This window comes from Ramlibacter sp. (genome assembly GCF_035554825.1).
GTDB lineage: Bacteria > Pseudomonadota > Gammaproteobacteria > Burkholderiales > Burkholderiaceae_C > Ramlibacter.
The window spans coordinates 1-56,552 of the sequence record NZ_DATMHS010000152.1; the positions used below are offsets into that span (position 1 = coordinate 1).

Annotated in this window: 49 protein-coding genes and 2 pseudogenes; 17 read left to right on the forward strand and 34 right to left on the reverse strand. The window is 71.1% G+C overall.

What is annotated here, in order from left to right; translation table 11 throughout:
- The 5 genes from VNT59_RS19050 to meaB all read left to right on the forward strand — a co-directional run.
- The coding region (locus VNT59_RS19050) for an AI-2E family transporter (protein WP_325501047.1) at positions 1-908 on the forward strand (908 nt) is incomplete at its 5' end.
- A gap of 61 nt (positions 909-969) precedes the next feature.
- The gene (locus VNT59_RS19055) at positions 970-1,557 is read left to right on the forward strand and encodes a TetR/AcrR family transcriptional regulator (RefSeq protein ID WP_325501049.1); all 588 of its coding nucleotides are present in this window, start codon (positions 970-972) and stop codon (positions 1,555-1,557) included.
- Positions 1,554-1,976, forward strand: a complete 423-nt coding sequence (locus tag VNT59_RS19060; protein ID WP_325501051.1) for a cobalamin B12-binding domain-containing protein — start codon at positions 1,554-1,556, stop codon at positions 1,974-1,976. The genes VNT59_RS19055 and VNT59_RS19060 overlap by 4 nt, the downstream gene beginning before the upstream one ends.
- 22 nt (positions 1,977-1,998) lie before the next feature.
- The gene (locus tag VNT59_RS19065) at positions 1,999-3,678 is read left to right on the forward strand and encodes an acyl-CoA mutase large subunit family protein (RefSeq protein ID WP_325501053.1); all 1,680 of its coding nucleotides are present in this window, start codon (positions 1,999-2,001) and stop codon (positions 3,676-3,678) included.
- Positions 3,675-4,907, forward strand: a complete 1,233-nt coding sequence (meaB, locus tag VNT59_RS19070) for a methylmalonyl Co-A mutase-associated GTPase MeaB (protein ID WP_325501055.1) — start codon at positions 3,675-3,677, stop codon at positions 4,905-4,907. Before VNT59_RS19065 ends, meaB begins: the two co-directional genes overlap by 4 nt.
- A gap of 6 nt (positions 4,908-4,913) precedes the next feature.
- On the opposite strand, the gene VNT59_RS19075 is transcribed toward meaB, so the two are convergent.
- The 5 genes and pseudogenes from VNT59_RS19075 to VNT59_RS19095 form a co-directional block, all read right to left on the reverse strand.
- Positions 4,914-5,405: a thioesterase family protein gene (locus VNT59_RS19075; protein WP_325501057.1), complete on the reverse strand. Its 492-nt coding sequence runs from the start codon at positions 5,403-5,405 to the stop codon at positions 4,914-4,916.
- On the reverse strand, positions 5,402-7,375 hold the full coding sequence (locus tag VNT59_RS19080) for an acetyl/propionyl/methylcrotonyl-CoA carboxylase subunit alpha (RefSeq protein WP_325501059.1): 1,974 nt from the start codon (positions 7,373-7,375) through the stop codon (positions 5,402-5,404). Before VNT59_RS19080 ends, VNT59_RS19075 begins: the two co-directional genes overlap by 4 nt.
- A 16-nt stretch (positions 7,376-7,391) precedes the next feature.
- Entirely contained in the window at positions 7,392-8,618 is a 1,227-nt protein-coding gene (locus tag VNT59_RS19085; protein ID WP_325501061.1) for an acyl-CoA dehydrogenase family protein, read from the reverse strand.
- A gap of 65 nt (positions 8,619-8,683) precedes the next feature.
- Positions 8,684-10,257: pseudogene (locus tag VNT59_RS19090) on the reverse strand (acyl-CoA carboxylase subunit beta).
- 101 nt (positions 10,258-10,358) lie between these two features.
- Positions 10,359-11,030 carry a TetR/AcrR family transcriptional regulator gene (locus VNT59_RS19095; protein ID WP_325501063.1) on the reverse strand — a complete coding sequence of 224 codons (672 nt, stop codon included), beginning with the start codon at positions 11,028-11,030 and terminating at the stop codon, positions 10,359-10,361.
- A 213-nt stretch (positions 11,031-11,243) separates the two neighbouring features.
- Between VNT59_RS19095 and VNT59_RS19100 the strand changes: the two genes are divergently transcribed.
- The 6 genes from VNT59_RS19100 (at position 11,244) to lpdA (ending at position 19,258) form a co-directional block, all read left to right on the forward strand.
- Positions 11,244-12,680 carry an NAD-dependent succinate-semialdehyde dehydrogenase gene (locus tag VNT59_RS19100; RefSeq protein WP_325501065.1) on the forward strand — a complete coding sequence of 479 codons (1,437 nt, stop codon included), beginning with the start codon at positions 11,244-11,246 and terminating at the stop codon, positions 12,678-12,680.
- 162 nt (positions 12,681-12,842) lie between these two features.
- On the forward strand, positions 12,843-14,027 hold the full coding sequence (locus VNT59_RS19105; RefSeq protein WP_325501066.1) for a cytochrome-c peroxidase: 1,185 nt from the start codon (positions 12,843-12,845) through the stop codon (positions 14,025-14,027).
- A 184-nt stretch (positions 14,028-14,211) separates the two neighbouring features.
- Positions 14,212-15,444 carry a 3-methyl-2-oxobutanoate dehydrogenase (2-methylpropanoyl-transferring) subunit alpha gene (locus tag VNT59_RS19110; RefSeq protein ID WP_325501068.1) on the forward strand — a complete coding sequence of 411 codons (1,233 nt, stop codon included), beginning with the start codon at positions 14,212-14,214 and terminating at the stop codon, positions 15,442-15,444.
- Position 15,445: 1 nt separating this feature from the next.
- Positions 15,446-16,513, forward strand: coding sequence for an alpha-ketoacid dehydrogenase subunit beta (locus VNT59_RS19115; protein WP_349255942.1), 1,068 nt, complete (start codon positions 15,446-15,448; stop codon positions 16,511-16,513).
- 2 nt (positions 16,514-16,515) lie between these two features.
- A complete protein-coding gene (locus tag VNT59_RS19120; protein WP_325501070.1) occupies positions 16,516-17,841 on the forward strand; it encodes a dihydrolipoamide acetyltransferase family protein in 1,326 nt (441 codons plus the stop codon).
- 22 nt (positions 17,842-17,863) lie between these two features.
- The gene (gene lpdA / locus VNT59_RS19125) at positions 17,864-19,258 is read left to right on the forward strand and encodes a dihydrolipoyl dehydrogenase (protein ID WP_325501072.1); all 1,395 of its coding nucleotides are present in this window, start codon (positions 17,864-17,866) and stop codon (positions 19,256-19,258) included.
- A 412-nt stretch (positions 19,259-19,670) separates the two neighbouring features.
- Here lpdA and VNT59_RS19130 read toward each other — a convergent pair whose 3' ends face one another.
- Positions 19,671-20,873, reverse strand: a complete 1,203-nt coding sequence (locus VNT59_RS19130; RefSeq protein WP_325501074.1) for an amidase — start codon at positions 20,871-20,873, stop codon at positions 19,671-19,673.
- 112 nt (positions 20,874-20,985) lie between these two features.
- Here VNT59_RS19130 and VNT59_RS19135 point away from each other — a divergent pair, with 112 nt between their 5' ends.
- From VNT59_RS19135 to VNT59_RS19150, 4 genes are all read left to right on the forward strand, one after another.
- Positions 20,986-22,101, forward strand: coding sequence for a DSD1 family PLP-dependent enzyme (locus VNT59_RS19135; protein WP_325501076.1), 1,116 nt, complete (start codon positions 20,986-20,988; stop codon positions 22,099-22,101).
- 21 nt (positions 22,102-22,122) lie between these two features.
- A complete protein-coding gene (locus VNT59_RS19140) occupies positions 22,123-23,298 on the forward strand; it encodes a DSD1 family PLP-dependent enzyme (RefSeq protein WP_325501078.1) in 1,176 nt (391 codons plus the stop codon).
- A 4-nt stretch (positions 23,299-23,302) separates the two neighbouring features.
- Positions 23,303-24,274: an ornithine cyclodeaminase family protein gene (locus tag VNT59_RS19145; RefSeq protein WP_325501080.1), complete on the forward strand. Its 972-nt coding sequence runs from the start codon at positions 23,303-23,305 to the stop codon at positions 24,272-24,274.
- A 141-nt stretch (positions 24,275-24,415) separates the two neighbouring features.
- Positions 24,416-24,925 (forward strand): pyridoxamine 5'-phosphate oxidase family protein, encoded by a 510-nt coding sequence (locus VNT59_RS19150; protein WP_325501082.1) that lies wholly within the window; start codon positions 24,416-24,418, stop codon positions 24,923-24,925.
- Positions 24,926-25,011: 86 nt separating this feature from the next.
- Here the strand turns inward: VNT59_RS19150 and VNT59_RS19155 are convergent, their stop codons facing one another.
- The 4 genes from VNT59_RS19155 to VNT59_RS19170 are packed head-to-tail and all read right to left on the reverse strand — an operon-like array spanning position 25,012 to position 28,753.
- Complete coding sequence (locus VNT59_RS19155) at positions 25,012-25,575, reverse strand: DUF1439 domain-containing protein (RefSeq protein WP_325501084.1); 564 nt, start codon at positions 25,573-25,575, stop codon at positions 25,012-25,014.
- 38 nt (positions 25,576-25,613) lie between these two features.
- The gene (locus tag VNT59_RS19160) at positions 25,614-26,849 is read right to left on the reverse strand and encodes a CaiB/BaiF CoA-transferase family protein (protein WP_325501086.1); all 1,236 of its coding nucleotides are present in this window, start codon (positions 26,847-26,849) and stop codon (positions 25,614-25,616) included.
- Positions 26,850-26,876: 27 nt separating this feature from the next.
- Entirely contained in the window at positions 26,877-28,424 is a 1,548-nt protein-coding gene (locus tag VNT59_RS19165; RefSeq protein ID WP_325501088.1) for a class I adenylate-forming enzyme family protein, read from the reverse strand.
- Positions 28,421-28,753, reverse strand: a complete 333-nt coding sequence (locus tag VNT59_RS19170; RefSeq protein ID WP_325501090.1) for a GNAT family N-acetyltransferase — start codon at positions 28,751-28,753, stop codon at positions 28,421-28,423. Before VNT59_RS19170 ends, VNT59_RS19165 begins: the two co-directional genes overlap by 4 nt.
- 145 nt (positions 28,754-28,898) lie before the next feature.
- Here VNT59_RS19170 and VNT59_RS19175 point away from each other — a divergent pair, with 145 nt between their 5' ends.
- On the forward strand, positions 28,899-31,601 hold the full coding sequence (locus tag VNT59_RS19175; protein ID WP_414708421.1) for a transglycosylase domain-containing protein: 2,703 nt from the start codon (positions 28,899-28,901) through the stop codon (positions 31,599-31,601).
- Between the two features lie 44 nt (positions 31,602-31,645).
- Here the strand turns inward: VNT59_RS19175 and VNT59_RS19180 are convergent, their stop codons facing one another.
- From VNT59_RS19180 to VNT59_RS19280, 21 genes and pseudogenes are all read right to left on the reverse strand, one after another.
- Positions 31,646-32,056, reverse strand: coding sequence for a VOC family protein (locus VNT59_RS19180; protein ID WP_325501140.1), 411 nt, complete (start codon positions 32,054-32,056; stop codon positions 31,646-31,648).
- A gap of 39 nt (positions 32,057-32,095) precedes the next feature.
- Positions 32,096-32,650, reverse strand: a pseudogene (locus VNT59_RS19185) (SRPBCC family protein); the annotation flags it as partial.
- On the reverse strand, positions 32,532-33,401 hold the full coding sequence (locus VNT59_RS19190) for an NAD(P)-dependent oxidoreductase (RefSeq protein ID WP_325501092.1): 870 nt from the start codon (positions 33,399-33,401) through the stop codon (positions 32,532-32,534). The gene VNT59_RS19190 and the pseudogene VNT59_RS19185, both read right to left, overlap by 119 nt.
- Positions 33,402-33,603: 202 nt before the next feature.
- Complete coding sequence (locus VNT59_RS19195; RefSeq protein ID WP_325501094.1) at positions 33,604-34,371, reverse strand: enoyl-CoA hydratase; 768 nt, start codon at positions 34,369-34,371, stop codon at positions 33,604-33,606.
- Entirely contained in the window at positions 34,368-34,961 is a 594-nt protein-coding gene (locus tag VNT59_RS19200; protein WP_325501096.1) for a 2-hydroxychromene-2-carboxylate isomerase, read from the reverse strand. The genes VNT59_RS19195 and VNT59_RS19200 overlap by 4 nt, the downstream gene beginning before the upstream one ends.
- Before the next feature lie 12 nt (positions 34,962-34,973).
- Positions 34,974-35,726, reverse strand: coding sequence for an SDR family oxidoreductase (locus VNT59_RS19205; RefSeq protein WP_325501098.1), 753 nt, complete (start codon positions 35,724-35,726; stop codon positions 34,974-34,976).
- An 89-nt stretch (positions 35,727-35,815) separates the two neighbouring features.
- Complete coding sequence (locus tag VNT59_RS19210; RefSeq protein WP_325501100.1) at positions 35,816-36,625, reverse strand: thioesterase family protein; 810 nt, start codon at positions 36,623-36,625, stop codon at positions 35,816-35,818.
- On the reverse strand, positions 36,622-37,491 hold the full coding sequence (locus VNT59_RS19215) for an alpha/beta fold hydrolase (protein ID WP_325501102.1): 870 nt from the start codon (positions 37,489-37,491) through the stop codon (positions 36,622-36,624). Before VNT59_RS19215 ends, VNT59_RS19210 begins: the two co-directional genes overlap by 4 nt.
- Positions 37,492-37,558: 67 nt before the next feature.
- Entirely contained in the window at positions 37,559-38,764 is a 1,206-nt protein-coding gene (locus VNT59_RS19220) for an acetyl-CoA C-acyltransferase (RefSeq protein ID WP_325501104.1), read from the reverse strand.
- A 4-nt stretch (positions 38,765-38,768) separates the two neighbouring features.
- On the reverse strand, positions 38,769-41,168 hold the full coding sequence (locus tag VNT59_RS19225; protein ID WP_325501142.1) for a 3-hydroxyacyl-CoA dehydrogenase/enoyl-CoA hydratase family protein: 2,400 nt from the start codon (positions 41,166-41,168) through the stop codon (positions 38,769-38,771).
- A gap of 75 nt (positions 41,169-41,243) precedes the next feature.
- Positions 41,244-43,061 carry an acyl-CoA dehydrogenase C-terminal domain-containing protein gene (locus VNT59_RS19230; RefSeq protein WP_325501106.1) on the reverse strand — a complete coding sequence of 606 codons (1,818 nt, stop codon included), beginning with the start codon at positions 43,059-43,061 and terminating at the stop codon, positions 41,244-41,246.
- Positions 43,062-43,072: 11 nt separating this feature from the next.
- Complete coding sequence (locus tag VNT59_RS19235) at positions 43,073-43,786, reverse strand: TetR/AcrR family transcriptional regulator (RefSeq protein WP_325501108.1); 714 nt, start codon at positions 43,784-43,786, stop codon at positions 43,073-43,075.
- A gap of 96 nt (positions 43,787-43,882) precedes the next feature.
- Complete coding sequence (locus tag VNT59_RS19240) at positions 43,883-44,557, reverse strand: cyclic nucleotide-binding domain-containing protein (protein WP_325501110.1); 675 nt, start codon at positions 44,555-44,557, stop codon at positions 43,883-43,885.
- The gene (locus tag VNT59_RS19245) at positions 44,554-45,072 is read right to left on the reverse strand and encodes a chemotaxis protein CheW (protein WP_325501112.1); all 519 of its coding nucleotides are present in this window, start codon (positions 45,070-45,072) and stop codon (positions 44,554-44,556) included. Before VNT59_RS19245 ends, VNT59_RS19240 begins: the two co-directional genes overlap by 4 nt.
- Before the next feature lies 1 nt (position 45,073).
- A complete protein-coding gene (locus VNT59_RS19250) occupies positions 45,074-45,526 on the reverse strand; it encodes a hypothetical protein (protein WP_325501114.1) in 453 nt (150 codons plus the stop codon).
- Positions 45,523-45,984, reverse strand: coding sequence for a CZB domain-containing protein (locus tag VNT59_RS19255; RefSeq protein WP_325501115.1), 462 nt, complete (start codon positions 45,982-45,984; stop codon positions 45,523-45,525). Before VNT59_RS19255 ends, VNT59_RS19250 begins: the two co-directional genes overlap by 4 nt.
- Before the next feature lie 46 nt (positions 45,985-46,030).
- A complete protein-coding gene (locus tag VNT59_RS19260; RefSeq protein WP_325501117.1) occupies positions 46,031-48,853 on the reverse strand; it encodes a hybrid sensor histidine kinase/response regulator in 2,823 nt (940 codons plus the stop codon).
- A gap of 22 nt (positions 48,854-48,875) precedes the next feature.
- Positions 48,876-50,666, reverse strand: a complete 1,791-nt coding sequence (locus tag VNT59_RS19265) for a HAMP domain-containing methyl-accepting chemotaxis protein (protein ID WP_325501119.1) — start codon at positions 50,664-50,666, stop codon at positions 48,876-48,878.
- 24 nt (positions 50,667-50,690) lie between these two features.
- Positions 50,691-51,257: a chemotaxis protein CheW gene (locus VNT59_RS19270; RefSeq protein WP_325501121.1), complete on the reverse strand. Its 567-nt coding sequence runs from the start codon at positions 51,255-51,257 to the stop codon at positions 50,691-50,693.
- A gap of 11 nt (positions 51,258-51,268) precedes the next feature.
- Positions 51,269-51,625 (reverse strand): response regulator, encoded by a 357-nt coding sequence (locus VNT59_RS19275; RefSeq protein ID WP_325501123.1) that lies wholly within the window; start codon positions 51,623-51,625, stop codon positions 51,269-51,271.
- Between the two features lie 38 nt (positions 51,626-51,663).
- Positions 51,664-52,644 carry a response regulator gene (locus VNT59_RS19280; RefSeq protein ID WP_325501125.1) on the reverse strand — a complete coding sequence of 327 codons (981 nt, stop codon included), beginning with the start codon at positions 52,642-52,644 and terminating at the stop codon, positions 51,664-51,666.
- A gap of 273 nt (positions 52,645-52,917) precedes the next feature.
- Between VNT59_RS19280 and VNT59_RS19285 the strand changes: the two genes are divergently transcribed.
- A complete protein-coding gene (locus VNT59_RS19285) occupies positions 52,918-54,147 on the forward strand; it encodes an O-antigen ligase family protein (RefSeq protein ID WP_325501127.1) in 1,230 nt (409 codons plus the stop codon).
- Here the strand turns inward: VNT59_RS19285 and VNT59_RS19290 are convergent.
- From VNT59_RS19290 to VNT59_RS19300, 3 genes are read right to left on the reverse strand one after another with little or no spacing between them, the layout of a single operon-like run.
- Positions 54,137-54,985: a fumarylacetoacetate hydrolase family protein gene (locus tag VNT59_RS19290; RefSeq protein ID WP_325501129.1), complete on the reverse strand. Its 849-nt coding sequence runs from the start codon at positions 54,983-54,985 to the stop codon at positions 54,137-54,139. The genes VNT59_RS19285 and VNT59_RS19290 overlap by 11 nt on opposite strands.
- Positions 54,986-55,003: 18 nt before the next feature.
- Positions 55,004-55,750, reverse strand: coding sequence for an SDR family NAD(P)-dependent oxidoreductase (locus tag VNT59_RS19295; protein WP_325501131.1), 747 nt, complete (start codon positions 55,748-55,750; stop codon positions 55,004-55,006).
- Positions 55,747-56,481 carry an SDR family oxidoreductase gene (locus VNT59_RS19300; RefSeq protein ID WP_325501133.1) on the reverse strand — a complete coding sequence of 245 codons (735 nt, stop codon included), beginning with the start codon at positions 56,479-56,481 and terminating at the stop codon, positions 55,747-55,749. Before VNT59_RS19300 ends, VNT59_RS19295 begins: the two co-directional genes overlap by 4 nt.
- Between the last annotated feature and the right edge of the window lie 71 nt (positions 56,482-56,552).

Below are 56,552 nucleotides of genomic sequence, written 5' to 3' on the forward strand. Positions count from 1 at the left end.
CGGCGTTCGGCACGCTGGTGGTCATCGTGGTCAGCGTGCTGCTGCCGGCGGGGCTGCTGGCGGCGGCCGTCACCCAGGAGGCGTCGGCGTTCTTCGAGCGCATCCGCTCCGGCGAGATGCATTTCAGCCAGTACTTCCAGCGCATCGTCGACGCGCTGCCGGCCTGGGCGCGCAGCGTGATGGACCGCTTCGGCTTCGCCGACCTGGGGCTGGTGCAGGGCAAGCTCGTCGAGCTGCTGGGGCGCAGCGGCCACACCATCACCTCCCGGGCGTTCAGCATCGGCCAGAACACCCTGGACTTCGTGCTCAGTTTCTTCGTGATGCTGTACCTGCTGTTCTTCCTGCTGCGCGACGGCCGGCAGCTGTCGCGCGAGGCGGCCCGCGCGCTGCCGCTCGAGCAGGAGCACACCAGACGGCTGCTCAAGCAGCTGGCCACCGTCGTGCGGGCCACCGTCAAGGGCAACGTCGTGGTGGCGCTGGTCCAGGGCACGCTCGGCGGCCTCGCCTTCTGGGTGCTGGGCATCAGCGGCCCGCTGCTGTGGGGCGCGCTGATGGCGCTGCTGTCGCTGCTGCCGGCGGTCGGCGCCGCGATGGTGTGGGGGCCGGTCGCGATCTACCTGCTGTCCACAGGCTCGATCTGGTCGGGGATCGGCCTGACCCTGTGGGGCGTGCTGGTGATCGGGCTGGTCGACAACGTGCTGCGCCCGATCCTGGTCGGCCGCGACACCCGCATGCCCGACTACCTCGTGCTGATCGCGACCCTGGGCGGCCTCACCGTCTTCGGCCTCAACGGCTTCGTCATCGGCCCCGTGATCGCGGCGATGTTCCTGGTCACCTGGGACATCTTTTCGCAGGCCCGCGAGGAACAAGGTTCGGTGACGGCGTCGGGCGAAGGCTCGGCGCGCTGACGGGCCGCCCCCGAGACAAGCAAACAACTGTTTGCTATAGTGGCCGGAACGACAAGGTTCCATGGCCACCATCCGCACGCCCCACGCCGACAGCCGCCTGCCCAAGGTGCTGGACGAGGCGGCCCGGCTGTTCCGCAGCCGCGGCTTCGAGGGCACCTCGGTGCGCGAGATCGCGAAGGCCGTGGGCATGCTGCCCGGCTCCCTGTACTGCCACTTCGACACCAAGGAAGCGCTGCTGGTCGCCGTGTACGTGAAGGGGGTGCAGCAGATCACCGAAGCCGTGCGGGCGGCAGTCGACGGCGTGACCGATCCCTGGGACCGGCTGGAAGCTGCCTGCGTGGCGCACCTCGAAGCGATCCTGCGCGACGACGACTACGCGCAGGTGGTGGTGCGGGTGCGGCCGGCCGACGTGCCGGTGGCGCACCAGAGCCTGATCGAGCTGCGCAACCGGTACGAGGCGCTGTTCACGGCGCTGGTCGCCGAGCTGCCGCTGGGCCGGGGCGCCGACCGCCGCATCTTGCGCCTGATGCTCATCGGCGCCATGAATTCGGCGCAGACCTGGTACCGCCCCGGCGGCCGCTTCAACCCGCGTGCCATCGCGCGCAAGTTCATCGCCCTGCTGCGCCAGGGCCAGGAGGTTCCGGCATGAACGAGTCCATGATTCCGAAGGTGCTGGTCACCAAGATCGGCTTCGACGGGCACGACCGCGGCAGCCGCGTGGTGGCCGCCGGCCTGCGCGACGCCGGCATGGAGGTGATCTACACGCCGCCGTGGCAGGAGATCGCCGCGGTGGTGAAGCTGGCCCTGGAGGAAGACGTTGACGTCATCGGCATCTCGTCGCTGGCGACCGACCACCTGATCGTGCCCAAGCTGATGGCGGCGCTGCGCGCGGCCGGGCTCGGCGACGTGGGCGTCGTCGTCGGCGGCATCGTGCCCGACGGCGAGGAGCAGGCGCTGCTCGAAGCCGGCGTGGCGCGCGTCTTCCATCCGGGCAGCGCGATGGCCGAGATCGCCGCTTTCGTGCGCGAGCTGGCCGCGCAGGTGCGCGCCCGGCGCGTCGCCGCCTGACACCCCGTTCGAGGAGACAACGATGACCAAGCCGATTCGCGGCCAGCTGCTGGCTTCCGCCGACGTCCATGCCGACTGGCAACGCGACTATGCGGCGGCCATCGGCCAGGACCAGGAGGTCGTGAACCGGTCCGGCATCGCCATCAAGCCGCTCTACACCGAGCGCGACTGGGATGCGGGCGCGCGCGCCGCGCAGCTCGGGCTGCCCGGACAGCCGCCCTACACGCGCGGCATCTATCCCACCATGCACCGCGGCCGCACCTGGACCCAGCGCCAGCTGATCGGCCACGGCACGCCGGCCGAATACAACCAGCGGCTGCGCGAAATCCTGGCCCAGGGCGCGACGGCGATCTCGCCCATCCCCTGCAACTCGGTGTTCCGCGGTTACGACATGGACGAGTCGCACATCGAGCTGCTCGGCACCTGCGGCACGGTGATCAACACCTGGCAGCACATGGACGAGGCGCTGGCCGGCGTGGACCTGGCCCGCACCTCCTGCGCGCAGAACGATCCCTCGCCCTTCACCCTGCTCGCGTTCATGCTCGCCGCGGCCAGGCGCCGGGGCACCGACTGGCGCCAGATCAGCGGCACGTCGAACCAGAGCGACTACCTGAGCCACTACGTCGCCAACCACATGTTCTTCCGCATCGCGCTGCCCGGCGCGCGGCGCATCCTGGGCGACCACATCGCCTTTTGCACCGAGCACGTGCCGCGCTGGAATCCGATGTCGGTGGTGGGCCAGCACATGCAGCAGGCCGGCGCCAATCCGGCCGAGGCCGTCGCCTTCACCCTGGCCACCGCGCTGCAGAACGCGCAGGACTGCATCGCCCGCGGGATGGACCCCGACGATTTCCTGCCGCGCTTCACCTTCTTCTTCGACATCTCGATCAGCCTGTTCGAGGAGGTCGCGAAGTTCCGAGCCGCGCGCCGCATCTGGTCCCGCCTCCCCCGGGAGCGGCTGGGCGCCAAGGACCCCCGCTCGTGGCGCTTCAAGTTCCATGGCCAGACCTCCGGCGTCGACCTCACCCGCCAGCAGCCGCTGAACAACATCGCCCGCGTGACGGTGCAGGCCATGGCCGGCATCCTGGGCGGCCTGCAGTCGCTGCACACCGACGCCTGGGACGAGGCCCTGTCGGTGCCGAGCGCCGAGGGCGCCCGCATCGCCGTCGCCACCCAGAACATCCTGCGCGAGGAAGCCCACCTCACCGACGTGATCGATCCGCTGGGCGGCAGCTTCTACGTCGAGAAGCTCACCGACGACATGGAAGCCGAAATCCTGCGCGTCATGAAGATCGTCGACGACGCCGGCGGCATGTACCGGGCGGTCGAGGCCGGACTGGTGCAGCGCATGATCGGCGAGTCGGCCCGCAAGTTCCAGCAGCGCATCGACGATGGCCGGCAGACGGTGGTCGGCGTCAACGCCTACCAGGTCGACGAGGACAGCGACGCCCGCCCGATCAACCCCCGCCCGGACCGCGCGGCGATGCAGGCCTTCGTCGCGTCGTTCCAGGCGTACAAGGCGCAGCGCTCGCAGGACGCCGTGCGGCGTGCCCTCGACGCGCTGGCCCGGGCCGCGGCCGACCCGGCCGACAACGTGTTCGCCCGGGTGGTCGAGGCGGCGGAGGCGGGCTGCACGCACGGCGAGATCTGCGGCACCTTGCGGCGCGAACTGGGCTTCGGCCACGTGCAGGCGATCGTGTGAAGCGCGACGTCGCCGACAGCGCCACCCCCGCCTGGCTGCAGGCGGTCCTGGCGGGCCAGCGCGCCGCCATCGCGCGGCTGCTGAGCCAGCTCGAACGCGGCGAGCGCGCGCCGCGAACGCTCTCGGCCGAACTCGCGCCCCACCTCGGGCGCGCCCACGTGCTGGGCATCACCGGCGCGCCGGGGGCCGGCAAGTCGACCCTGGTGCACGCGCTGCTGGGCGAACTGCTGGCGCGCGGCCAGCGCATCGCGGTCGTCGCCGTCGACCCCTCCAGCCCGATCACCGGCGGCGCCGTGCTGGGCGACCGCGTGCGCATGGGCGAGCACGGCGCGCACCCGGACGTGTTCATCCGCTCGGTCGCCTCGCGCGGCCATCTCGGCGGCCTGGCCGACACGACGGCCGCCATGATCGACGTGCTGGACGCGGCCGGCTTCGACTCGGTGATCGTGGAAACCGTCGGCGCCGGCCAGTCGGAGGTCGAGATCATGCGGGTGGCCGACACCCGGATCGTCGCCTGCCCGCCGGGCCTGGGCGACAACGTGCAGGCGCTCAAGGCCGGCATCCTGGAGATCGCCGACGTGCTGGTGGTGACCAAGGCCGACCTGCCGGGCAGCGAGCCGGCGGCGCGCGACCTGAAGGACATGCTGCACCTGCGGGCCGCCGGGCCGGCGGGCGGCTGGCGGGTGCCGGTCGTCAAGGCGAGCGCGACCTCGGGCGCCGGCATCGCGGAACTGGTCGACTGCGTGCGGGCGCACGCCGCGGCGGCGGGCCGGGGCCGGCGACTGCAGGGCCAGCAGGAGGGCGCGGCCCGTCCGCGGCACGAGGCGCCGGCGGACCGGGTGCGGCGGCTGGCAGCAATCGATCCGCTCGCCCAGTGGCTCGGCATCCGCTGCATCGAGGCCGGGGCCGGCACCGCGACCGTGGAACTGACGCTCGGTCCGGCGCACCTGAACTTCAACGGCACCTGCCATGGCGGCGTGACGTTCGCGCTGGCCGACACGGCCTTCGGCCTCGCGTCCAACTCGCACGGCCGGGTGGCGGCGGGCATCGACGCGCACATCACGTACCAGCTGGCCGCCGTCGCGGGAGAAACGCTGGTGGCCCGCGCCAGCGAGGTGTCGCGCTCGAAGAAGCTCGCGGTCTACCGCGTGGACGTCACCAAGCCGGACGGCTCGCCGGTCTCCAGCTTCACCGGCACCGTGTACGTGACGCAGCTGCCGACGCCGTAGCGGCCCTCAGGAAACGATGTAGGCGGCCGCGCCGGTCGACACCAGCGAACCTTCGGCGTCGCGGAATTCCATGCGCACCGACGCGACGCGCGAGCCCAGGCGCAGCACCTGCGCCGTGAGGTCGAAGTGGCTGCTGATCGCCTGGCGCAGGTAGTCGATGCGCAGGTCGATGGTGCCGAGCCGGCCGAAGCGCTGCAGGCGCTGCTGCGGCGTCTCGTCCAGGTGGCGGGCGCCGATCGCCGCCATCACGGCCAGGCCCGCCAGCGCGTCGAGGCTGGCGCTGATCACGCCGCCGTGCAGGCGCTGGTAGGCGAAATGGCCGATCAGGTCGTGCTTCATCTCGATCCGCCCCGCCACGCCGTCCGGCTGCAGGCGGGTGATCTTGAGCCCCAACACGCGATTGAAGACGATGCGCTCTTCGAAGATGTCTTTCAGCCCGGCGACGAATTCGGGCTCGAATTCGATGGCTTCGGGGCCGGCCGTCCGGGTCCTGGTCATGGTCCCGATTGTCGCGCAGCCCGGTCCTTCATGGCCTCGGCGCCGCCGTGCGCCGCCAGCGAGACCAGCAACTGGCCGGTGCCGGCCTGCTGCCCCGCGCCAACGTGCACCGCGCCGACGATGCCGTCCCGCGGCGCCGCCAGCGCGTGCTCCAGTTTCATCGATTCGAGCACCAGCAAGGTCTCGCCGCGCCTGACCCTCGCGCCGGGCAGCGCCGGCACCGCGATCACCCTGCCGTTGAACGGCGCCCGCAGCTCGTGGCCGGCGGCGTCCCCGGCCGCGGCCGGCGGCTCGAAGGAGGCGTCCTGCAGCAGCAGGTCGACGGCGCCGAGCTGGACGTGCCAGCGACCAGCCGCGAGCAAGACGCGGGCCGCGCGCGGTGGCGGCGCCGTCCGGCGCTCGCCGTCGCCCTGCACTTCGAGCTGGCCGCCGGCCAGCTCGCGCACCCGCAGCTCCAGCCGTTCGCCGCGATGCAGCACCCGCAGCGGCCGCGGGAACGGGCACGGCAGGCCGCTCGCGGTCGGCCCGTACAGGGCCGCGAGCGTCGCATCGGCGATCAGCGCGCGCTCCTCCTGCAGCAGTTGCGACCGCAGCGCCTCGCCATGCTGCTCGAGGAAGGGCACCAGCGCCGCACCGGCCCGGAACCGAGGGTGGCGCAGGCAGGCCGCGAGCAGGCGGCGGTTCGTCGGCAGCCCGAGCAGCTGCATCCGATCCAGCGCCGCGGCCAGGGCCTCGATCGCCGCGTCGCGCGTGGCGGCGTGGACCACCAGCTTGCCGAGCAGGGAGTCGTAGTGTTCCGACACCCGCTGGCCGACCGCCAGCGCGTGGTCGAAACGCACGCCCTCGGGGGCGCTGAACTGGCGCACCACGCCGGTCTGCGGCACGAAGCGCTCGTCTTCCGCACACAGCCGCGCCTCGATGGCGTGCCCTTGCAGCCGCACCTGGTCCTGCGTCAGCGGCAGGGGCTCCCCCTGCGCCACGCGCAACTGCCAGGCCACCAGGTCCAGCCCCGTGATCGCCTCGGTGACCGGATGCTCGACCTGCAGCCGGGTGTTCACCTCCATGAGGAAGAACGCCGCCTCGTTCGCGGCCGGCCCGCCTGCGTCAGCCGGGCGCAGCCCGGCGGGCTCGCCTTCGGCCAGCAGGAACTCCACCGTCCCGGCCCCGACGTAGCCCGCCGCCCGCGCCAGTTCGACCGCGCAGCGTCCCATGCGCTCACGCAGGGCGGCGGTCAATGCCGGACTCGGCGCCTCCTCGAGCAGCTTCTGGTGGCGCCGCTGCACCGAGCAATCGCGCTCGCCGAGGTGGATGCAATGACCGTGCGCGTCGGCGAAGACCTGCACTTCGACATGCCGCGGCGCCGGCAGCGCGCGTTCGAGCAGCAGCTCGCCCGAGCCGAAGGCCGCCTGTGCTTCGGAGCGGGCGCCGACGACGGCGGCCCGCAGTTCGCCGGGACCGCGCACGAGGCGCATGCCGCGGCCGCCGCCGCCGGCGGCCGCTTTCACCATCAGCGGATACCCGATGCGCTCGGCCTCGGCGGCGAAGCGCTCGTCCGACTGCTCCTGCCCTTCGTACCCAGGCAGCGTCGGCACCCCGAGCGACTGCGCCAGCCGCCGCGCCGAGCGCTTGTTGCCAAGCAGGCGAATCGCCGCGGGCGGCGGCCCGACCCATCGCAGCCCGGCGTCGACCACCGCCTGGGCGAACCGCTCGTCCTCGCTGAGGAAGCCATAGCCGGGATGAACCGCGTCGGCGCCGCTCGACCGGGCGGCGCCGACGATCCGCTCGATGCACAGATACGAGCCGGCAGCCGCCGCCCCGCCCAGGCCGATCGCCTGGTCGGCTTCGCGCACGTGCGGCGCGTCGCGGTCGGGGTCGGCGTACACGGCGACGGTTTGCAGGCCCAGGCGGCGCGCGGTGCGCATGATCCGAACGGCGATCTCGCCGCGATTGGCGACCAGGAGCCGCTGCATGGCGCCCACGTCGCCCTCACCCCGGCCCCGGCCGCATGGGCGCCGCAGCCGCAGCCGGCCGCTTGGCGACGCCCATGATCCTGGCCAGGATGCCCAGCATCACCTCGTCGGCGCCGCCGCCGATCGAGGCCAGCCGGCCGTCGCGGTACAGGCGCGAGACCTTGTTCTCCCAGGTGTAGCCCATGCCGCCCCAGAACTGCAGGCAGGCATCGGGCACGAGGCGGTTGAGCCGCCCTGCCTTGAGCTTGGCCATCGAGGCGAGTTCCAGCACGTCCTGGCCCTGCACGTACTGCTCGCAGGCGCGGTAGGTGAGCGCCCGCAGGCTCTCGACTTCGGTCTTGAGTTCGGCCAGCTTGAACTGCACCCACTGCTGGTCGGCGAGCGCCGCGCCGAACAGCCTGCGTTGCTGCGCCCATTCGATGGTCCACTGGATGCAGTTGGTGAGGCCCTGCACGCAGCTGGCGGCCGCCCACAGGCGCTCCTCCTGGAACTGCTGCATCTGGTAGATGAAACCGGCACCCTCGGCCCCGATGCGGTAGCGCTGCGGCACCCGGACCCGGTCGAAGTGGATCAGGCCGGTGTCCGATGAGTTCATGCCGATCTTGCGGATCTTGCCGGCGACCTCGATGCCCCTGGTGAGCTTGCCGTTCGGTCCCTCGCGCATCGGCACGATGACGAGCGACTTGTTCTTGTGCGGGTTGCCGCCCGCGCCGCCCGCCCCGTCACCGGTGTTGACCAGCATGCACATCCAGTCGGCCTGCAGGCTGTTGGTGATCCACATCTTCTGGCCGGTGATCAGGTAGTCGTCGCCGTCCTTGACCGCCTTCGACCGGATGCCGGCCACGTCGCTGCCCGCGCCCGGCTCGCTCACGCCGATGCAGGCGACCATGTCGCCGGCGATCGCGGGCGCCAGGAACTGGCGGCGCAACTCGTCGCTGCCGAAGCGCGCCAGTGCCGGGGTGGCCATGTCGGTCTGCACGCCGATCGCCATCGGGACGCCGCCGCATTCGACATGCCCCAGCGTCTCGGCCATGGCCAGCGCGTACGAGTAGTCCAGCCCGGCGCCGCCGTAGGCCTCGGGCTTGGTCAGCCCCAGCAGCCCCAGCGCACCGAGCCGCTTGAACACCTGGTGCGCCGGGAACATCTCCGCGGCCTCCCATTCGTCGACATGGGGATTGATCTCCTCGTCGATGAAGCGCTTGAGGGTCCGCTGGACTTCGAGGTGCTCGTGGGTGAATTGCATGTCCTGTCTCCTGGCCGCCGGAAAGAGATCGCTGCGGACATCCGCCTGTCCGTGCTCCGTTCGGTTCACATCCGCGCCACCCCGAACTGCATCGGGCGCGGGGCGCGCGCGGCTGCCTCGGCGATGGTGTCCAGGCAGAACGCCAGCACGGCGCGGGTGTCGCGGGGGTCGATCACGCCGTCGTCGAGCAGCAGGCCGGAGGTATGGAACGCATCCGGTGCGCCTCGAACATCGCCACGATCTGGTCGTACTGCGCCTGCAGCCGGGCCGCGTCCGGCGCGATGCCCTTGCGCGCCAGGCCGGCCTCGGCCACGATCTGCATCGTCCGCGCCGCCTGCTCGCCGCCCATCACCGCGGTTTTCGCGCTCGGCCAGCTGAACAGGAAGCGCGGCGCGTACGCCCGGCCGCACATGCCGTAGTTGCCGGCGCCGAACGACGCGCCGCACTGGATCGTGATCTGCGGCACCGACGCATTGGTCACCGCCTGGATCATCTTGCTGCCGTGCTTGATCATGCCGGCCTGCTCGCTGTCGCGCCCCACCATGTAGCCGGTGGTGTTCTGCAGGTAGACGATCGGCTGCCCCAGCTGGCACAGCCACTGGATGAAGTGCGTGGCCTTGTTGGCGCCCGCCACGTCGATCGGACCGTTGTTGCTGATGAACCCGACCGCGTGGCCCTCGATCACGCCCTGCGCGCACACCGTCGCCGCGCCGTAGGCCGGCTTGAACTCCAGCAGCGCCCCGCCGTCCACCAGCCGCGCGACGATCTCGCGCATGTCCACCGGCTCGCGCAAATTGGCCGGCATGAGCCCGAGGAGCTCCTGCGCGTCGAAGGCCGGCGCCGCGGCGGCGTCGGTCGCCGCGGGACGGCGGTCGGGGTCGGCCCCCCGGGCCCCGGACGACAGCGTCGCGATCACCTGCCGCGCCAGGCCGAGCGCGTGCCGGTCGTCCTCGGCCAGGTACTCACCCAGTCCCGAAATCGACGTGTGCATTTCCGCGCCGCCCAGTTCCTCCTCGGTCGCGACTTCGCCGGTGGCCGCCCGCAGCAGCGGCGGCCCGGCCAGGAACGCGCGCGAGCGGCCCCGCACCATGATCACGATGTCGCTCAGGCCCGGCATGTAGGCGCCGCCGGCCGTGCCCGAGCCATGCTGCACCGTGACCACCGGGATCCCGGCGGCCGACAGGCGCGCCAGGTTGCGGAACAGCGCGCCGCCGCGCACGAAGCCGTCGACCTGGTAGCGCATGAGGTTGGCGCCGGCGCTCTCCACCAGATGGATGTAGGGCAGCCTGTTTTCCAGGGCCAGCTCCTGCGCCCGCAGGATCTTGTCCAGGCCCATGGGCTGGATCGCCCCGGCGTCGATGCCCGAGTCGCTCGCCACCACCATGCAGCGCACCCCGCTCACGAAGCCGATGCCGGCGATCATGCCGCCGCCCGGGACCGACGCCGCCGCGTCGGGCGTGTCGCGCAGGTACCCGGCCAGCGAACACAGCGGCAGCCATGGCCGGCCGGCATCGAGCAGCAGGGCCACCCGTTCCCTGGGCAGCAGTTGCCCGCGCCTGGCGAAGACGGCGCTCGATCTGGCCGACGCGGCCGCGGCCCGCTGCTCCAGGCCGCGCAGTTGCCCGATGCGATCGAGCATCGCGCCGGCCCGCTGCCGCGCCACCTCGCCTTGGGCGTTCCAGCGCGACTGGTAGCCCGGCACCGCGCCCGCCCCGGCCGCGCCCTGGACCACCGGCGCCGTCACGGCGCGCCGTTTCGCGTCGCGGGCGGCACGGCGATGAACAGCGCGACCGCGGCTTCGGTCAGGTCGTCGAGGTGGGCCGCCTGGCGCCGGTCGAACCATTGCACCGACCAGTTGAGCGCACCGAAGATCAGGAGCCGGGCCAGCTTGAGGTCGCCGCGCAGCAGCCCGGCGCGCGCCAGGGCCTGCAGCACGGGCAGCCACGGCGCTTCGTACTCGCCTTGCAGCTCGGCCAGCGCCATGCGCTGGCGCGCCGAGACCGAGCGCCACTCGTACAGCATGACCGGCACGAAGTCGCTGCCGGGCCCGAGGAGGATCTGGAAGTGGCTGCGAACCAGCGCGCGCAGGCGCTCCACCGGATCGGCCACGGGGGCGGCGGCTTCGAGCGCCTGCCGCTGCCGCCCGATGGCCGAGCGCATGCCCTCCTGCATCACCGCGTACAGCAGCGCGCCCTTGGTCTTGAAGTGGTAGAACGGCGAGCCGCTGCGCATGCCGACGGCGGCGGCGATGTCGCGCGTGCTGGTGGCATCGAAGCCCTTGCGCCGGAACAGACGCGCCGCCGAGCGCAGCAGCTCGGAGCGGCGATTGCCGTCGTCGCGTTCGGCAAGCGTCTTGCGCGGCCGCCCGCGCGGCCGTTTGGCCGGGGCGGCGACGGCGGATGACGCGTCCATGGCCGGCCACCATACCAGCGCCGCTTATTTTCAGCAAGCAGCTGCTTGGTGAAAACCAGCCGCCCGGCGGGCGCCGGCGGCGGACGGTGGCGGGCTCGGACGGCGGGCCGCCCCCGCCCGGCGCGGGCGCGGACTTAACCCTGCGTGCGGGCCGCCGCAGCCGATGGCCCAGAATAGCGGGTTCGCCCCGACCAACTCGCGAGGACAACGCGCATGACCTACCCCAATACCCAACTGTTCATCGACGGCCAATGGCAGGATGCGGCCAACGGCCGCACGCTGGGCGTGTTCAATCCGGCCACCGGCAAGGAAATCGGCCGCTGCGCGCACGCCGGCATCCCCGACCTCGACCGCGCGCTGGCCGCGGCACAGAAGGGCTTCGAGACCTGGCGCAACACGCCCGCGTTCGAGCGCAGCAAGATCATGCGCAAGGCCGCCGGCCTGATGCGCGAGCGCGCCGCCGACATCGCCGGCGTGCTGACCCAGGAACAGGGCAAGCCGCTGGTGGAAGCCAAGCTGGAGGCGCTGGCCTCCGGCGACATCATCGAATGGTTCGCGGAAGAGGGCTTTCGCGTCTATGGCCGCATCGTCCCGTCGCGCAGCCTGAGCGTGCGTCAGCTCGTGGTGAAGGATCCGGTCGGCCCGGTCGCCGCCTTCACGCCCTGGAACTTCCCGATCAACCAGGCCGTGCGCAAGATCTCGGCGGCGCTGGCCACCGGCTGTTCGATCATCGTCAAGGCGCCGGAGGAAACGCCGGCCGCCGCGGCCGCCTTGGTGCGCGCCTTTGCCGACGCCGGCGTGCCGGCCGGCGTGATCGGCCTGGTGTACGGCACCCCGGCCGAGATCTCCAACTACCTGATCCCGCACCCGGTCATCCGCAAGATGACCTTCACGGGCTCCACGCCGGTGGGCAAGCAGCTGGCCGCGTTGGCAGGCCAGCACATGAAGCGGGTGACCATGGAACTGGGCGGCCACGCCCCGGTGATCGTGGCCGAGGACGCGGACATCGAGCTGGCGGTGAAGACCGCCGGCGGCGCGAAATTCCGCAACGCCGGCCAGGTCTGCATCTCGCCGACCCGCTTCCTGGTGCACGAGAGCATCCGCGACGATTTCGCCGCCGCGCTGGTCAAGCATGCCAAGGCCCTGAAGGTCGGCGACGGCATGAGCGAAGGCACGCAGATGGGGCCGCTGGCCAACCCGCGCCGCCTCACCGCCATGGCCGAGTTCACCAAGGACGCGATGGAGAAAGGCGCGACGGTCGCCGCCGGCGGCGAGCGCATCGGCGAGACCGGCAACTTCTGGTCGCCCACGGTGCTGCTGGACGTGCCGCTGGAAGCGAGGATCTTCAATGACGAGCCGTTCGGCCCGGTGGCGGCGATCCGCAGCTTCAAGACCATCGACGAAGCGATCGCCGAAGCCAACCGCCTGCCGTACGGCCTGGCGGGCTACGCGTACACCCGCTCGCTCAAGCATGCGCACGCGCTGACCCAGAAGCTCGAAGTCGGGATGCTGTGGATCAACCAGCCGGCGGCGCCCTGGCCCGAGATGCCGTTCGGCGGCGTCAAGGATTCGGGCTACGGCTCGGAAGGCGGCCCCGAGGCGCTGGAGGCGTATCTCAACACCCGCGCGGTGTCGATCAACAACGTCTGACGGATGGCGCGCCGCGCGCGGCGCGGCCAGGCAACAGGGCGCAGGACCGGGCAGGTCCTGCGCCCTTTTTCTTGCCGGAGCCCGGCTGCGCGTGCGCTTTTTGTTGCGAACGATTCGCATTTAGAATAAGCTGACCATCTCAGCATTTCACAAGAAAACCCCATGCGTACGCGGTTCGCCTTCCACATCTCGCGGCTCCTGCTGCTCGCGGCCTCCGCCGGTCTGGTTCTTGCCGGCTGCGGCGGCAGCGGCCAGGGCGAACCCCCGCTCAGCCCGGTGGCCGCGCTCGGCAAGAAGGCCTTCCACGACCCCACTCTTTCGGCATCCGGCCAGGTGTCCTGCGCCAGCTGCCACGCGCCCGAGGCCGGCCACGCGGCGCCGAACGCCCGCGCGGTGCAGCCGGGCGGCGCCGCCATGGACCGGGAAGGCCTGCGGTCCTCGCCATCGCTGCGCTATCTGGCGGGCAACGGCAGCTTCCACTTTGATGCGGACGACACGCCCACCGGCGGCTTCTTCTGGGACGGGCGGGCTGCGTCGCTGGCCGAGCAGGCCGGCGCCCCGCTGCTCAATCCGCTGGAGATGGCCAACGCCGACAAGGCAGCCGTCGTGGCCAGCATGACGCGCGCCGCGTGGGCCGGCGAGTTCAAGGCGGTGTACGGCCAGGACATCCTGGACCAGGTGGACCTTGCGTTCGACAAGCTGACGCAGTCGCTGCAGCAGTTCCAGCTGGAGGACGCCGCCTTCCATGCCTACTCGAGCAAGTACGACGCCGTCCTCGAGCGCCGGGCCGTGCTGACGCAGCAGGAGGCGCGCGGCCTGGCGCTGTTCAACGACCCGGACAAGGGCAACTGCGCCGGCTGCCATCCGTCGGACAAGGCAGCCGACGGCAGCCACCCGCTCTTCACCGACTTCACCTACGACAACCTCGGCGTGCCGCGCAACGGCGAGCTGCGCGCCAACGCCGACCCGTCGTACTTCGACCTCGGACTGTGCGGCCGGGCGGACCTGGCGGATCGCACCGACCTGTGCGGCGCCTTCAAGGTGCCGTCGCTGCGCAACGTCGCGCTGCGCCAGTCCTATTTCCACAACGGCCGCTTCAAGACGCTGAAGGACGCGCTGACGTTCTACGTGCAGCGCGACACCCACCCCGAGAAGTGGTATCCGCGCGCCGGCGACGGCACGGTCATGAAGTTCGACGACCTGCCGGCTCCATGGCACGGCAATGTCAACACGGCCGAAGCGCCGTACGATCGCCGCCCGGGCGACGCCCCCGCGCTGAGCGACGCGGAAATCGACGACGTCATCGCTTTTCTGCGGACGCTGACCGATGGCTGGCGCGGCGACTGAGGCCGGCGCGCGCCGCCCTGCCCGCGCCGGCAGCCGCGTGCAGAGGGCACGCGCGGCCTGCGGCTGAGCGAGCACTAACGCGGGCATTTCACCTACACTCGATGCGCTCGGGCCACCGCGGCTACCCGCCGCCGCGGCCCACCTTCTACAACAGGCGCCGACACAATTGGCGCGGAGCGGATCGATGAGCCAGCAAGCACTGCGTCTGCACGTGCCGGAGCCCTCTGGGCGGCCCGGTTGCACCACGGACTTCTCCTATCTCCACGTCTCGCCGGCCGGCGCCGTCCGCAAGCCGCCGATCGACACGTCCCATTTCGACACCAACGACCTCGCCTACAGCCTGGTGCGGGTGCTCGACGAGGACGGCAGGGCCGTGGGCCCGTGGGTCCCCGCGATCGAGCCGGCGCGCTTGCGCAAGGGCCTGCGCGCGATGATGAAGACGCGCATCTTCGACGCCCGCATGCTGATCGCCCAGCGCCAGAAGAAGCTCTCGTTCTACATGCAGAGCCTGGGCGAGGAGGCGATCGGCACGGCGCATTCGTTCGCGCTGCAGCCGGGCGACATGTGCTTCCCGACCTACCGCCAGCAAAGCCTGCTGCTGTCGCGCGACGACATCCCGATGGTCGAGATGATCTGCCAGCTCATGAGCAACGAACGCGATCCGCTCAAGGGCCGCCAGCTGCCGGTGATGTACTCGTACAAACGGGCCGGCTTCTTCTCGATTTCCGGCAACCTGGCGACGCAGTTCCCGCAGGCCGTGGGCTGGGCGATGGCCTCGGCGATCAAGGGCGACACCAAGATCGCGTCGGGCTGGATCGGCGACGGCGCCACGGCCGAAGCCGACTTCCACACCGCGCTCACCTTCGCGCACGTCTACCGTGCGCCGGTGATCCTCAACGTCGTCAACAACCAGTGGGCGATCTCCAGCTTCCAGGCAATCGCCGGCGGCGAGTCGACGACGTTCGCGGCGCGCGGCGTCGGCTGCGGCATCGCCTCGCTGCGCGTCGACGGCAACGACTTCCTGGCGGTGTACGCGGCATCGCAGTGGGCCGCCGAGCGGGCCCGCGGCAACTTCGGCCCGACGCTGATCGAGTGGGTGACGTATCGCGGCGGTCCGCACTCGACCTCGGACGACCCGTCCAAGTACCGCCCCGCCGACGACTGGAAGCGCTTCCCGCTCGGCGACCCGATCGCCCGGCTCAAGCAGCACCTGATCGGCCTGGGCGAATGGTCGGACGCGCAGCACGACCAGGCGCAGGCCGAACTCGAAGCCGAAGTGTTGGCGGCGCAGAAGGAGGCGGAAAGCCACGGCACGCTGCTGGACGGCCACATTCCGAGCGCGGCCGCGATGTTCGACGACGTCTACCGCGACATGCCCGAACACCTGCGGGTCCAACGCCAGCAACTGGGAGTCTGAGATGCTCACGCAAACCAAGAACGCGGACCTGGCGGTGGCCGAGGCGCCGGCCACGACCACGTCGATGACGATGATCCAGGCGCTGCGCTCGGCGATGGACGTGATGATGGAGCGCGACCCGAACGTCGTCGTGTACGGCCAGGACGTCGGCTACTTCGGCGGCGTGTTCCGGGTCACCGAAGGCCTGCAGGCCAAGTACGGCAGCTCGCGCTGCTTCGACGCGCCGATCTCCGAAGGCGGCATCGTCGGCACCGCCGTGGGCATGGGCGCCTACGGCCTGCGGCCGGTCGTCGAGATCCAGTTCGCCGACTACTTCTACCCCGCGTCCGACCAGATCGTCTCTGAAGCCGCGCGGCTGCGCTACCGCTCGGCCGGCGATTTCACGGCGCCGATCACCATCCGCATGCCTTGCGGCGGCGGCATCTACGGCGGCCAGACGCACAGCCAGAGCCCCGAGGCGCTGTTCACGCACGTGTGCGGCCTGCGCACCGTGATGCCGAGCAATCCCTACGATGCCAAGGGCCTGCTGATCGCTTCGATCGAAAACGACGATCCGGTGATCTTCCTGGAGCCCAAGCGCCTGTACAACGGGCCTTTCGACGGGCACCACGACCGGCCGGTCGTGCCGTGGTCGCAGCACGCGCTGGGCAACGTGCCGGACGGCTACTACACGGTGCCGCTGGAATCGGCTTCGGTGTTCCGGCCCGGCAAGGACCTCACGGTGCTCACTTACGGCACCATGGTGTGGGTGTCGGAATGCGCGGCGCGCGAGACCGGCATCGACGCCGAGATCATCGACCTGCGCTCGATCTGGCCGCTGGACCTGCAGACCATCGTCGACTCGGTCAGGAAGACCGGCCGCTGCGTCGTCGTCCACGAAGCCACGCGCACCAGCGGCTTCGGCGCGGAACTGGTGTCGCTGGTGCAGGAGCACTGCTTCTATCACCTGGAAGCGCCGGTGGAACGGGTCGCCGGTTGGGACACGCCCTATCCGCACGCGCAGGAATGGGCCTACTTCCCGGGGCCGGCCCGCGTCGGCGCGGCCCTCAAGCGCACGATGGAGGGCTGAAGATGTCGAACTACGTCATCAAGATGCCGGACATCGGCGAAGGCATTGCCCAGGTGGAGCTGGTCGCGTGGCATGTGCAGCCGGGCGACACGGTGACCGAGGACCAGGTGCTGGCGGACGTCATGACCGACAAGGCGACGGTGGAGATTCCGTCGCCGGTGGCCGGCACCGTCACGTCGCTGGGCGGCGAGGTCGGGCAGCAGATGCCGGTCGGCTCGGAGCTGATCCGGCTGGAGGTCGAGGGCGCCGGCAACGTCCAGCGCGATGCACCCGCGGCGCGGCCGGCCGCGCCGCCGACCACGGCTGCCGCGCCCGCCGCGGCGCCGGCGCGCCCGTCCGTGAGCCAGCCGGCGCGCGAAACGCAGCCGTCGATCGAACGCGAGCCGGCGCCCGTGGCGGCGCCGCAGCGCGAGCGCCGCCTGCCGCCGGAAGCGACCCGCGCCCCGGGCGACAAGCCGATCGCATCCCCGGCCGTGCGCCGCCGGGCCTGGGAGCTGGGGATCGAGCTGCAGTACGTGCACGGCAGCGGACCGGCCGGCCGCATTCGCCAGGACGACCTGGACGTCTATCTCGCCGCGCGCGGCCAGCCGGCGACGACGCGCGCCAGCACCGCGTACGCGCAGCGCGACGAGGAGGAAGCGGTGCCGGTGATCGGGCTGCGCCGCAAGATCGCGCAGAAGATGCAGGAGGCCAAGCGCCGCATCCCGCACTTCACGTACGTCGAGGAATGCGACGTCACCGAACTCGAGACGCTGCGCGCCAAGCTGAACGAACGGCACGCCGGCCAGCGGCCCAAGCTGACGCTGCTGCCGTTCATCGCCCGCGCGCTGGTGCTGGCGGTGCGCGACTTCCCGCAGATGAACGCCCGCTACGACGACGAGGCCGGGGTGGTGACCCGCTTCGGCGCCGTCCACCTGGGCATCGCGACCCAGACCGAACCGGGGCTGATGGTGCCGGTGCTGCAGCACGCCGAGACGCTCGACCTGTGGTCCTGCGCGACCGAGCTCACCCGGGTCGCCGATGCGGCCCGCAGCGGCAAGGCTTCGCGCGAGCAGCTGGCCGGCTCGACCATCACCATCACCAGCCTCGGCCCGCTCGGCGGCATCGTGACCACCCCGGTGATCAACCATCCCGAGGTGGCGATCGTCGGCATCAACCGGATCGTGCCGCGGCCGGTGATCCGCGACGGCGCGGTGGTGGCGCGGCAGATGATGAACCTGTCGTGTTCGTTCGACCACCGCGTGGTCGACGGCATGCACGCCGCCCAGTTCGTGCAGGCGATCCGTGCCCTGCTCGAAACCCCCGCGATGCTGTTCGTGGAACCGTGACCAACCGGAAGCCCCCTCCTCGATGAAATCCCAGTCCACCACCCTGCTGGTGATCGGCGGTGGTCCCGGCGGCTACGTGGCCGCCATCCGCGCCGGCCAGCTCGGCATCCCCACCGTGCTGGTCGAGGGCGCCGCCCTCGGCGGCACCTGCCTGAACATCGGCTGCATCCCGTCCAAGGCGCTGATCCACGCCGCCGGCGAATTCGAGCAGGCGCGGCATTTCGGCAACGGCTCGCCCCTGGGCATCAAGGCCGCGCCGCCGCAGATCGACCTGGCGCAGACGGTGCGCTGGAAGGACGGCATCGTCTCGCGCCTGACCGGCGGCGTCGGTTCGCTGCTGAAGAAGGCGGGCGTGCAGGTGATCCAGGGCTGGGCCGGCATCGAGGACGGCAAGACCGTCACCGTGCAGACCGCCGCCGGCGACTCGCAGCGCTGGCGCTGCGAGCACCTGCTGCTGGCGACCGGCTCGCTGCCGACCGAGCTGCCGTTCATGCCCTTCGGCGGCTCCGTCATCTCGTCCACCGAGGCGCTCTCGCCCGGGGCCCTGCCCAAGCGGCTGGTCGTGGTCGGGGCCGGCTACATCGGGCTGGAGCTGGGCATCGCCTACCGCAAGCTCGGCGCCGAAGTGGCGGTGGTCGAGGCCACGCCGCGCGTGCTGCCGGCCTACGACGAGGAGCTGACGCGGCCGGTGCTCGCCGCGATCAAGCGCCTGGGCGTGGTGCTGCACCTGGGTTGCACCGTGGAAGGCCTCGCGCCCAGCGGCGCCGTGCGCGTGCGCACGGCCAGCGCCGACGAATTCGCGCTGCCGGCGGACCAAGTGCTGGTCGCCGTCGGCCGGGTGCCGCGCACCCAGGGCTTCGGCCTGGAGACGCTGCGCCTGGACATGGCGGGACGCGCGGTGCGCGTCGACGACCAGTGCCGCACCTCGATGCGCAACGTGTGGGCGATCGGCGACGTCACCGGCGAGCCGATGCTGGCGCATCGCGCGATGGCGCAGGGCGAGCTGGTGGCCGAGGTGATCGCCGGCCACAAGCGGCGCTTCGCGCCGGCGGCGATGCCCGCGATCTGCTTCACCGACCCCGAAGTCGTGACCGTGGGCCTGTCGCCCGACGCCGCCGAGCGGGCCGGCCAGGAATGCATCGTGTCCGCGTTCCCGTTCGCCGCCAACGGCCGCGCCATGACGCTGGAGTCGAGCGACGGCTTCGTGCGCGTGGTCGCGCGCCGCGACAACCACCTGATCCTGGGCTGGCAGGCGGTCGGCCGCTCGGTGTCGGAACTGTGCTCCGGTTTCTCGCAGTCGATCGAGCTGGGCGCGACGCTGGAAGACATCGCCGGCACCATCCACGCGCATCCCACGCTCGGCGAGGCCGTGCAGGAAGCCGCGCTGCGGGCGCTGGGGCACGCGGTGCACATCTGAGGCTTGCTCCCCCTTTCGGTTCCGCGCGAGGGACACGAACGCGCCTCGCCTGCGGCAGGCGGCGCCCGGCGTGGCCTCATACCGTGACGGTCGGCGCGTGCTGCGCAGGCGCCGACTTCGCAGCAAGTCTCTTCAGGCTGCGGCCGCGGCGGAACTCGCTGCGCGCCCCGAAGGGCGCTCCGCTCAATCAACCGCCGCGAGTCAGTTCACGGGGCGGGCCGTGAAATGAATTTCCCGGCCCGCTGCCGCAGCCTGAAGAGCCTTGCTGCCGTCACAGAAATCGGCCCCGCCGGGCACCGCCTGCCGCAGCACCATCGGCTCGGCACTCAACCAGTCATCCGACGCCCTGCCTCGTGCCGTATCTTGCTCCCTCTCCCGCCTGCGGGAGAGGGTTGGGGGTGAGGGTGCCGCCTCACCCGGCATGCAACGCCTCCTCCAGCATCGCTCCCGCCGCGAGGCACAGCGCGTCCTGCCCGAACGGTGCGACCAGTTGCAGTCCCATGGGTCGCCCATTCACGCCCGCCGCGCCCGGCACCCCCACGCAGGGGTTGCCCAGCAGCGTCCAGGCGCGGTTGAAAGTCGACACGCCGGTGCTGGCGTAGCCTTCCGGCGGCTCGTCGGGCGCGCTGGGCGTGAGCAGCACGTCGATGCCGTCGAACCATTGGCGTGCCGCGGCCTGCGCGCGCGCGGCCTTGGCCTGCGCGAGCGCGTACTCGGCATCGGTGATCTTCAGGTACCCGGCCAGCGTGTCGCGCAGCAGCGCGGAGAACCGGTCGCCGGCGGTTGCCATTTCGTGGCCGAGCGAGCGCACGGCTTCCCAACCCTGGATCGTGTCGTGGATCGCGAAGGCGTCCGCCGCCCACGCCGGCAGCGCGCAGGACACGACGCGTGCGCCGGCGGCGCGCAAGGCGGCGGCGCCGCGCTCCATCGCCTGGCGGGCGCTGGGCGTGAGCTCGCCCCAGGGGTACGAGTCGGGGACGCCGACCACCCATTGCCCGGGCGCGCGGGCCGGCAGGTCGCCGATGCGCATGCCGGAGGTGGCCCGCGCAAAGGCTGCGACCTCGCCCACCGTCCGCGCGAACAGGCCCACGGTGTCCAGCGACCACGAGAAGCACTTCATGCCGGCGGTCGGCAGCAGGGCGAAGGTCGGCTTGAAGCCGACGATGCCGCAGTACGAGGCCGGGCGGATCGTTGAGCCGCCGGTCTGCGAGCCGACGGCCAGCGGCACCATGCCGGCGGCCACGGCGGCGGCCGAGCCAGCCGATGAACCGCCGGGCGTGCAGCCGGGCGCGGCCGGGTTGCGGGTGGGCGCCGGCTGCAGGAAGGCGAACTCGGTGGTCTCGGACTTGCCGATCACGAGCCCGCCGGCGCGGCGGATGATGCCGACGATCGCGGCGTCGCTGGCCGGCTGGTGGCCGGCGTAGATCGGCGAGCCGTAGCCGGTGGGCAGGTCCGCGGTGTCGAAGATGTCCTTGACGGCGACCCACTGGCCCGCCAGCGGCCCGCTGCCGCCGGCGCGCGCCAGGGCGGCGTCATCGATCAGGGACGCGAAGGCGCGCAGTTCGGCGTCGGCGGCGCGGATGGCGGCAAGCGTGACGGGCTGGTTGCTGGGCACGGAATGGCTCCTGGTCTGGGGTGCGGCTGCCATTGTCGGGGATGGGACGGCGCGGTGGTGGCATCATGCGGGCCATGCCATCCGCCCGGCCGGGCGCCACGAGTACCGATCCATGAGCCCCTGGAAAGCCGCCGTTCCCGGCGCACCCCTCGCCAGCGTCGACACCCCAGCCCTGGTGCTGGACCTCGATGCCTTCGAACGCAACCTGCAGCGCATGGCCGCGGCCGTCGCCGGCAGCGGCGTCCGCCTGCGCCCGCACGCCAAGAGCCACAAATGCCCCGAGATCGCGCGCCGGCAGGTGGCGCTCGGCGCCGTCGGCGTGTGCTGCCAGAAGGTGAGCGAGGCCGCGGTGTTCGTCGAAGCCGGCATCGCGGACGTGCTGGTCACCAACCAGGTGGTCGGCGCGGCCAAGGTGCGGCACCTGATGGAGCTGGCGCGGCGCGCCCGGCTCGGCGTGCTGGTGGACCATCCGTTGCAGGTGCAGGCCCTGGCCGAAGCGGCCCAGGCGCAGCAGGTGCGGCTGGACGTGTATGTGGAAGTCAACGTCGGCGCCAACCGCTGCGGCGTCGCGCCGGGGGAAGCGGCGGCGCAGCTGGCGCGCCAGATCGCCGCCAACCCGCCGCTGCGGTTCGCCGGGCTGCAGTGCTACCACGGCCCGGCGCAGCACCTGCGCACGCGCGAGGCGCGCGCCGACGCGATTGCCGGCGCCTGCGCGGCGGTGCGTGACAGCGTGCGCGCGATCGAAGCCGGCGGGCTGAAGGTGGAGCGGGTGACCGGCGCCGGCACCGGCAGCTTCGTGCACGAACTCGCCAGCGGCGTCTTCGACGAGCTGCAGGCCGGCTCGTACGTGTTCATGGACCGCGACTACGGCGACAACCAGCTCGGCGCCGGCGACATCGCCTTCGAACATGCCCTGTTCCTGCGGGCCACCGTGATGAGCCGGCCGACGCCGGAACGCGCCGTCGTCGACGCCGGCCTGAAGGCCTCCAGCGTCGACTCCGGCATGCCCACGGTGTGGCAGCGGCCGGAGCTGCGCTACCTGAAGGCGGCCGACGAGCATGGCGTGATCGCGACGGCGGCGGCGGCCGACCTGGCCCTGGGCGACGCCGTGCTGCTGGTGCCCGGGCACTGCGATCCCACGGTCAACCTCTACGACGAGCTGATCTGCTTTCGCGGCGACACCGTGGAGGCGGTCTGGCCGATCGCGGCGCGCGGCGCCTTGCTGTAACTTTCCTTGCCCTCTTTTCCGATGCCACACGACAACCTCCCGATCGACGACGCACCCCAGGCCGGCACCGCCCTGGCGCAGCTGGAAACGCCGGCGCTGCTGCTGGACGAGGCGCGCATGCAGCGCAACATCGAGCGCATGCGCTCGCGCCTGCAGGCGCTGGGCGTGGCCTTCCGCCCGCACGTGAAGACCAACAAGTCGATCGACGTCACCCGCCGCCTGCTGCCGGGCGGCACCGGTCCGATCACCGTCTCGACGCTGCTCGAAGCGGACTATTTCGCCGGCCACGGCTTCACCGACATCCTGTACGCGGTGTGCATCGCGCCCAACAAGCTCGCCCACGTGGCGGCGCTGCAGGACCGCAGCGTGCGGCTGTCGCTGATCCTCGACAGCGTGGAAACCGCGCGCCTGCTGGCCGACGAACGACAGCGCAGCGGGCGCGCGTTCGAGGTGCTGATCGAGATCGATTCCGACGGCCACCGCTCGGGCGTGAAGCCCGACGGCCCCGAACTGCTGGAGATCGCGCGCTTCCTGGAAGCCGCCGGCATCCCGGTCAAGGGCGTGATGACGCATGCCGGCAGTTCGTACGACAGTCCCACGGTCGAAGCCATCCGCGCGATGGCGGAGCAGGAGCGCGCCGCCACGGTGCTCGCCGCGCAGCGCCTGCGCGCGGCCGGCAGCGCCTGTCCGGTGGTCAGCGTCGGCTCGACGCCGACGGCGCTGTTCGCCGAGCGCCTGGATGGCGTGACCGAGGTGCGGGCCGGCGTGTTCGTCTTCTTCGACCTGTTCATGGCCGGCATCGACGTGTGCCGCGTCGACGACATCGCGGTCTCGGTGCTGGCCACCGTGATCGGCCATCGGCCGGATAAAGGCTGGACGCTGGTGGACGCCGGCTGGATGGCGATGTCGCGCGACCGCGGCACGGCCGGCCAGCGGGTGGACCAGGGCTACGGCGTGGTCTGCGACCTGCAATGCCGGCCGATCGAAGACCTGATCCTGGTCGGCGCGAACCAGGAGCACGGCATCATCGGCCACCGCTCGGGCCGGCCCGACAACGCGCCGCACCTGCCGGTGGGCACCCAGGTCCGCATCCTGCCCAACCACGCCTGCGCGACCGCCGCCGCCTACCGGCACTACCAGGTGCTGGGTCCGGACGGCGCGCTGCTGGCCAGCTGGCCGCGGTTCAGCGGATGGTGAGGCCATGATCGTCATTTCCGAAGCGCAGGCCCGCCAGCTCGTTCGCATCGAGGACGCGATCGACGCGGTCGAACACGCGTTCGTGGCGATGTCGCGGCAGGAAGCGCGCAACTATCCGGTCGTGCGCGAGCCCGTCGGCTACCGCGACGCCGTCTTCGGCGTGAAAACCGGCTGCGACCGCGCGCTGCCGCTGCTGGGCCTGAAGGCGGGCGGCTACTGGCCGCACAACGCCGGGGCCGGCGCCAGCAACCACCAATCGGCCATGCTGCTGTTCGATCCGGAAACCGGGCGCGCCAGCGCACTCGTGAGCGCCAACTACCTGACCGGCGTGCGCACCGGCGCGGCCAGCGCGATCGCCACCAGGCACCTGGCGCGCCGCGACGCCAGCGTGCTGGGAATCATCGGCGCCGGCGTGCAGGCGCACTACCAGCTGCGCGCGACGCTGGCGGTGCGGCCGATCCGCAGCGTGCATGCGTGGAACCGCTCCCCCGCCAACCTCGAGCTGCTGGCGCGCACGGCGCGCGAGCTCGGGCTCGAGTTCGTCGCGGCCGGCAGCTGCCGCGCGGTCGCCGAAGCCGCGGATGTCCTGGTGACCGTGACGCCGTCGCAGCAGCCCTTGGTGGCTGCCGAGTGGGTGCGCCCCGGCACCCACATCAACGCGATGGGCGCGGACACCCGCGGCAAGCAGGAGCTCGATCCCCGGCTGGTGGCCGCGGCCGTGCTGTTCGTGGACGAAGCGGCCCAGGCCATGAGCATCGGCGAGTGCCAGCATGCGTTCGCGGCGGGCCTGGTCACGCCGGCCAGCTGCCGGGCCACCCTCGGCGAGGTCGCGGCGGGCCTGGCAGCCGGCCGGCAAGCGGACGGCGAAATCACCCTGTTCGACGGCACGGGGGTGGCGCTGCAGGACCTGGTGGTGGCCGATCTGGCGGTGCGCGCCGCGGCGACGCTCGGCCTGGGCGCGACGGTCGACTACTGACGGCCCGGGGCTTGGCGCCGGCCGCCAGCGGGGCCCTGCCTGTCGGCGCGGCCGCACAGGCAGGCGCGATGGCGGCCGACGCCGGCCGGGCGGTGCGCTGCCCACCATCGAAGCCGAACCGTTCACACCGAGGTGCACCCGATGAAACCCAGGACCGACCACGAGCTGCTGTGGCGCATGATCAAAGACATCCGCTTCGCCATGCTGACGCACCGGCACGCCGACGGCACGCTGCATGCCCACCCGATGACGATGCAGAACAAGTCGCTGGACGAAACCGACGAGGTGCTCTACTTCTTCGTCGGGCGGGCGAGCGAAGTCGGCCGGCGCCTCGCCACGGACGGCAGCGTCAACCTCGCCTATGTCGACCCGGCCAAGGACGTCTATGTGTCCATCGCCGGGCAGGCGACCGTCAACGAGGACCCGGCGATCAAGAAGAAGCTGTTCAACGCGCTGGACAAGGCCTGGTTCCCGGATGGCGCGGACGACCGGAACCTGGAATTGGTGGAGGTGCGCATCCGGCACGCCGAGTACTGGAACGCGAAGGAAAGCCGCCTCAGCCAGTTGCTCAAGGTGGCGACGGCCGCCGCAACCCACCAGCAGGCGCACGTCGGCGAGCACCGCGAGCTGCAGGTGGGCCAGCACGGGTAGCGCGCCGGCGGCACTTCCGCAGCCACTGGCGCGGCACCGCGCGGCACGCTGCCGGCTTGCGCCAGCGCGGCGCCGCGCCGCGCCGCTCAGGATGCCGGCTTGTTGACGAAGTCGACGGCCAGGCCGGCCGGCGTCACGGTGATCGCGCCCGGCTGCAGGCCCATGGCGTCGGCCAGCGCCAGGTCGCCCGGGCGCAACCGGTGCAGCACGACCTCGGCCAGGCTTTGCCGCGCCATGTCGGCGGCGGCGCGCTGCAGCAGGAGCTGCCCTTCGCGATTGAGCCCGTCCATGTGCACCGCGTTCACGCGCAGGTGCTGCGCCCGGATGGTGCGGTCCGCGGCTTCGTAGCGCAGGGCGAAATCCAGATCGACGTCGCCGCGGTAGCTGCGCTGCAGCGCCGGGCCGGCCGCCTGCAGCAGCAGTTCGCTGCCGAGCCGGTTCAGCTCAGGCAGCAGCCGCAGGCGCGGCGTGTCGATGGTCAGGTCGAAGAGGCCGCTGACGGGATAGCGCAGCGGGAAACGCTCGGCCAGCGCGCCCTCCAGCTGGGCCAGCGAAATCCGATAGCCTGGCCCGCCCGCGCGGGCCGCGGTCGTGGCCCCTGCGGCCAGCGCCAGGCCGGCGATCATCCGGAACGAGGTTCTGCGCAACACGGGTGTTGGAGCCGGACCGCCGCGCCGAGTTCACCGGCTCAGGCGACGATGCCGCTGGCGCGCAGCGCGGCGATGTTCCCGGCCGGCAAGCCGAGCAGGCCGCCCAGCACCTCGTCGGTCGAGTCGCCCAGCCGCGGCGGCGGCCGGTCATAGCGCACCGGCGTCGACTGCAGCCGCAGCGGACTGGCGATGGTCGAGACGGTGCTGCCGTCGGCCTGGCGCATGTCGACGCGCAGGCCGCGGTGTTGCACCTGCGGATCCTCGAAGACCTGCTGGTAATCGTTGATCGGGCCGCAGGGCACGCCTTGCGCTTCCAGCCGCTCGATCCACTCGGCCACCGGGCGCGTCAGCATGGTGCGCGCCAGTTCGGGGATCAGCTGGCCGCGGCCGGTGATGCGGCCCGTGACCTTCTGCCAGCGCTCGTCGGCCGCCAGGTCGGGCCGCTCGATCGCCGCGCAATAGCGCTGCCACTGCACGTCGTTGCCGACCGCGACCACCAGCTCGCCGTCGGCGGCCACGAACACCTGGTAGGGCACCAGGCTCGCGTGCGCGTTGCCGTAGCGGCCGGGCGGCCGGCCCGTGGCGAAGTAGCCGGTGACCTGGTTGCCGCCCAGGGCCACGATCGCGTCGAGCAGCGCCATGTCGATGTACTGGCCGCGTCCGGTCTGCTCCCGGTGGCTCAGGGCCGCCAGGATGGCCACCGTGGCGTACATGCCGGTGATCACGTCGGCGATGGCGATGCCGGCCTTCTGCGGCCCGCCGCCGGGCAGGTCGTCGCGCTCGCCGGTGATGCTCATCAGCCCGCCGATCGCCTGGAACACGAAGTCGTAGCCCGGCTTGTGCGCGCTCGGCCCGTCCTGGCCGTAGCCGGTGATCGAACAATAGACCAGGCGCGGATGGAGGGCGCCGAGGCTGGCGTAGTCGAGGCCGTAGCGCCTCAGGTCGCCGATCTTGTAGTTTTCGATGACGACGTCGCAGCGCCCCGCCAGGTCGCGCACCAGCGCCTGCCCTTCCGGTTTCGCCATGTCGATCGCCACCGACTTCTTGCCGCGGTTGGCGGCGGCATAGTAGGTCGAGTCCTGGCGGCCCTGCGAGTCGGCCATCCAGGGCGGACCCCAGCCGCGGGTGTCGTCGCCGTGGCCCGGGCGTTCGACCTTGATGACTTCGGCGCCCAGGTCGGCCAGGTTCTGCGTGCACCACGGGCCGGCCAGCACCCGCGACAAATCCAGCACCCGCAGGTGCGACAGCGCCCCGGCTCGTTTCTCTTCGGTCATGCCAACAGCTTCAATCGATCGTGACGTTCATTTGGGCGACGCCGCGTAGCGCTCGCGCAGTTCGCGCTTGAGGACCTTGCCGATGTCGCTGCGCGGCAGCGCCGGCAGGTAGCGGATGTCGGCCAGCCGCTGCGTCTTGCCCAGCCGCTGGTTGGCCCAAATCCGCAACGCTTCTTCCGCCGGGGCGGCCGGCCCCGGCACGACGAAGGCAACCGGCGTTTCGCCCCATTCCACCGACGGCACGCCGACCACGGCGGCATCGGCCACCCCCGGGTGCTGGCGCAGCACGGCTTCGAGGTCGCTCGGGTAGATGTTGAAGCCGCCCGAGATCACCATGTCCTTGCGCCGGTCCATCAGCGTGAGGAAGCCGTCGTCGTCGAAGCGCCCGACGTCGCCGGTGCGGATGAAGCGCTGGCCCTGGCTGTCGTACCACTCGGCGCCGCGCGTGAGCCCGGGCTGGTTGTTGTAGCCGGTCATCATCGACGGCGAGCGGCCGACCACCTCGCCGACGGCGCCGCGCGGCAGCTCGCGCTCGCTCTCGTCGATCACGCGGATGTCGTGCCCTTCCGGCGGCCGGCCCACCGTGTGCAGCTTGTCCGGATGGTTGTGCGCCTCCAGGATGCAGGTGCCGCCGCCTTCGGTCATGCCGTAGAACTCGATCAGCCCGCCCGGCCAGCGCCGGAGGATGTCGGCCTTCAGGTCGGCATGGAACGGCGCGCTGGTGCAGAACTTGAGCTGGAACGACGACAGGTCGTACCGATCGAAATCGGGCAGCGCCATGATCCGCTGGTACTGCACCGGCACCAGCATGGTGTGGGTCGCGCGCTCGCGCTCGGCGATGGCGAGGTAGGTGGCAGCGTCGAATTTCGGCGGGCACAGCACGACGCAGCCGCCCTTGGCGATGGTGGGAAAGAAGCAGACCAGCGTCGTGTTCGAGCACAGCGAGGTGGCGATGATGGTCACCGCGCCCGGCCCGTAGCCGTAGCTCTGCGCCCGCGCGACATGGGCCCAGCGCATGGCATGCGGCTGGACGATGCCCTTGGGCGTGCCGGTGGTCCCCGACGAATAGATGATGTTGAAGGCCCAGTCCGGCCGCACCGCCACCGGCCGCGGCCTGGCGCCCGCCGGCGCCAGCCAGTCCTGCAGCGACGGGCTGGCCGAGCCGTCCATGAAGACGCGCCGCGCCTGGGTCTCGATCGCCGGCACCCCGGCATCGACGAAGAAGTGCCGGGCGCCGCTGTCGGCCACCATGCCCGCGAGCTGCGCCGGCTGCGCGCCGGTCGGCAGCGGCGCCACGGCCACGCCCGCGCGCAGGCCGCCGACGAAGAGGGCCACGTACTCGAGCGAATTGGCGCCGCAGATCGCGATGCGCTGCTGCGGCCGCACGCCGTCGCGCTGCAGCGAGGCGGCGACGCGATCGGCCATCGCGTCGAGCTGGGCCCAGGTGACGCTGCGCTCGCCCTGCGCCACGGCGCGTTGTTGCGGCCGTGCCGCCGCGTGTTGGCGCACCAGGTCGGCGATCGCCTGGAATGGCGGCGCGGCGGACGGCGCCGGCGACTGCAGCACGGCGCTCATCGCGCCGGGCCCCCCGCCAGCAGCGTCCGGTGTTGCGGGTGGCGCTCGACGTACTGCGCGATGTACGAGCAGCTGGGCGCCACCTTCAGGCCCTGCCGGCGCGCGTCCTCGAGCGCGAACTGCGCGAGCCGGCCCGCCAGCCCCCGCCCCTCGAACTGCGGCAGCACCTCGGTGTGCACCAGGTCGAGCGTGCCGCCCTGCGAGCGGTAGTCGACGAAGCCGGCCAGCTCGCCCCCGACGGCGATTTCGTAGCGCTGGCGGCCGGTCTCGTTGCTGATCGAAATGTCTTCCTTCTGCGGCGTCACGAACTGCTCCATCTCGAAAACCACGCACCCTACCACGGTGCCGCGCCCCGCCGGCGCGGCTGTCGGCGGCCGGCGCGCGCGGCGCGGCGCCTTGTCTCGGGCGGCTTGCCGCCCCCGTCCTACAGCCGCGCGCGGGGTGCAACCCTACATTGTGGCGTCAACACGACCCATGCATTCGATGAAACAGGCACTGGCGCGAGCCACCGACTTCCTGGCCGTCTCCTGCCGCCGGCTGGGCGGCGCGATCCGCCGCCACCCGTTCATTGCCGCTGCCGCGTTGCCGGCGCTGGTCCTGCTCTACGTGCTGGCCCTGGTGCCCTTCACCCCCAGCGTGAACGACATCCGCAAGGTCAAGACGCAGCAACCCTCGGTTGTGCTGTCCGCCGACGGCAAGGAGCTCGCGACCTTCCGGCGCGTCAACCGCGAGTGGGTGAAGCTGGGCGACATCTCGCCCCACGTGGTGAAGGCGCTGCTGGCGACCGAAGACCGCCGCTTCTACGAGCACGGCGGGATGGACGTCAAGCGCACGCTCTCGGCGGCGCTGCACACCCTGGGCGGCGACCGCGAAGGCGGCTCGACGATCACGCAGCAGCTGGCGCGCAACCTCTACCCGCAGGACGTGGGGCGGGCACCGACGCTCACCCGCAAGATCAAGGAAGCGATCACCGCGCTGAAGATCGAATCGGTCTACGGCAAGGACGACATCCTGGAGACCTACCTCAACACGGTGCCCTTCCTCTACAACGCCTACGGCATCGAAATGGCCGCCCGGACCTATTTCGACAAGCCGGCGCGCAGCCTCGACGTGCTGGAGAGCGCCACCCTGATCGGCATGCTCAAGGGCACCAGCTACTACAACCCGGTGCTCAACCCCGAACGGTCGCTGCAGCGGCGCAACACGGTGCTGGCGCAGATGGTCAAGCAGCAGCAGCTGACGCCCTCGAACTTCGAGCGGCTCAAGCAGCAGCCGCTCAAGCTGGACTTCGAGCGCCAGGAGGAAGACCTCGGGCCGGCGCCGCACCTGGCGCAGCAGCTGCGCCGCTGGCTCATCGAATGGGCCGATCGCAACGGCCACGACATCTACGCCGACGGCCTGGTGGTGCGCACCACGATCGATTCGCGGCTGCAGCAGCTGGCGACCGAGTCGCTGGCGCGGCAGGCCGACCGGCTGCAGGCGACCGCGAGCGCGGCCTGGAAGCCGGGGGCCAACAAGGCCCTGCTGCAGGCGTTCATCCGGGAGACGCCGCAGTACAAGGGCGAGCGCGACCATGGCGCGACCGACGAGCAGGCCCTGAAGAAGCTCCAGGCCGATGCCGGGTTCGTCCAGGCGTTGTGGCAGGACAAGACGCGCCTGCAGGCCGCCTTCATGGCGATCGAGCCCGGCTCCGGCGCCGTGAAGGCCTGGGTCGGCAGCCGCGACTTCAAGCAGGACCAGTTCGACCACGTCAGCCAGGCGCGCCGACAGCCGGGCTCGACCTTCAAGCCGTTCGTCTATGGCGCGGCGTTCGAGCAGGGCATCAGCCCCGACGAGATGCTGGTGGACGCGCCGGTCGAGATCCGGCTGGACGCGCGCACGGTGTGGAAGCCGACCGACATCGAGCGGTCGAGCGGCCAGCCGATGAGCGTGCGCGACGGGCTGGTCTACTCCAAGAACACCATCACGGCGCAGGTGATGCAGCGCATCGGCCCGGCCCGCATCGCCCAGGTGGCGCGGGCGATGGGCGTGCGCGACAGCAAGCTCGACGCGGTGCCCGCGCTGGCGCTGGGCACCAGTCCCGTCACGCTCAAGGAAATGGTCGCGTCGTACGGCAGCATCGTGAACAGCGGCAGCTACGTCGAGCCGCTGGTCGTGACCCGGGTCGAGTCGCGCGATCGCGGCGTGCTGGCGGAATTCCATTCGAAGGCCGGCGAGCAGGGCCTGTCGATGCAGGCATCGCAGACGCTGCTGGACGTGATGCGCGGCGTGATCGACCGCGGCACCGGCGCCGGCATCCGCAGCCGCTTCGGCATCAAGGGCGACCTGGCCGGCAAGACCGGCACCACCCAGGACTACACCGACGGCTGGTTCATCCTCATGCATCCGCAGCTGGTGGGCGGCGCCTGGGTCGGCTTCAACGACAACCGCGTCACCATGCGCGACGACGCCTGGGGCCAGGGCTCGCGCAACGCGCTGATGATCGTCGGCGATTTCTTCCAGCAGTCGCAGAAGGCCAAGCTGGTCGATCCGCGGGCCACCTTCGCGGCGCCGCACCAGCAGCCGCAGCCGGTGAACGTGGACGGCTCGATGTTCGGGCGGGTGAACGACTGGCTCGGCGGCGTGTTCGGCAGCCAGCCGCAGGAAGCGCAGGTGGCGACGGTGCCGGGCGCCGAGGCCGGGGGCTCGCAGCCGGGGTCGATCCTGGAGCCGCCGCCGGCGCGCCCGGTGGCGGTGATCCCGGCGCCGGCGGCCGCCCCCGAGGCGCCGCGTCCGTCGACCGACACCATGTCCGGTCCGCCCGGCGCCTGGCGCCAGCCCGAATTCCAGTGGGACACCGAGCGCAGCCGCGCGGCCGCCCCGCCGAGCGTCGCGGTCGAATCCCGGCGCCGCGCCGAGCCCGAGCCGGACCTGGAAAGCCGCCGGAGCGACCGGCCGGCCGCGATCATCATCCAGGGCGCGACCGGCGGCCGCCCGCCACCGGTCGCCATTCCGGAAGACGGCGCGCGCCGCGGCGAGCGGCCCGCCGCGATCATCATCCAGGGCCCCGCGGGCAGCGAACGCCGCGGCCCGCCGGTGATCGAGTACACGCCGCAGCCGGCCCGCGTTGCGCCGCGCGGCGAGGCGACGTACGAGGCGGCCCCGGCGTCCGGCGGAAGCTGGTCCGGCACCAATTAGGACCTGCGGTCGCTGCCGGCGCGAACCGGCCGGCAACCCTGCCGTCAGCCCCGTGGCGGCACCGCCGACGGGTCCATGTACGTCAGCTCCCACATGTGGCCGTCCAGGTCGGTGAAGCCATGGCCGTACATGAACCCATGGTCCAGCGGCGGCTGCGGCGCCGTGCCGCCGGCGGCGAGCGCCTTGGCGACGAGCTGGTCGACCTCGGCGCGGCTGGCGCACGACAGGCAGACCAGCACCTCGGTGCTCCTGGTCGCGTCCGCCACCGGCTTCTTGGTGAAGGTCTGGAAGAACGGCTCGACCAGCAGCATGACGAAGCTGTGCTCCCCGATCACCATGCACGCCCCCTGGTCGTTGCTGAACTGCGGATGGAAGCTGAAACCGAGCGCGGTGAAGAAAGCCTTCGTGGCCGCCAGGTCGCGGACCGGCAGGTTGACGTAGATCTGGCGGGGCATCGTGGCTCCTTGGCTGGTGTGACGGGCCAGTTCGGCTTCGAGCCGGTCGAAATTCTGCTCGTTGGCGGGGATCGCGTAGCGGGCCACCTCGTCGCGCACCTCGGCCGACTCGAACAGCATGCGAAAACCGAACTCGGTCGCCGCGCCGCGCGCCTCGAGCGAGAGGGTCATCGTGAAGCGCGGCGCCGACAGATGCTGGAACACCACGCGCGCCCCGGGTTCGATCGTGCGGAAGACGCTCTCGTTGGGATGGTCGGTGCCGTCCGGTCCGTGCATGACGAACTTCCAGCGGCCGCCGGGACGAAACTCGAAGGTCTCGAAGGTGTTGCGAAAGCCGGCCGGCCCCCACCAGCGGGCCAGCCGACCGGGGTCGCGGATGGCGTCGAACACGGCCGCGGGCGAAGCCGCGATGAGACGCCTGCTGACGATCTCGCGTCCGCTTTCATCGTTCATGATCGCTCCCTGCTCCTGAGTTTCACCGCCCGCCACCGGGGCCGGACTGGTCGGCCGGTTCGATCGGATCGACGAAGAAATCGGGGATGAAGCGCCTGGTGCCTGGCCTGACCGAGTACCGGTCCAGGTCCGTGACGCCATGGGCCGCGAGCAGTTCATCGTCGATGTAGAAGTTGCCGCTGGCGGCCTCGTCGGCGGTGAGGATGAGGTACGCCGCGTCGGCCAGGATCTCGGGCTTTCGGCACAGGTTCAGGTCGACGCCCGGGATCATCTGCAGCGCCGCGGTCGCGATCGCCGTGCGCGGCCACAGGCTGTTGACGGCGATGCCGTACTTGGCGAACTCGCCGGCATGGCCCAGCGTGCACATGCTCATGCCGTACTTGGCCATGGTGTAGGCGGTGTGCGGCGCGAACCAGTGCTGCTGCATCGACAGCGGCGGCGACATGTTGAGCACCTGCGGCCGGCGGCCGGCGCCGGCGGACTGCCTGAGCGCGGGCAGGCAGGCCTGGGTGCACAGGTAGGTGCCGCGCGCGTTGATGCCGTTCATCAGGTCGTAGCGCTTGATCGGCGTGTGCTCGGTGTCGGTGAGGCTGATGGCGCTGGCGTTGTTGACCAGGATGTCGATCCCGCCGAAGGTCTCGACGGCGCTGGCCACCGCCTTCACCACGGCTTCTTCGTCGCGGATGTCCACCTGCAGCGGCAGCGCCTGGCCGCCGGCGGCTTCGATCTCCGCGGCCGCCGTGTGGATGGTGCCTGGCAGCTTGGGATTGGGATCGGTGGTCTTGGCGGCGATCACGACATTGGCGCCGTCGGCCGCGGCGCGCTTGCCGATCGCCAGGCCGATGCCGCGCGAGGCGCCAGTGATGAAGAGGGTCTTGCCTTTGAGCGTCATATGGTCACTCCAGGAATAACAACCCAACAGCCGAACGCAGGAGACGCGAAGTACGCAGAACACGCAGAAGGAAGCCGAAGAATGGTGGTGCGTGCGCGCGCCGCCCTTGACCATGACCATCCCGCCCACTCCGGCATGAATTGTCTCTTCCGCGTCTTCTGCGATTCCTTCGCGTCTTCTGCGTTCGGCTGTTGGGTCTGCCTTACATCTTCGAGAAGTCCGGCTTGCGCTTCTCCATGAACGCGCCGAAGGCCTCTTTCGCGGCGGGGGCGCCGAGCAGGCGCGCGAACACTTCGCCTTCCAGCGCCATCTGTTCGAGCACCCGTTGCTGCTGGCCCTGCTTCATCAGCCGCTTGGTCTCCATCAGCGAACTGAGGGGCTTGTGCGCCAGCTTCTGCGCGACCGACTGCGCATACGCGTTCGCCTCGGTCGGCGGCAGCACGCGGTTCACCAGCCCCACCTCCAGCGCGGCCTCGGCCATGAACGGCTCGCCCAGCAGCAGCGCCTCGGCGGCCCGGTGGTAGCCCAGCATCTGCGGCACCAGCAGGCTCGACGCCGCTTCCGGGCACAGCCCGAGGTTGACGAACGGCATCGAGAACGCGGCGTTGTCGCCCGCGTAGACCAGGTCGCAATGGAACAACATGGTCGTGCCGACGCCCACGGCGGGCCCGCAGACGGCCGCCACCAGCGGCTTGGCGAACGTGCCCAGGCCGCGCAGGAAACGGAACACCGGCGCGTCCTGCGAGGCCGGCGGCTGGGTCAGGAAGTCGCCGATGTCGTTGCCGGCGCTGAACACGGTCTCGTGTCCCTGGAACACGAGCACGCGCACGGCGTCGTCGGCGGCGGCGCTGCCGAGGGCCTCGGCCATCGCGGCGTACATCGCCGCCGTGATCGAGTTCTTGCGGTCGAGCCGGTTCAGGGTGACGGTCATCACGCCGCGCTCGACGTGGGTCAGGATTTCGTTGCTCATGCTTCCAGTGCTTCCTTGACAAAATCGAGCCGGTCCTGGCCCCAGTACATCTCGCCGCCGACGAAGAAGGTCGGCGCGCCGAACACGCCGCGCGCCACGGCTTCCTGCGTCTGCGCCTTCAGCCGTTCCTTCACGTCGGGCTCGGCGGCCAGCGCCAGCACGGCTTCGGGATCGAACTCGGCTTCGCGCAGTACGGCCGCGACGACGGCGCCGTCGTTCATGTTGCGCCGTTCGGCCCAGATCGCGCGATAGACCGCCTCCAGGTAAGGGACAAATCGCGCCGGCTGGCGCAGCTGCAGCCCGACGGCGCCGCGCATCAGCGTGAGCGTGTTGATCGGAAAGTGCGGGTTCGGCGCGAACGCCGTGCCGTGCCGCGCGGCAAAGCGTTGCAGGTCGGCGAAGAGATAGCGCCCCTTGGCCGGAATGGTCGCCGGCGAATGGTTGCCGGTGGCCTGGAACACGCCGCCGAGCAGCATCGGCCGCCACTCGAGCGTGGCGCCCGCCGCCCGGCAGATCGCCGGCAGGCGCTCGAAGGCGAGGTAGGCGGCGGGGCTGCCCACGTCGAACCAGAATTCCACGGTCTGTGCCACGGCTGCTCCTCGTCAGAACTTTTCGATCCAGGGCCGCAGGTCCAGCTCGTGGGTCCAGGCGTCGCGCGGCTGGCGGTGCAGCATCCAGTAGGTCTGCGCGATGTGCTCCGGGTCGACGATGCCGCCCTGCGCCTTCAGCGCATAGCGCTGCGGGAAATTGTCGCGGATGAACGCGGTGTCGATGGCGGCGTCGACGATCAGGTGCGCGACGTGGATGCCGCGCGGTCCGAGTTCGCGGGCCATGCTCTGGGCCAGCGCCCGCAGGCCGTGCTTGGCGCCGGCGAAGGCCGCGAAGTTGGCGGAACCGCGCAGCGAGGCCGTCGCGCCGGTGAAGATGATCGTGCCCTTATGGCCGTCGCCCGGCCGCGCCACCATGCGGCGCGCCACTTCGCGGCCGTTGAGGAAGCCGGCGAAGCAGGCCATCTCCCAGATCTTGAAATAGCGGCTGGCCGTCTCGTCGAGGATGCTGCTGGGCGCGTTGGCGCCGATGTTGAAGACCAGCACCTCGATCGGCCCGATCGTCGACTCGATCTGCTCCACCAGCGCCACCACCGCCTCTTCCTTGCGGGCGTCGCTGGCGAAGCCATGCGCCGTCCCGCCCTCGGCGCGGATGCGCTCGATCAGCGGCTGCAGCTGGTCCGCGCGGCGGCGCGTCGCGCAGACGGTGTAGCCGCCCTGGGCGAACCGGCGGGCCACCGCGCCGCCGGTGGCGTCGCCGGCGCCTACGATCAGCGCGACCGGCGCGGCGGTGGTGGAAGGGTCCATGCTCAAGCCTCCGCCGGGCCGCCCCAGCCAGGCTGGGGCGCGCTCGTGGGCAGCGACGGCGGGTCAGTGCGGTGCGTGAAGGGCATTGTTCACTCCTTGTAGTAGACGACCTGATGGGTGGTGGCGAGCAGCTCGCCAGGTTCGTTCCACAGCTGCGCGGTCTGGTCGAAATAGCCGTCGCGAAAGCCGTGCGCATGCGCCTGCCCCAGCAGATGGCCGCTGCCGGCGCGCCGCAACTGCGCGGCGCCGGCGTGGAAATAGACCGTCATCGACACCGTGCCGATCGGCGTCGGCGTCGCGCGGCGGCGCCAGATCCGCGGGAAGAAGACATCGGACAGCGCGGCGAGGGAGGCGAAGTCGAGCGGCCGCGGCGGCTCGTCGCGCATCCACAGCTGCGTGCGGCTGTCCTCGGCGTGGCTTCCGTCCCAGGCCGCGGGATAGCCGCCTTCGACGAAGCGCATGTCGTAGCGGTTGATCCACTCGACCCGGCCGCGGCGCATCGGCGGCGGCAGGTCCTGCGGCCCCGGCACGCGCGGCATCGGCACTTCCGTGGCGCCCCAGGTCTCCCGGCGCACCGCGGTGACGGCCGTGGCGGTGAGCACCGTTTGATCGCCCTGGCGCAGCTCGGCGATCCAGTGCTGCGTCGACCGGTTGGTGCGCGCCGGCCGGGCCAGCGCCAGGAAGGGGCCGTCGGCCACCGGGGCGCAGAAGTTCGCGGTGTACGCGACCGGCTCTCCCAGGCGCCGCGGATGCTGCAGCACGGCGTTGAGCGCCTGGGCCGCGGTGATGCCGCCGAACGGGCCGATCATGTTGGCGTAGGCCGGGCTGGTGTGCCCCTGCCAGGCGCCCTCGCCCTGCGGTTCGAGGGCGATCGCGGTGTCGAACGGATGGGCGCTCATCGTGCCTGCGCCTGCTCGAAGCGGCCGAGCCACTGCGCCAGCAGCGGCCAGAAGTCGGCCTCGCGCTCGCGCCGAAAGGCGCCGAAGTGGCCGAGACGGGCGATGCCGAACTGGCGCGGCACGATGCGCTCGATCTCGCTCGGCGCGTTTTCGTACAAGGCCAGCAGGCTGCGGATGCCGGGATCGGTCATCAGTTCATCGTCCTCGATCGACAGGGCGCGCACCGGGAAGCGGGCGCTCGCGTAGCGCCGGCGCACCGCCTCGCCCTCGGCGCCCACGCTGTAGCGCGGATTCAGGCACCAGCGCCGCCACTGGAGCACGACGCCGGCCGGCAGGTCGCCGACCACCCGCAGGCGGCGTCCCGGAAAGTAGCCGCACAGCCGGGTGGCGATGGGCACCAGCAGGAACCAGAAGATCAGGACCACCCGCCGCAACGCCGGTGCATTCTGCCGCCAGTAGCCGCTGCCGGCCGCCACGCTCAGCAGCCCGTCGACCTTGTGCTGGTTGGCCAGCAATCCCGGCAACTGCGCGCCCAGGCTGTGGCCCAGCAGGTACAAGGACCGGTGCGGCAGGGCGGCCTGGGCATGGTCGATGACGGCGGCATAGTCGCGCGTCCAGTCGAACAGGTCGGCGTGGAAACCTCGGAGCGAGCCGCTCGCCGGCCGCGACTGGCCGCTGCCGCGGTAGTCGAAGGTGGTGACGCGCCAGCCGCGTTGGGCGAGCCAGCGGGCGAACGGCGCATAGAAGTCCTGCGGCACCCCCATGGCGCCGCCGACCACCACGCTGCCGCGCGGCGGCCCGGCCGCGTCCCAGACGCAGGCGGCGAGCCTGGTGCCATCGGCAACCTGAACGACCTCGGGTCGCATCGTCTCCTTTCGTGCTGCCTCCTCGGGGAGGTCTCGTCGCGCCCGGTCCCGCGCGGGGCCGGGCGCCTCAGACGCGCTCGAAGATGCCGGCCGCGCCCTGGCCCATCCCGACGCACATCGTGACCATGCCGTACTTCAGCTTGCGGCGCCGCAGCGCATGGACCACGGTGGCCGAGCGGATCGCGCCTGTGGCCCCCAGCGGGTGGCCCAGCGCGATGGCGCCGCCCAGCGGGTTCACCTTGCCCGGGTCCAGCCCCAGGGTGTCGATCACCGCCAACGACTGCGCGGCGAACGCCTCGTTCAGCTCGATCCAGTCCAGGTCCTCCTGCTTCAGGCCGGCGCCGCGCAGCGCCGCCGGGATCGCTTCCACGGGCCCGATGCCCATGATGTGCGGCGGCACGCCGCGGGCGGCGAAGCTCACGAAGCGTGCCAGCGGCTGCAGGCCGAAGCGCTGCACGGCCGCTTCGCTCGCCAGGATCAGCGCGCCGGCGCCATCCGAGGTCTGCGAGCTGTTGCCGGCGGTGACGCTGCCGCGCGCGGCAAAGACGGTCTTCAGCTTGGCCAGCCCCTCCACGGTGGTGTCGGGCCGCGCGCCCTCGTCGAGCGTGACGGTGCGCTGGCTGACGCTGACCTGGGCGGCCGCCAGGTCGACCGAGCGCTCGGCCACGTCCACCGGCGTGATCTCGTCGGCAAACTCGCCGGCCTGCATGGCCGCCAGGGCCTTCATGTGCGACCGGTAGGCAAACTCGTCCTGGGCGGCGCGGCTCACTTTCCACTGCTGCGCCACCTTCTCGGCGGTCAGCCCCATGCCGTAGGCGATGCCGTAACTCTCGAGGTCCTGCGGGTTCGCGAAGATGGCCGGCGACAGCGAAGGCGCGTTGCCCATCATCGGCACCATGCTCATGCTCTCGGTGCCGGCGGCGATCATCACGTCGGCCTCGCCGACGCGGATGCGGTCGGCCGCCATCTGCACTGCCGACAGGCCCGAGGCGCAGAAGCGGTTGACCGTCACGCCGCCGACGCTCTTGGGCAGGCCCGCCAGCACGGCGCCGATCCGCGCGACGTTGAGGCCCTGCTGCGCTTCTGGGATCGCGCAGCCGCAGATCACGTCTTCGACGGCTTGCGGATCGAGGCCCGGCGCCTGGGCCAGCGCCGAGCGCAGCACGGTGGCCAGCAGGTCGTCGGGGCGGGTGTGGCGGAAGTACCCGCGGTGCGACCGCCCGATGGGCGTGCGGGTGGCGGCGACGACGTAGGCGTCCTGGATCTGTTTCATGACATCAATTCCTCAACGGCTTGCCGGTCGACAGCATCGCCATGATGCGGTCCTGGGTCTTCGGATTCGTCACCAGCGAGCAGAACGCCTGGCGCTCCAGCGCCATCAGGTATTCCTCGCTCACCAGCGTGCCGCCGTCGACGTCGCCGCCGGTCACCACATGGGCGATCAGCGACGCGATGTGGAAATCGTGCTGGCTGATGAAGCCGCCGTCGCGCATGTTCACCAGCTGGCCCTGGATCGTCGCCTTGCCGCTGCGGCCGGCGACGACGAACTGGCGCCTGAGCGGCGGCCGCCAGCCGGCGGCGAACATCGCCTTGGCCTCGCTGATGGCGACGAACAGCAGTTCGTCCTTGTTCGGCACGACGATGTCGTCGTCCAGCAGGTAGCCCAGCTTGCGCGATTCGAGCGCGCTGGTGCCGACCTTGGCCATCGCGGCGGCTGTGAAGCCTTCGGTCAGGAACGGCAGCAGGTCCTTGTGCGTGGTGCGGGCCTGCTGCTCGGCGGCGCGCCGGGCGATGTAGGTCAGGCCGCCGCCGCCGGGGATCAGGCCCACGCCGACCTCGACCAGCCCGATGTAGCTTTCCATCGCGACCACCCGCTTCGACGCGTACAGGGCCAGTTCGCAGCCGCCGCCCAGGGCCATCCCCCGGATGGCCGTGATCACCGGCACGCTGGCGTAACGCATCCGCAGCATCGTCTGCTGCAGGAACTGCTCGGCGTCGTCGATCGCGCTGACGCCCACGGCGGCGAACGCGGGCATCAGCGCCTGCAGATCGGCGCCGACGCTGAACGGGTCGTCGCCCGACCAGATCACGAGGCCCTGGTACTGCTGCTCGGCCAGGTCGATCGCCTGCTGCAGCCCTTCGGCGACTTCGGGGCTGATCGCGTGCATCTTGGTCTTCAGGCTGGCCAGCAGCACCTCGCCGTCCAGGGTCCACAGCCGGATGCCCGCGTCCTCGTGGATCGTGGTGCCGGCGGTCGCGAAACCCGGCGCCCGGCTGCCCAGCACGGTCTCCGGGAACAGCTGGCGCGCGTGCACCGGCAGCAACCGGCGCGGCTCGAACCGGCCCGTGGTCGGATTGAACGAGCCTTGCGGCGTGTGCACGCCGCCGGCCTCGGCCACCGGGCCGCTGAACACCCAGTCCGGCAGCGGCGCGTCCGACAGCGCCTTGCCGGCCGCGATGTCCTCCTGGATCCACTGCGCCACCTGCAGCCAGCCGGCTTCCTGCCACAGCTCGAACGGGCCCTGCTTCATGCCGAAGCCCCAGCGCAGCGCGAAGTCGACGTCGCGCGCGGTCTGCGCGATGGCGGCCAGATGCACCGCGGCGTAGTGGAAGCCGTTGCGCAGGATGGCCCACAGGAACTGGCCCTGCGGCCCCTTGGATTCGCGCAGCAGCTTCAGCCGCTCGCCGGCGGGCTTCCTGAGCATGCGGGCGTAGACCTCGTCGGCCTCGGCGCCGGCCGGCACGTACTCGCCCGATTCGGGTTCGAACCGCAGCACGTCGCGCCCGACCTTCTTGTAGAAGCCGGCCTTGGTTTTCTGCCCCAGATGTCCCTGCTCGATCAGCGTCTTGAGCACCTCGGGCGTCGCGAAGCTCGCATAGAACGGATCGGTCTCGGCGCTGAGCGTGTCCTGCAGCGTCTTGATCACGTGGGCCATGGTGTCCAGGCCCACGACGTCCGCGGTGCGGAAGGTGCCTGAACTGGCGCGGCCCATCTTCTTGCCGGTCAGGTCGTCCACCACGTCGTACGTGAGGCCGAACTTCTCCACTTCGCGCATCGTCGACAGCATGCCGGCGATGCCGACGCGGTTGGCGATGAAGTTCGGCGTGTCCTTGGCGCGCACCACGCCCTTGCCCAGGCCGCTGGTGACGAAGGCCTCGAGCTGGTCGAGGATGGCCGGCTCGGTCGCCGGGGTGCCGATCAGCTCCACCAGATACATGTATCGCGGCGGGTTGAAGAAGTGGATGCCGCAAAAGCGCGGCTTGATCGACTCGGGCAGCGCTTCGCCCAGCTTGCCGATCGACAGGCCGGAGGTGTTGGAGGCGACGATCGCGTGCGGCGCGACGAACGGCGCGATCCGCCGGTACAGGTCGAGCTTCCAGTCCATCCGCTCGGCGATCGCCTCGATGATCAGGTCGCAGTCGCGCAGCTGCTCCAGATGCTCGTCGTAATTGGCCTGGCCGATCAGCGCCGCGTCCTCGGGTACGCCCAGCGGCGAAGGCTTCAGTTTCTTGAGCCCCTCCACCGCCCGCGCCACGATGCCGTTCTTCGGCCCGTCCTTGGCGGCGAGGTCGAACAGGACGACGGGGACCCTCACGTTCACGAGATGGGCCGCGATCTGCGCGCCCATCACGCCGGCGCCGAGCACGGCCACCTTCCTCACCTGGAAGCGCTGCATCCGATTCCCCTTGTCTGGCTGCGCGCCGGCCTCGGCCGCGCGCGCTTCACGTTCCTGGTACATGGCCCGCCCCCGTCAGGCCAGCGCCAAGTCGGTGTCCATCAGCGGCTTGGCGCCGGCGCGGGCCGTGCGCATCAGCATCGCCGTCTCCGGGAACAGCTTGGCGAAGTAGAACCGCGCGGTCTGCAGCTTGGCCCCGTAGAACGGGTCGGTGTGGCCCTCGCCGCCTGCGGCGCGCTGTTTCTCGATCTCGCGCAGCGCCACCTGCGCCATGCGCGCCCACAGGTAGCCGTGGACCAGATGGCCCGCCACCCGCAGGTAGTCGACGGCCGCCGCGCCGACCTCGTCGGCGTTCATCATGCCGCGGAAGCCGATCTCGGTCGTGAACTTCGTCATCTGCTCGCCCAGCTGGGCGATCGGATTGATGAACTCGGCCATCTGCTCGTTCACGCCCTCCTCTTCCACCAGGGCGGCGACCAGCTTGCCGAACTTCTTGAGCGTCGCGCCGTTGTTGCCCAGGATCTTGCGGCCCAGCAGGTCCAGCGACTGGATCGTGTTGGTGCCCTCGTAGATCATGTTGATGCGGTTGTCGCGCGCGAACTGCTCCATGCCCCACTCGTGGATGTAGCCGTGGCCGCCGAACACCTGCAGGCAGGCGTTGGTCGCGACGTGGCCGTTGTCGGTGGTGAAGGCCTTGGCGATCGGCGTCAGCAGCGACAGCAGCTCGTCGCTTTCCTTGCGCACCTTCTCGTCGGGGTGGTAATGCGCCTTGTCGAGCAGCACCGAGCAGAACACCAGCAGCGCGCGCCCGCCTTCGGCATAGGCCTTGGCAGTCAACAGCATCCTGCGCACGTCGGGATGCACGATGATCGGGTCGGCCGGCTTGTCCTTGGCCTTGGGGCCGGACAGCGAGCGCATCTGGATGCGCTCCTTGGCGTACGCCCGCGCGTTCTGGTAGGCCACTTCCGTCAGCCCCAGCGACTGGTTGCCGACGCCCAGCCGCGCGGCGTTCATCATGACGAACATCGCCTGCATGCCCTTGTTCGGCTGGCCCACCATCCAGCCGGTGGCGCCGTCGATGTTGATCTGCGCCGTGGCGTTGCCGTGGATGCCCATCTTGTGTTCCAGGCCGCCGCAGAAGATCGGGTTGCGCGCGCCCAGGCTGCCGTCCGCGTTCACCAGGAACTTCGGCACGATGAACAGGCTGATGCCCTTGATGCCGGGCGGCGCATCCGGCAGCCGCGCCAGCACCAGGTGGATGATGTTCTGCGCCAGGTCGTGCTCGCCGGCGCTGATGAAGATCTTGTTGCCGGTGATGCGGTAGCTGCCGTCGGCCTGCGGTTCGGCCTTGGTGCGCATCAGGCCCAGGTCGGTGCCGCAGTGCGCCTCGGTCAGGCACATGGTGCCGGTCCATTCGCCGCTGGTCATCCGGGGCAGGTAGGTGCGCTTTTGCTGGTCGGTGCCGTGCGTGGACAGGGCCGCGTACGCGCCGTGGGTCAGGCCCGGATACATCGTCCACGACTGGTTGGCGCTGTTCAGCATTTCGTAGAAGCACTGGTTGACCACCAGCGGCAGGCCCTGGCCCCCCCACTCGGGGTCGCAGCTCAGCGCGGGCCAGCCCGCTTCCACGTACTTGGCATACGCCTCCTTGAAACCGGCCGGCGTCCTGACTTCATGGGTCGCGGCGTCGAGCGTGCAGCCCTCGACGTCGCCGGTGCCGTTGAGCGGGAACGTCACTTCGGCCGCGAACTTGCCGGCCTCCTCGAGGACGGCGTTGATGGTCTCCGCATCGGCCTCGGCATACCGTGGGATGGCCTTGAATTCGTCGGCGACCCGGAAGACTTCGTGCATGACGAATTGCATGTCGCGCAGCGGCGGCGTGTAGGTTGGCATGGGGAGGCTCCTTAAGCCTTGGTGGTTCTGGTGGAAATTCTGGTGGCCGCCGCATCGGGCGCCGCCGCCGCCGGGCCGCTGCGCGCCCCGTGCAGCTTCAGGAGGTTCTCGAAGGCCGCCGTGGCGCGTTCGATCGAGCCCGGCGTATGCAGCAGCCGGGCTTCGTAGTGCAGGGCGAGGATCAGGCCGTGGACCTCGAAGGCCAGTTGCTGGTCATCGGCGTTGGCGCGCAGGTGGCCTTCCTCCTTGGCCTGCTGGATGGCGCGCCGCAGCGCGGCCAGCCACGACTTGACCGAGTCCACGAGCGCGTCGCGCACCGGGCCCGAGCGATCGTCGAATTCCACGGCGCCACTGATGTACAGGCAGCCGGAGTCGATCTCGACCGAGGTGCGGTTCATCCAGTTGCGAAACAGCGCCCGCAGCCGCGGCAAGCCGCGCGGCTCCTGCATCGCGGGATAGAACACTTCTTCCTCGAACCGCGCGTGGTACTCGTTGATGACGGAGATCTGCAGTTCCTCGCGCGAGCCGAAATGCGCGAACACCCCGGACTTGCTCATGCCGGTCACTTCGGCCAGGGCGCCGATGGAAAGGCCCTCCAGGCCGATCTGGGTGGCCAGGCCGAGGGCCGCGTCGACGATGGCGGCCTTCGTCTGCTGCCCTTTCTGCGGGCCGCCGCGGCGCCGCACCGGGCGCGGCGACGGGGCAGGCAAGGGAGTGACTGGCATGGCTGATGCGGAATAAAACGAACGGTCGTTCTATTTTGCACCAAACCGGCGGCGCCCCGGCAACTTTCGCCGGACCGGGTTGTTCCGCTCAGCCGTTCAGGCCAGCTTGCGGACCGACGGCCGGCTGTCGTTGCCGCTGGCCGCCAGCTGCCCTTCCAGCTTCATCAGCACGCTGAGCCGGGCACGCGCCGCCAGATCGGACCTGATCTCGGCGTGCCATTCGGCGCGCAGCGCCTGGTTGATCTCGTTGAGCGTTTCGATCTTGTTGTTGGCCGCGCGCAGCCGCCGCGTCATGTGGGCGAGGATCGCCCGCAGCAGGGTGCAGGCGAGCACCGGATCGTGCGCGGTGAGCCGGATCAGCCCGTCCTCGTCGAGCGTCGCCAGGCAGGTGGCGGAGGTGGCCCGCACGACCACCGAGCGCGCCATGCTGTCCATGGCCCCCATCTCGCCGAACAGGCTGCCCGGCGCCAGGGTGCGCAGCACCATCCAGTCCTTGCCGCCGCTGCTGCAGCCTTCGACGACGGCGTCGCCGCTCATCAGCATCACCAGGAACTGGCTGCCGGGACCGCCGGCGCGAAACAGCACCGAGTCCGGCCGCGCCAGCGTCAGCTTCATGAACGGCACGATGCGAAAGGCCTCCCCCGGCGACAGCTCCGGCAGCGCCAGTTCGGACCTGAGCAGCCGCGCCCCGTCCTCGAACGAATACCGGTGGTGCGGCGCCGGCTCTTCCGGCTCGGACCCGTCCGCCGGACCGTGGCTGCGATGCTTCACGATTGCGGCTCCCCGAACAGGCGCGCCGTGTCGATCACCGGCACCGGCCGGCCCTCGTGCTCGAAGCAGGAGATCGCGATCCAGGGCCACAGGTCGCTGTCGGTCGGCAGTTCGCAGGCCTGGCTGTCCGCGACCTCGATCATCTGCACCAGCGAGCGGGCGCACACGGCGCCGTATTCCAGCGGCTGGCCCGGCGCCGCCTGGTAGGCCAGCACCAGCGCATGGCCGGTGGGCGGCGGCTCGCCGTCGGGATACGCGCGCAGCAGGGTGTGCAGGTCGATCAGGGGCAGCTGCCGCTGCTGCCACTCGATCAGGCCGACGCAGTAATAGGGCGCGCCGGGCACCGGCACCACGGCCGGGCTGTCGATCAGCGCGATGGTGGTGTGCGCCGCGAAGGCGACGCAGGCGCCGCGTCGGTATTCCAGCAAGCGGGCCGCCGCGCGCGGTTCGAGGCCGTCGGGTTCGTGCGGCCCCGGCGCCGCGCCGGCATCCGGCGGCCACTCCAGTTCATTCACTTCACTCTCCTGGGCCGGCCGCGAAGGCCAGCACGCGTTGCGCCGTCGTGCACAGCAGCAGCTCGCCGTCGAGCTGCACGTAGCCGTCGATCGGTCCGCCGCGGCTGCGCATGGCCGCCGGCAAGGGGCTCGGCTCCAGCCGGGCGCCGATCAGCACCCGCACTTCGTCCCACGCGAAGCGCAGCTCGCCGGCCGCCGCGGTGGCCAGCGTGGTGAGCACGAACCGGCCGCCCGGAAAGACCTGCAGCGGCCGCAGCCGGTCCGACAGCGCCGCCACGGTCCGCGTCGCGCCGTCCTGCACCTGCTCGAACAGGCCCGGCCGGCCGGCCAGCGGCGCGGGCTGGCCCTGCATGTGCTGGGCCGGTCCGACGTCGGACTGCGGCAACAGCAGCCGCAACGCGCCCGCGCGCAGCAGCACGAAGTTGCCGCCGGACGGCGCTGGGGCGGCGTTCAAGCGGCCGCCCCCCGGATGCGCAGGAACAGGCTGGTCAGCTCGCGCAGCAGCTCGCGCGAGAGCCGGGTGAATTCGCCGGTCGGGCCGATCTCGGCGGCCGCCGCCTCGCGGTGCCCGGACTGCGCGAGCACCAGCGCGCGGCCGGCGCACACGTGGAAGTAGGCGTGTCTGGCGCGCAGCTCGGCGAAGTGGCGCTGGCCACGGAAGCGGCGCGCCCCGTCGCCCTGGATCCATTTACCGAGCGCGCATTGGTCGTCGCGGCCGACCAGGCGGGGATCGAGCTGTTCGCGCGAGCGTCCCTCGACCACCGCCTGCAGCCGCAGCCGCCACTGCTGGTGCGCGTCCACCGCGGAGCGGAAGTCGAGCCCGCCCGCCTCGTCGGCGCCGGCGGCATCGAGCGCCGCGTGCGCGACCCGGGCCGCATCGGCGTCGGCGATCGGGCCCGTGTGCATGGTCATGACCCAACTCCTGTGGTGCGGGCGCGCCCGGTCGATCGCCGCCGCCTCATGCCGCCAGCGCCTGCCGGATGGTGTGCAACAACTCGCCGTCGTTGTAAGGCTTGGTGATGTAGCTGTCGACGCCGGCCTCGGTCGCCAGGCGGCGGTGCTTTTCCTGCGAGCGCGAGGTGATCATGATCACCGGCAGTCCCTTCAGGTCGTCGCGCGAGCGGATGTGCGTCGTCAGCTCGATGCCGTTCATGTTGGGCATCTCGAGGTCGGTGAGCACCACGTCCGGCCTGAACAGCCGCATCGCGTCGATCGCGTCGACGCCGTCGCGGGCCGCCTCGGCGCGAAAGCCGGCGTCCTGGACCAGCTGCACCAGCGTGTTGCGCACCGACAGCGCGTCGTCGACGATCAGCACCCCCGGCAGCGCCTTCTGCGGCGCGGCGATGCCGGCCGGCGCCGGGGCGGCGCGCTGCGCGGCGCCGCCCGCCAGCAGCTGCGCGAGGTCCAGGTTCACGGCCACGCCGCCGTCGCCCAGGACCGAGAGCCCGACCACGCCGCGGATGTGCCGCGCGTAGCGGCCCGGGCTCTTGACCAGCAGCTCGCGCGAGTCGACCAGGCGATCGACGGCCAGCGCCATCGTCTCGGCATCGACCCGCACGATCACGGCGTCGTAATGCGCCCACGGCTTGTCGGCGTCCAGCGGCAGTCCGCAGGCCTGCGCCAGCCGGACGGCGCGCAGCACCCGCTGGCCGTGGCGATAGGCGAGGCCCTCGCCCACCGGCTCGAAGCGGCCCGCGCCGCGCGGCACCGCCTGCTCGATGTGCTGCGACGCCAGCGCGAACCGCTGCCCCGACGCTTCCACCACCAGCGACTGGATCGTGGACAGCGAGGCGGCAAAGCGCAGCTCGACGGTGCAGCCGCGCCCGGGCGCCGATTCGATCCGCACCGTGCCGCCGATGCCGGCAGCCCATTCGCGCACGACATCCAGCCCGATGCCGCGCCCCGACACCTCGCTCACGGCCTGCGACGTGGAGAAGCCGGGCAGCAGGATCAGGCGCGAGACCTCCTCGTCGGACAGTACCTGGTCGGCCGCCACCAGCCCGCGATCGACCGCGCGCTGGCGGATGGCCGGCAGGTCCAGGCCGCGGCCGTCGTCGCCGCAGCGCAGCACCACCTGCTGGCCCTGCCGCGCGAAGGCCAGGGTGATCCGTCCGGCCGGGTCCTTGCCCAGCGCCGCGCGCTCGTCGGGAAACTCCAGCCCGTGGTCCACCGCATTGCGCAGCAGGTGCAGCAGCGGGTCGGTCAGCCGGTTGAGCAGGTCGCTGTCGACCTGCGTGTCGCCGCCTTCGAGCACCAGCTGCGCCTGCTTGCCGGTGGCCTGGCACGTCGAGCGGACGTTGCGCTGCAGGCGCGATTCGATGCCGCCGACGGCGGTCATGCGGGTGCCGATCACGAGGTGCTGCAGGTCCTTGGCCAGGCGCTGCTGGCGCAGCTGGACCCCGCCGAGGCCGGCGATGCCCTCTTCCAGCCGCTGCGCCAGCGCCCGCGCGTCGGCGGCCTCTTCCATGAGGGCATGGGCCGTGCCGTGCAGTTCGCTGAACTGGTCCATCTCGAGCGGATCGAACACCACGTGGCCAGGGACGCGCGCCCCATGGCGCGCCCGCGCCCGCCGCGGCGCGTCGACCAGCGTCTCCAGCTCGAACAGCCGCTTCTGCACGCGCAGGTTCTGCCCCAGCAGTTCGCGCGAGCGGTCCTGCAGCAGCTTGATGTGCGCTTCCATCGCCGCGCTGTGCACCGACACCTCGCCGGCCAGCCGGAACAGCTCGTCCACGCGCTCCACCGTCACCCGCAGGGCGGCCGTGGGCGACGCCGTGGGGCTGGCGACGCGGGCGCCGGGCCGGCTGACGGGCGCGGCAACGGCGCCGGCGGCGGGCTCGGCGTCTTCGGCCGGCGCCACCCGCTCCAGCACGACCTCCAGCGACTCGCCGCGGTCGATCCGGTTGGCGAGATCGAGCACGCGCTGCAGCACCGCCTGCGCCTGGTCGGGGTAGTCGTCGGCCCCGGCGACGTGGCCCACCATCTGCTCCAGGCAGTAGGCCGCGTCGAGCAGCGCGTCGGCGGCGGGTTTCGCGACCTGGCCCCCGGCACGCTCGAAGTGGTCGAGGATGTCCTCGAAATGGTGCCCCAGCGAGGCGAGTCCGCGCAGGCCGATGATCGCGCCCGACCCTTTGAGCGTGTGGGCCACCCGGCGCGCGGCCACCAGGTCGGAGCTGTCGCCCTGTCCCGAGACCATGTTGCGCGCCAGGTCGACGAGGTAGCGCGCCTGCTGCGGCGCCTCGTGCAAGAACCCCTCCAGCAGCTTCTGGTCGACGTCCTCGGGCATGACCAGCGCCACGTCCTGCGCCGTGGCCAGCACCGGCCGCGCCGGCTGCGGCTCCGGCTGTGCCTGCTGCGGCATCGCGCCGAGCATGTGCATCACCTTCAGCGACTGGTCCTCCTCCAGCGGATACGGCGCCCGCACCAGGTGGTCGACCAGGCCGGCCGCGGCCGACGGATCGCCGACGTTGCGCAGGTACTGCACGATCAGCGGCGGCCAGCCGCGCAGGAACTCCACCAGCGGGCCGCGCTCGTCCGGCGGCAGCATCGGGATGACGAGCATGTTCTCCAGCACGTGGTTGCACACCGCCTGCAGGCCGGGGAAGCCCGCCAGTTCCGACGCCTCGCCCATGCGCTGGGCCTGGCCGCTGTACTGCTCCAGCGCGTCCATGAAGGCCGGGTCTTCGCCTTCGAGCGCCGCCAGCTGGTCGAGGCTGCGCGCCAGCCTCGGCTGGGCCGCCTCCACCTCGCCCGCGAGCGCGGCGATGAGCTCGTCGAGTTTCACGCGCCCTCCTCGTGCCGCGCCGTCACGCGGCCAGCGGCAGCTTGAACACGTTCACCGATTCGACCAGCCGGCGCGCCGACTGCAGCAGCGTCTCGGTGTCCTCGTTCTGGGCGTCGATCTGCTGCGCGGTGCGCTCGGTGCTCTCGCCGATGCGCTGCACCGAGCCGAGCAGCTGCGCCGACACCGATTTCTGCACGTCCGACGCGGCGCCGATCTTCTTCACCTGCGCCACCAGCTGGCTGGTGATCTCCTGCGTGCGCCGCATCTGCTCGCCCGCCTTCTGCGCCTGCTCGGAACCCTGCACCACCTGGCCGATCGTGCGGTTCACGGTGCTGATCGTCTCGTTGGTCTCCAGCTGGATGTTGTTCACCAGCGTGGCGATCTGCTGCGTCGCGTTGCGCGAGCTTTCCGCGAGCCGCTGCACTTCCTCGGCCACCACCGCGAAGCCGCGCCCGGCCTCGCCGGCGACGGCCGCCTGCATCGACGCGTTCAGGGCCAGCACGTGGGTACGCTCGGAAATCGTGTTGATCAGGTTCACGATGCCCGAGATCTCCTGCGAGCGTTCGCCCAGCCGCTTGATCCGCTTCTCGGTCTCGGCGATGGTCTCCCGGATCGATTCCATGCCCTTGACCGTGCCGGTCACCGTCTCCAGCGCGGTGTCGGTGGCCACGGTCGCCTGCTCGGCCGAGGCGTTCGACTGCTCGGCCAGCGCCGAGATCTGGTTCATGGTCTGTGTGGCGTCGGCCAGCGACTCGATCATCTGCGACACGCCGGTGCGCTCGTCCTGCGCCGTCTTGGACACCAGCGCCGCCTGCTCCTGCACCTTGCCCGACGCCTGCGCCACCTGCGAGGCGATCCGGTTCACCCCCGTCAGCACCTTGGAGGTTTCCTCGGTCAGCGCGTTGATCGAGTCGGCGACGGTGCCCAGCACGTCCTGCGTGACCGGAGCCCGTACCGTGAGATCGCGCTGCGACAGCAGGTTGACCGATTCCAGGATCGCGATCACCGAGTTGTTCAACCGCAGGTTTTCCTCCTCCGCGGCGCGCTGGGCGGCGATGCGTTCGTCCAGCATCCGGTCGAAGTTCTTGGCCACCTGGCCCAGTTCGTCGTCGGTGGTCAGCTGGACCCGGGCGTCGTGGTCGCCGGCCGCCACCTTGTCGATGGTGTCCTGCAGGCGCTGCAGCGGGCGGCTGACGTCGCGCCACAGGAAATAGGCGGCCGCGCCGGTGGCCAGCAGCATGACGGTCGCGGCGATCGCCAGCAGGATGTCGCCGGTCTTTTGCTGCTGCTCGCGCCGCTGCGCATCGCTGCGCGTGGTGGTGTCCAGCAGCTCACCCAGCGCCTTCACGGTGGCGGCCGCCGCCGGGTTGGTCTGCGTGGCCCGATAGACCGAGGCCTCTTCGAGCTTGCCCTTGTCGACCAGTTCGAACCAGGTGGGGCGCTTTTCCTTGTAGACCGCGTAAGCCTCGACCATCCGCTTGTGCCCCTGCACTTCTTCCGGCGTCAGGCCTTCCATGGCGGCGAAGGCCTTGAAGTTGTCTTCGGCGATCGCCAGCTGCTTGGGGCCGGCCTCGTTGATCCGCTGCCGGTTGGCCGCGTCCGGGTACAGCACGTACTGCGCCAGGTGGAACCGCAATTCCCACATCGCGTTGTCGGCGCGCGCCAGCATCGCGGTCTTTCCCTGGGTCTGCTTCTGCAGCGTGTTGAGCTCGCTCATCTCCCACGCCGCCACCCCGGCGAACAGGCCGGTGAGGGCCAGCAAACCGCCGAAGGCGATCACCAGCTTGGTTCGGATCTTCAGGTCCAGTTTCATTCCAGCACTCCAGTCGTGTTGTCGTCATGCGCCCGCGCCGGCGGCGAGGTCGTCGTTCAGTTGGGACAGCAGCGCCGGCACCTGCAGGTCCAGCCAGTCGGCCCCGCCGCTGCGCCAGCTGCCGTTGCCGCAGGCCGCCAGTCGCGCCGGCAGCGCGGCGTTCTCGACCAGGTCATCGGCGGCCACGCGCAGCCGCACCGGCAGGCCGTCGATGACGACGCCGGCGCGTTCGTCGCCGTGTCCCAGCACCAGCAGCATCGGCTTGGCCGCCGCATCGTGGGCGACGCCGAACAGCCCGGCCGGGTCGAACACCGGCACCAGCGCGCCGTGCAGGTTGGCCATGCCGAGAAACCAGGCCGGGGCCCGCGGCAGCCGATAGACGGGCGGCAGGTCCGTCAGCTCGCTGCCGTCCTCGTAGCGGATCATCAGGTGCAGGTCGCCGATGCGGAATCCCTCGCGCAGCAGCGGTCCCCGCTCGGCTGCGTCCGGCCCGGCCGCCGCCGCGCTGGCCGGCGCCGCTTCGAACACGAAGCCGCGCAGCAGCGCCTGCGTCGGCGCGAGCAGGGGGACCGGCCGCGGCTGCACAGCCATCGCGCGGGCCCCTAGGCGCTCAGCTGCGCGAGGATCTGCTCGGCGCTGTAGGGCTTGGTGACGTAGCCCTTGGCGCCCAGCATCTGGCCCCAGGCCATGTCGGCCTTCTGGTTCTTGCCGGTGACGAACACCACCGGGATGTTCTTGGTCGCCTCGTCGGCCTTCAGCCGGCGCGTGGCGGCGAAGCCGTCCATGTCTGGCATGTTCACGTCCATCAGGATCAGGTCCGGCTTGTCGCGCTTGGCGCGTTCCACGGCCTGCAGGCCGGAGTCGGCGAGCAGGGCGATGTGGCCGGCCGCCGAAACGATGCGCTCGAGGTTGCTGCGATCGGCCAGGGCATCGTCGACGATCAGGACTCTGCGGGACATGGTGGGCTCCTTGGATGGCGAAGGTGGAACAGGAAGATTCAATGGCGGTGCACCGGCGGGCGCAAGGCGCCGCGGTCGCCGCTGCGGACCTGCTGCGCGAGCACTTCGCCCAGATGCTGGGGATCGACCGGCTTGGTGAGGTAGGCGTCGCAGCCGGCCATCTTTCCGCGGATGCGGTCGAACGGCGAGGTCTTGGCGGTGAGCATGACCACCGGCACCGCGTCGGCGCCGCGCAGCCGCTCCTTGATCCGGTGGCAGCCCTCGTAGCCGTCCAGGCCGGGCATCAGCACGTCCATCAGGATGCAATCGAACCGGCGCTGCGAGATGCGTTCGAGGGCGCCGTCGACGCTGTCGGCGTCGGTCACCTGGTAGCCGCGCGGCTCGAGCAGCGAACGCAGGTGGGCGCGCACTGCCAGACTGTCGTCGACGACCAGCACCTGCGGGCTCTGCGCCGCGGCCAGCGGGGTGGGTGGACTGGCCGCCGCCACGGCGGCGGGCCGCGCCGCCGCACTGGCGGTGCCGGGGCCGCCTTCCAGCGCCCGGGCCAGCACCATCGGCAGGATCGGCCACTGCACCGGGCGGCGCAGCAAGGTGTGGCCGGGCCCGGCCTGCGTGCCGTCGATCCAGATCACGGCCCGGCGCGCCAGCCACGATCGCTGCTGTGCCCAGGCCATGGCGGCCGGGTCGCGGGCGTCGACGACCACCACGTCGGCCTGGCGGGCCCGGGCGTCATCGAGGATCTCCAGGCGCGGCGTGCGGCGCTGCGAAACCTTGACCAGGCCGTCGAGCAGCTGGCGCTCGATCGGCTTCAGGCCCTTGACCGCCAGGCGCAGCGCCGGCGCGGCTTCGCCGGCGGCGGCGGGCAGTGGCGGCCGGGGCGCGGGCGGCACGGCGGCCGGCGCCGGCGTCGGACCGAAGATGGTGCCGCCGAGGAGGCCGTCCGGCGGCGGCATGCGGGGCGCCTGGGAGCCCAGCGGTCCCGCGGGTCCCATGGCCGTCTTCGTCTGGCTGTCGTTCATTGTGGTACCCGAACGGTCCACGCCTCCTTTGCCGTCCGGCGAGCCACGTTGAAGTTCGTCCGCGCGGGACTGCGCGGCGTGCCGACGGTGGCTCATCTCATCAGCAAACGCAGCCTAGCACCTGGCCCGCGCCCCAAGCTTGCGGTACCTCAAGGTCGCCTCCAACTCCCCGGTTGACCGGGCGGCCAAAGCCGGTCAGTAGAATGCGCCACTTTCTGCCAGCGAGCGCCCGCCTTGCCACCCAGCCAGCCCCTGTTTGCCCGCGGTTTCGCCATGCTGTGGCTCGCGGGCTTCCTGTTCCTCGCCTTCAAGGGCGCGACCGTCGCCCCGCCTGCCAACAGCGCCTTTTTCGCGCTGGCGGCGCTGGGCAGCGCCTGGTTCGCCGCGTTCGACCGCGCCCGGGTGCGCGAGCTGTGGCGCGAGCACCGCGGCCTGCTCGCGACGGTGCTGCTGCTGGCCGCCGCCATCCTGTTCTCGGAGGCCGTGGCCAAGGCACGCGGCGAAGCACCGGCGCACCCACTGCCGCCCCAGGCCGGCCTGCTGCTGTGCCTGCCGGCGCTCGCCCTGTTCCTGCGCGACGAGCGCGCCCTGCGCGCCGTGGTGCTGGTGTTCGCGGCCGTGTGCCTGTGGCACCTGGTGGCAATGCCGCTCGAGGCCGTGCTGGGCGTCAAGGTGAGCTGGCACCGCATCGAGCTGCTGCCGCGCGACGCCGGTCCGCTGCACTTCCAGGCCTCGGGGCTGGCCTGGCAGGCGTATTACTTCCCGGGGCTGTTCCTGCCGCTGTTCTGGCTGGCGTGGGGGCCGGTGTACGAGCGCCGCGTCTTTCCAGGCTGGCCGCTGTCACCGCGCGCGATGCTGGTGCTGCCGCTGCTGTGGCTGGTCCCCGCGCTGTCGGTGCAGTCGCGCAGCGCCTTCGCCGGGGCGCTGACGGCGGCGCTGCTGGCGATCGTCGGCGCGAGCCGCGCGAAGCGGCTGCGGACGTGGTTCGCCGTCGGCCTGCTCGCGATCTTCGCGGCGGCCGTCTACTGGCACCTGTTCGCGGAAAACAAGAGCGGCGCCGACCTGCGGGTGGCCTACTTCAAGCACTACGTGCGCGCCGCCATGGACTGGCACTGGCTGGCCACCGGCCGCAGCTACTACCTCGACCCCGACCTGCGGATGATGGTGCCGGGCATGCAGATGCTGCAGCACAGCCACAACGACATCGCGCAGGTCTTCTACAGCTGGGGCTTGCCCGGCCTGCTCGCTTACCTCGCGTTCTGGGTCGCGCTGGTGCGGCTGGTGTGGACGCGCTTCGCGCGGCACGGCGAGTATTGGCCGGCCTGCGCGCTGATCGCGCTGCTTCCCAACATGGTCACCGACCTCGGGTTCCAGCACTACGAAAAGGCGGCATTCCTGGTGCTGCTCACCGCCTTCTGCCTGGCCTGTGCCGGGCGGCCGCGGCCGGCACGGGCCGCGGCCCCGGACCAGGCCGGGGCCGCAGCGGCGCCCGTCAGGCCTTGAACGGCACGACCACCTGGCGCTGCTCGCCCAGGCCCTCGATGCCCAGCGTCATCACGTCGCCCTTCTTCAGGTAGACCGGCGGCTTCATGCCCAGGCCCACGCCGGGCGGCGTGCCCGTGGTGATGATGTCGCCGGGCATCAGCGTCATGAACTGGCTGACGTAGCTCACCAGCTTGGCGACGTTGAAGATCATGGTGCGGGTGTTGCCGGTCTGCATCCGCTGGCCGTTGACGTCCAGCCACATGGACAGCCGCTGCACGTTCTCGATTTCATCCGTCGTGACCAGCCACGGGCCGACCGGGCCGAAGGTGTCGCAGCCCTTGCCCTTGTCCCACTGCGGGCCGCGTTCCAGCTGGAACTCGCGCTCGCTCACGTCGTTGACCACGGCAAAGCCGGCGACGTACGTGAGCGCGTCCTTCTGCGACACGTAGCGGGCGCGGCTGCCGATGACCACGCCCAGCTCCACTTCCCAGTCGGTCTTGACCGAGCCCTTGGGCAGCATCACCGGATCGTTCGGGCCCTGCAGGCAGGTGGTGGCCTTCATGAACACCACCGGCTCCTTCGGGATCGGCACACCCGATTCGGCGGCGTGGTCGGCGTAGTTCAGCCCAATCGCGATGAACTTGCCCACCCCGTTGACGGGACAGCCGTAGCGCGGCGTGCCGCGCACCAGCGGCAGCTTGGCCGGATTCACCTTGCGCAATTTGTTCAGGGCGGCCGCACCGAGCTGGGCCGGGCCGATGTCGGGTACCACGCCGCTCAGGTCGCGGATGCGGCCGTCGCCGTCGACCAGGCCCGGCTTTTCCTTGCCGGGGTTGCCATAGCGCACAAGTTTCATTGCTTCTTCCTTTCGTTGTCAGTAGGTGGAGCGCCCGCCGGAGAGGTCGAACACCGCGCCGGTGGAGAACGAGCAGTCCTCGGTGCACAGCCAGCCGACCATGGCGGCGACTTCCTCCGGCGTGCCGAAGCGCCCCAGCGGAATCTTCGACAGCATGAACTGGATGTGCTGCTCGGTCATCTGGTCGAAGATCGCCGTCTTCACCGCCGCCGGCGTCACGCAGTTGACGCGCACGCCGGTGTCGGCCAGTTCCTTGCCGAGCGATTTGGTGAGGGCGATGACGGCCGCCTTGCTGGCGCTGTAGGCGCTGGCGTTCGGGTTGCCGTCCTTGCCGGCCACGGACGCGATGTTGACGATCCGGCCGTAGCCGGCCTCGCGCATCACCGGCACCACTTCGCGGCAACAGAGGAACAGGCCGTTCAGGTTGACGTCGATCACCTGGCGCCAGGCGTCGACCGGGTACTCCCAGACCTTGGTATTGGGGCCGGTGATGCCGGCGCTGTTCACGAGCGCATCGATGCGCCCGGCGTGGCCGCGCGTCGCCTGCACCGCCGCCCGCACGGATTCGTGCTGCGCCACGTCGACGGTCACGCCGTGCGCGCGCCCGCCCAGCTGCGCCAGCGCCCGCTGCAGGGTCGCCGCATCGCGATCCCACAGCGTCACGCTGCCTCCGGAGGCGAGCAGCCGCTGCGCGACGGCGTAGCCCAGACCGGTCGCGCCGCCGGTGACGACCGCGTGCCGGCCCTGGAAGTCGAGCTGGTTCATATCGTGATGCCCCCGTCGACCGCGTACGCCTGGCCGGTCACGAACTGCGATTCGTCGCTCGCCAGGAACACCACCAGCGGCGCGATCTCGTGCGCCTGCGCGAGCCGGCCCATCGGCTGGCGGGCGACGAAGTTCTTCCGCGCGGCAGCCGGATCGTCGTACGCGTTGATCCGGTCCTGCAGCGAGGGCGTGTCCACGGTGCCCGGGCACAGCGCGTTGCAGCGGATGCCCTCGGCGACATAGTCGGCGGCGACGCTCTTGGTCAGACCGATCACCGCCGCCTTGGTCGTGCCGTAGATGAAGCGGTTCGGCAGGCCCTTGATGCTGCTGCACACGCTCGCCATGTTGATGATGCTGCCGCGGCCGGCACCGAGCATCCGCGGCAGCGCCGCCTGGATCGTCCAGAACTGCGAGCGCACGTTCAGGTTCAGGGCGAAGTTCCACTCCTCGTCGGTCGCCTGCAGCACGGTGCCGTTGTGCACGAAGCCGGCGCAGTTGAACAGGACGTCGAGCGCCGGCATCGAGCCGACCACCTTGTCGATCGCGGCGCGATCGAGCACGTCCAGCGGCAGCGCGCGAATGTTGCTGGCGCCTTCGTACGACGCCAGCAGCTTTGGGTTGACGTCGGTGGCCCACACCTGCGCGCCCTCGGCCGCCATCGCCAGCGCGGTGGCGCGCCCGATGCCCTGCCCCGCGGCCGTCACGAGCGCGGTCTTTCCTTCGAGTCTCATGGCTTCTCCTGCTTGGTTGCTGCCGGCGCCGCTTGAGGGTTTTGCCCGATGCCTCCGGCGGGTTTTGTCCG

Excerpts from the sequence above, each read along its gene's own strand:
- VNT59_RS19055 (WP_325501049.1), top strand. The coding sequence starts at position 970 with ATGGCCACCATCCGCACGCCCCACGCCGACAGCCGCCTGCCCAAGGTG.
- VNT59_RS19060 (WP_325501051.1), top strand. The coding sequence starts at position 1,554 with ATGAACGAGTCCATGATTCCGAAGGTGCTGGTCACCAAGATCGGCTTC.
- VNT59_RS19065 (WP_325501053.1), top strand. The coding sequence starts at position 1,999 with ATGACCAAGCCGATTCGCGGCCAGCTGCTGGCTTCCGCCGACGTCCAT.
- VNT59_RS19075 (WP_325501057.1), bottom strand. The coding sequence starts at position 5,405 with ATGACCAGGACCCGGACGGCCGGCCCCGAAGCCATCGAATTCGAGCCC.
- VNT59_RS19080 (WP_325501059.1), bottom strand. The coding sequence starts at position 7,375 with ATGCAGCGGCTCCTGGTCGCCAATCGCGGCGAGATCGCCGTTCGGATC.
- VNT59_RS19085 (WP_325501061.1), bottom strand. The coding sequence starts at position 8,618 with ATGCAATTCACCCACGAGCACCTCGAAGTCCAGCGGACCCTCAAGCGC.
- VNT59_RS19095 (WP_325501063.1), bottom strand. The coding sequence starts at position 11,030 with ATGGACGCGTCATCCGCCGTCGCCGCCCCGGCCAAACGGCCGCGCGGG.
- VNT59_RS19100 (WP_325501065.1), top strand. The coding sequence starts at position 11,244 with ATGACCTACCCCAATACCCAACTGTTCATCGACGGCCAATGGCAGGAT.
- VNT59_RS19105 (WP_325501066.1), top strand. The coding sequence starts at position 12,843 with ATGCGTACGCGGTTCGCCTTCCACATCTCGCGGCTCCTGCTGCTCGCG.
- VNT59_RS19110 (WP_325501068.1), top strand. The coding sequence starts at position 14,212 with ATGAGCCAGCAAGCACTGCGTCTGCACGTGCCGGAGCCCTCTGGGCGG.
- VNT59_RS19115 (WP_349255942.1), top strand. The coding sequence starts at position 15,446 with ATGCTCACGCAAACCAAGAACGCGGACCTGGCGGTGGCCGAGGCGCCG.
- VNT59_RS19120 (WP_325501070.1), top strand. The coding sequence starts at position 16,516 with ATGTCGAACTACGTCATCAAGATGCCGGACATCGGCGAAGGCATTGCC.
- lpdA (WP_325501072.1), top strand. The coding sequence starts at position 17,864 with ATGAAATCCCAGTCCACCACCCTGCTGGTGATCGGCGGTGGTCCCGGC.
- VNT59_RS19135 (WP_325501076.1), top strand. The coding sequence starts at position 20,986 with ATGAGCCCCTGGAAAGCCGCCGTTCCCGGCGCACCCCTCGCCAGCGTC.
- VNT59_RS19140 (WP_325501078.1), top strand. The coding sequence starts at position 22,123 with ATGCCACACGACAACCTCCCGATCGACGACGCACCCCAGGCCGGCACC.
- VNT59_RS19145 (WP_325501080.1), top strand. The coding sequence starts at position 23,303 with ATGATCGTCATTTCCGAAGCGCAGGCCCGCCAGCTCGTTCGCATCGAG.
- VNT59_RS19150 (WP_325501082.1), top strand. The coding sequence starts at position 24,416 with ATGAAACCCAGGACCGACCACGAGCTGCTGTGGCGCATGATCAAAGAC.
- VNT59_RS19160 (WP_325501086.1), bottom strand. The coding sequence starts at position 26,849 with ATGACCGAAGAGAAACGAGCCGGGGCGCTGTCGCACCTGCGGGTGCTG.
- VNT59_RS19165 (WP_325501088.1), bottom strand. The coding sequence starts at position 28,424 with ATGAGCGCCGTGCTGCAGTCGCCGGCGCCGTCCGCCGCGCCGCCATTC.
- VNT59_RS19175 (WP_414708421.1), top strand. The coding sequence starts at position 28,899 with ATGCATTCGATGAAACAGGCACTGGCGCGAGCCACCGACTTCCTGGCC.
- VNT59_RS19180 (WP_325501140.1), bottom strand. The coding sequence starts at position 32,056 with ATGCCCCGCCAGATCTACGTCAACCTGCCGGTCCGCGACCTGGCGGCC.
- VNT59_RS19190 (WP_325501092.1), bottom strand. The coding sequence starts at position 33,401 with ATGACGCTCAAAGGCAAGACCCTCTTCATCACTGGCGCCTCGCGCGGC.
- VNT59_RS19195 (WP_325501094.1), bottom strand. The coding sequence starts at position 34,371 with ATGAGCAACGAAATCCTGACCCACGTCGAGCGCGGCGTGATGACCGTC.
- VNT59_RS19205 (WP_325501098.1), bottom strand. The coding sequence starts at position 35,726 with ATGGACCCTTCCACCACCGCCGCGCCGGTCGCGCTGATCGTAGGCGCC.
- VNT59_RS19210 (WP_325501100.1), bottom strand. The coding sequence starts at position 36,625 with ATGAGCGCCCATCCGTTCGACACCGCGATCGCCCTCGAACCGCAGGGC.
- VNT59_RS19215 (WP_325501102.1), bottom strand. The coding sequence starts at position 37,491 with ATGCGACCCGAGGTCGTTCAGGTTGCCGATGGCACCAGGCTCGCCGCC.
- VNT59_RS19220 (WP_325501104.1), bottom strand. The coding sequence starts at position 38,764 with ATGAAACAGATCCAGGACGCCTACGTCGTCGCCGCCACCCGCACGCCC.
- VNT59_RS19225 (WP_325501142.1), bottom strand. The coding sequence starts at position 41,168 with ATGCAGCGCTTCCAGGTGAGGAAGGTGGCCGTGCTCGGCGCCGGCGTG.
- VNT59_RS19230 (WP_325501106.1), bottom strand. The coding sequence starts at position 43,061 with ATGCCAACCTACACGCCGCCGCTGCGCGACATGCAATTCGTCATGCAC.
- VNT59_RS19235 (WP_325501108.1), bottom strand. The coding sequence starts at position 43,786 with ATGCCAGTCACTCCCTTGCCTGCCCCGTCGCCGCGCCCGGTGCGGCGC.
- VNT59_RS19255 (WP_325501115.1), bottom strand. The coding sequence starts at position 45,984 with ATGACCATGCACACGGGCCCGATCGCCGACGCCGATGCGGCCCGGGTC.
- VNT59_RS19265 (WP_325501119.1), bottom strand. The coding sequence starts at position 50,666 with ATGAAACTGGACCTGAAGATCCGAACCAAGCTGGTGATCGCCTTCGGC.
- VNT59_RS19270 (WP_325501121.1), bottom strand. The coding sequence starts at position 51,257 with ATGGCTGTGCAGCCGCGGCCGGTCCCCCTGCTCGCGCCGACGCAGGCG.
- VNT59_RS19275 (WP_325501123.1), bottom strand. The coding sequence starts at position 51,625 with ATGTCCCGCAGAGTCCTGATCGTCGACGATGCCCTGGCCGATCGCAGC.
- VNT59_RS19280 (WP_325501125.1), bottom strand. The coding sequence starts at position 52,644 with ATGAACGACAGCCAGACGAAGACGGCCATGGGACCCGCGGGACCGCTG.
- VNT59_RS19285 (WP_325501127.1), top strand. The coding sequence starts at position 52,918 with ATGCTGTGGCTCGCGGGCTTCCTGTTCCTCGCCTTCAAGGGCGCGACC.
- VNT59_RS19290 (WP_325501129.1), bottom strand. The coding sequence starts at position 54,985 with ATGAAACTTGTGCGCTATGGCAACCCCGGCAAGGAAAAGCCGGGCCTG.
- VNT59_RS19295 (WP_325501131.1), bottom strand. The coding sequence starts at position 55,750 with ATGAACCAGCTCGACTTCCAGGGCCGGCACGCGGTCGTCACCGGCGGC.
- VNT59_RS19300 (WP_325501133.1), bottom strand. The coding sequence starts at position 56,481 with ATGAGACTCGAAGGAAAGACCGCGCTCGTGACGGCCGCGGGGCAGGGC.